We start from the raw sequence: 57,671 nt of genomic DNA on the forward strand, positions 1-57,671 counted from the left end.
GAATTTTTTCACGTTTTGCAGATATTGTTAATTCTAATATCAACGCCATTTTAGATAAAGCAGAAGACCCAGAAAAAATGGTTCGTCTGATTATTCAAGAAATGGAAGACACGCTTGTTGAAGTACGTTCTACATCAGCTAAAACATTGGCTGAGAAAAAAGAAATTGTACGCCGCTTAGATACGCTTAAAGCACAGGTAAGCGATTGGCAAGATAAAGCCGAACTGGCTTTAAGTAAAGACCGCGACGATTTAGCGCGCTCAGCCCTACTTGAAAAGCAAAAGTCGGCAGATGCCGTTGCTTCAGTAGCGAGTGAACTTGAACATGTAGAGTCTCATATCGAGAAATTACAGCAAGAAGTAACGACACTACAAGAAAAGCTAGCAGATGCGAAATCTCGTCAAAAGGCAATTATACTTCGCCAACGTTCGGCTGAGTCGCGCCTTGAAGTGAAAAAGACACTTGATAGCTCAAAAGTAGAAGACGCACTTAATCGCTTTGAACGTTACGAAACTAAAATTGATGGACTAGAATCTCAAATTGAGTCTTACGATTTAGGTAAAAAGACGTTAGCAGACGAAATTGCTAATCTACAAAAAAATGAAAAGATAGATGATGAGCTAGCCGAACTTAAAAAGAAGCTAGCTGATAAATAATTACATATAAAAATATATGGGGCCCATGTGCCCCAGCTTAAAAACATCAAAACGGATTGTCAGGAGAGGATTATGTTTGATCCAGAGATATTAGTTGCACCATTTATCTTGTTTATGATTTTTGTTGCTCCACTGTGGCTAATTTTGCACTACCGTAGCAAAAAGCAAGTAAGCCAAGGTTTAAGTGAACACGAACATCGTCAATTACTTGAGCTTGCGCAAAAGGCAGAAAAAATGGCCGACCGCTTAGAAACACTTGAAGCATTGCTTGATCAAGAGTCACCACAATGGAGACGCAAAGTATGAGTGCCAAACGCGAATTATTAAGAGACCCACAACGCGGTAAAATAGCCGGAGTATGTGCGGGATTAAGTGACTACTTTAATATGGAGTTATGGTTAGTTCGCATTATATTTGTTAGTGCGGTACTGCTAACGGGTGGCCCATTATTTGTGGTAGCGTATATTGCAGCCTGGTTCATTTTAGATAAAAAAGAGCCCGCAACAGTGCAAACTAAACATGACGATCCGCTAGAAGTAAAATTTAAAGTATGGCAAAAAGGCGAGCCACCGCGCCGCGCATTGCAAGATTTAAAAGAGCGTTTAACGCGTGTAGATACTCGCCTTCAAGATATGGAGCGCCATGTAACTTCAAGCGAGTTTACGGTGAGCCGTGAAATTAACAAACTTTAAAGGATTTAATAGCACCTTATTTGCAGCGTGATAAATTACGGCAAATTAGGTGCAAGACACTTTATGAGCCAATCATTTGCAAAAAAGACCTTTAAAAGTATTAAAGGCAAAGCACAAAAAGCCCTTCATCGCAGTTTAGACCAACACGTAAAACTTGCCGTAACTGGCCTAAGTGGTAGTGGTAAAACAGCCTTTATTACCGCGCTTGTTAAACACTTAACAACCCAAGCGGACGATAAAAACTTACCTTTTTTTGATGTAATGCGCGAGCACCGCCATGTGGCCACTAAAGTTGTGCCGCAAGAGGCGTTAAAAGTTCCTACGTTTAATTATACGCGCGCGCTAAATTCATTATTACCCAGCGATGGGATGCCTACATGGCCTGCATCAACCGAGCGGATTAATACGCTGCGCTTGGCAATAAAGTATCAAAGTAACGCAGGGTTGCGCGGCCACTTTTCGCCGCAATCAACGCTTTATTTAGATATTATTGACTACCCGGGTGAATGGCTCCTTGATTTACCTATGCTTGAGCAAAGCTATGCTCAATGGTGCGAGCAGCAATACCCGTTATTAACTCAGCCTTCGCGCGTAAAGACATCAAGTGATTTTTTAATGGCCGTTAAGCAACTTGACTTAAACGCTCCCGTTGATGAAAACGCACTTGCTCATATTGCTCAGCTTTATCAAAGCATGTTAGTCGGGCTTAAAAAAGACACCAAACTTGCCATGTTGCAACCTGGGCGCATGCTTATGCCTGGCGACTTACAAGGCGCGCCATTGTTATTGTTTTTTCCGGTATCGGGTAAAGTAAATAGTGACGATGTTGTTGCGGGTTCTAATTTAGCGCATTTAATTAAGCGCTTTAACGCTTATATAAAAGAAGTTGTAAAACCATTTTATAATGAGCATTTTAGACACTTTGATCGCCAAATCGTACTTGTAGATGTACTTAGTGCGCTAAACGAAGGGCACGAAACACTCCAAGAGCAAAGCAGTGTAATAAACCAATTACTCGCACACTTTAACTATGGCAAGTCGGGCTTTTTTAAACGTTTATTTAAGCCCAACATAGACAAAATATTATTTGCAGCTAATAAGTCAGATCATATAAGTTCTAAGCACCATAAAGATTTAGCACTGCTACTTGATTCGCTCGTGCATGAGCAAAGTAATCATTTAAAGTTTGATGGTGTAAAAATAGAAACCATGGCTATGTCGTCAATTACAGCAACGCAGCCGCGCCAAATTACCGACAAAGGTCAAACACTTGACTGCATTTACGGTAAACCGCTAAACGAGCCTGATTGGCTTACGTATTTACCGCCGCAACCCCCCACGCGAATGCTTAATAAAAATGAGTGGCCAGCACAGGGATTTGAGTTTTTATCGTTCTCTCCAATGCCGAGCCCCGATAAACAACTAAAACATATTCGATTAGATCATGTCATGCAGTACCTGCTAGGAGACAAATTAACATGAGTGAGTCAAACCAACCATTTCAAGCAGGGCGTCGCATAGATACGCAAAGCATTGAGCAAAACGAACCCGTTTTAGTACCTGCAAAAATTATTCAGCACGGACAAAGTGATTACGAAGAACTTGAAGATGAAGCACTAGAGCCAGAAATAGATCTAGAACCTGTGTACAAAAAGTCAAAGTGGCAAACGCTCAAAGGTGTTTTTGCTATTAGTTTTATAGTGCTGGTGCTTTTAGAGTTTGCGTACTCGTTAGTATTTGCTTTCGAGCAGTCAATTATTTTAGGCAGTGTTTATTTAACAGCGGTTGTAAGTGGTGTGCTGCTAATAGGGCGCTTATTGTGGCGAGAGTACAGAATGCTGCGCAGTTTAAAGCGTAATCAATTGCACCGAGTTGAAGCCGACAGGCTTTTAAACAGCGAGCAAGTAGGCGGTGCATTACCTTGGCTCGAAAAGCTTAATAAACACCAAGAGCTTGATAACTTTGAAACCTTTAAAAACCAAGTAGCTACGCATCACAGCGACAAAGAAATAATGACGCTGTACGCCAATAGTTTATTAATAACCCAAGACACCAAAGCTAAAAAGCTTATAAATCGTTTTGCGACTGAATCCGCACTGCTAGTTGCCCTAAGCCCACTTGCGCTGGTGGATATGATGGCTGTGCTTTGGCGCGGTACTAAGTTAATAGAACAAATTGGTAAAATTTACGGCATTGGTTTTGGCTACGCGAGCCGTATAAAGTTATACCGTATGCTGATAAAACAAGTAATGTTTGTAGGCAGTGCTGAGCTTGTATCTGACCTTGCTGCAACTGCACTAAGTGCTGAGCTTTTAGGTAAGCTTTCGGGGCGGGCAGCGCAAGGTGTCAGCGCCGGTATTTTTACAGCGCGTATTGGTTACAAAGCAATGGAGCTTAGTCGCCCATTACCACGGCTTGAAAACAAACGCAGCTTACTAAAAGGCACTGTGCAAAGCATCGCAGGTAAAATTATGAGCCGTAAAAAGGCGGAACCAACACACTAGGGTCTGTTGAACTTTCAAGGTTAAATTTGCAGCAGTCTGTTTGGTATTTAGGCAAGGCAGAGCCTATGTAGTGTGGTTATTCCCCATAAATGGGTGATAACGTAGCATTAATGCCAAACAGGCGCTGCCCAAAGGGTTCTTCCTAGGGGCTATTTACTCTTTGTTGCTCGGCTTTTACTTAGCCCACTAGGTTACAAACCTCGCGCCGCGATTAAATAGCCCCTAGTTTGAACAAATTTTAATCCGCAAAGATCAACAGACCCTAGATTAGCAGTGGCAATATTTGTGTACAAACGTGCGCTGCACGGTTTTTACACAAATAGCCATCTGAGCATCCGGCATGCTTGCTGTTTGTAAGCGCATACGTTTTGATTGTTGAATCGCAAAAACATAATAATCAAAAAATGAGCCTACAATGAGCAAGCATCATATAAACACCCAGTGTATTCACGGACCACAAAAAGCAAACGACCCGCACGGCGCACTCACTTCTCCTTTGTATCAAACCTCTACCTTTCATTTTGAAAATGCCGCACAAGGTGCTGCGCGTTTTGCAGGCGACGAACCTGGCTATATTTATACGCGTTTAGGAAACCCTACAACCACAGAACTTGAACAAAAAGTTGCTCAACTCGAGAGTTGTGAAGCAGCAGCTGCAACCGCAACGGGTATGGGGGCTGTATCTGCCTCAGTACTGAGCTTTTTATCTCAAGGAGATCACCTTGTTGCTTCAAGTGCTTTGTATGGTTGTACCTTTGCGTTTTTCTCGCATATGTTGCCGCGCTGGGGAATCGAAGTCACTTTTGTTGATATGACCAACGAGGACGAACTACGCGCTGCCATCAAACCTAATTCAAAAATGATATTTGTAGAAACGCCAATCAACCCCACTATGGCGGTGATTGATTTGGCACTCATTGGCGCAGTTGCTAAAGAGCACAACTTAATTAGTGTGGTCGACAACACCTTTTTAACGCCGCTACTGCAATCGCCTAAAAAATACGGTATCGACATTATAATGCACAGTGCGACCAAGTACTTAAACGGCCACGGAGACGTAGTCGCCGGTATTGTATGTGGATCGCTTGAGCACATAACACACATTAAAATGACCGTACTAAAAGACATTGGTGCAACTATAAGCCCGCACGATGCATGGCTAATTAATCGAGGCCTAAAAACACTCGCTATTAGAATAGAGCGCCATTGTCAAAGCGCACAAACAATAGCCGAATATCTAGAAGCGCACCCACAAGTAAGCACCGTATATTACCCGGGGCTTAAATCGCACCCAGGTTATAAGTTTATTGGTAATCAAATGAAAGCCGCTGGTGGTGTTATTGCGTTTGAAATAAAAGGCACGCTACAAGATGGCGCACAATTTATTGATAGTATGAAACTTTGTACACTTGCAGTAAGCCTTGGCGACGCTGAAACACTGATTCAGCATCCTGCATCTATGACTCACTCGCCTTATACGCCAGAGGAGCGAGCCGCCGCTGGAATAAGTGATGGGCTGATCAGACTCTCGGTTGGGCTTGAAGATGTTAACGACATTATTAGTGATTTAAACCAAGCTTTTACTAAAATTGGTTAGGTGTAATTAATTGTATACACATAAAAACAAGCTACAGGCCTTTATTTAAAGGTCTGTATTTTTAGTGTGCCACAGGTGTAATTTTAACTTTACGATTGAGGTGATCACGCCAAATACTGATATTAGCCTGTCTATTAAACTTTTCTTCACTTTTGCATAGTATGGGGTCATTCGATATTCAATAGGTTTGAGTATCACACTGACACCGATTTAGGGCTCACACCCAAGAAGGTACTTATGGCTAAAGCAAGTAAATACACATCCAAAACACCAGACGAAAATGGTGTTATACACTGGAGTGATGAAGAAAATAAAATTTGGTCTGAGCTTGTAGCGCGCCAACTTGCATGCATTGAAGGCAAAGCCTGCAACGAGTATATGCAAGGGTTAAAAAAGATTAACCTGCCGCACGATCGTATCCCGCAGTTAAGCGAACTAAACGAAGTGTTACTAGCCACTACCGGTTGGCAAGTTGCACCAGTACCTGCGCTTATCGACTTTGATGAGTTTTTTAGATTACTGGCAAACAAGCAGTTTCCGGTAGCTACATTTATTCGTAGCCGCGAAGAATTTGACTACCTACAAGAGCCAGATATTTTTCATGAAATATTTGGCCATTGCGCCATGCTAACTAACCCTGACTTTGCCGAGTTTACGCATAAGTACGGGCAATTAGGTTACGCAGCGCAGAAAAAAGACCGTGTATACCTTGCGCGTATATACTGGTTTACGGTTGAATTTGGTTTAATGCAAACCGAAGATGGCCTGCGTATTTACGGCGGTGGTATTTTATCAAGCCCAGGTGAAACTCAGTACGTATACTCTAATACGCCAGAAATCAGCCCAATGAATGTGCTTGATGTACTGCGTACTCCGTACCGTATTGATATTATGCAACCACAGTACTACACCATAAATTCGATTCATGATCTGTTTGATATATCGCAAATGGATATTATGACTTTGGTTGAGCGAGCTAAAGAGCTTGGTTTGCACGACCCAAAATTTCCACCCAAAGAAAAATTAGCCAGTTAAACATTAATGCTAAAAAAGCTAAAAGTAAGGATTTAGAATGTCTTCATTAAGTGCACAAAAATGCGAAGCCTGTCATGTAGATGCGCCAAAAGTATCTGACGAAGAGTTAGCACAATTAATTACTAAAATCCCAGACTGGGTACCAGAAGTACGCGACGGCATTATGCAGCTAGAGCGTGTTTATAAATTTAAAAACTTCAAACAGGCTATCGCATTTACTAACAAAGTAGGCGACATGGCAGAAGACGAAGGCCATCACCCTGGTTTATTAACCGAGTGGGGCAAAGTAACGGTTACATGGTGGAGCCATTCAATTAAAGGCCTACACAAAAACGACTTTATTTGCGCAGCTAAAACAGACGACGTATTTAACGCGCTGTAAACCACACTAATTGAGCAAACCAACAAAAGCACTTATTTTATAAGTGCTTTTTTATTCGTTTAATGGAAGTGTTTAGTTGTCAGCTATCAGTGACGAGCTCATTGTTAATTTTACTTATAGTTTTATAAGGTATTTATTAATCTCATTACTGTATTCGATTTTATATACATCTGTAGCTGAATTTGGATTTTCAGTCCAGAATGTCACTAATTCTAAAAATTCGTTATTATTGTCATCGAGATTTTGATAATCAATTAACATACCATCTTCTGGAACCTCTATAATCCTTACAGAACTTGGGTACCTTATTCCATACTTTAATTTTTCATTACCTTCTTCTTTTATTATGCTAAAGAAAATACCCTTTTCTTTATACGTTTGCGGTATGTAAATTACTTTCCCTGCCAGGTAAAGACAATCGTCTATAGTAATACCAATAAAAGGAGTGCCCATTATTTGGTTAAAATTTTCGACAAAATATTTGGGTTTTTCATTAGGGAATTTACTTGAAATCTCATTTTTTCTATTAATATCAAGTTCAAATTTTGTATTTTCTTTGTGTGTTCGCATTGACACTTCATGCCTTAGAGAGATGTTTTTGTTTTAATTTATAATTCCTATCTAATAAGGTTTGGTATTTATCTTCTATTTTTTCAGCTTGCTCTTTATATTGTTGAAGTGTTTTGGTGAGTGTTAGGTGTTCTTCAGCTGAGCTGGAAAATTTCTCCGACATCTCCTCGAACTGTTGGTTGCTATGTAATAAGTCGTCTTTAATTTTCTGGTTTTGCTCTGTTAGCTTGTTGATTTCATCAAGTTGCTGTTTTTCTGTAATTTTCAGTTTATCAATTTGACTTTGCTTTTTAGATGAGTCTTCTCGGTACTCTAGAGTTTCCTTTATAGCACTTGTGGCTTTCTGGCTCTCATCCTGAAATTGTTTATCTAATTTTTCGTATTTCTCAATGGGAATAAATTTAGCAGGCTCCCGATTTGCTTTGAAAGAGTCATACTTTTTTTGCCAATACTCTTTGAAAAAATTAGGTATATGTACTGCAAGAGGATAGAAAATAGTAGCTAAAATTGTTAATACGATAGGGGAGCAAATGTAGAAGCCAAAGCCTAGTTCTTCATATGTGTTTAGTTTTATGCTGAATTTTAAAGGTTCAGCTAAAAACCACCAAATACTCTTCCAATTTAATAAGCAGAATGCCCAGACAAAAGTAAAAATGAGAGGCCTATCTTTAAAAAGATCAAAAAAACTACCTTGTTCTTGATTATGCATATTATTTTATCTATTTAAGTTTTTAATAATTTAACGTAATAATCTGGTTATGTAAAAGTTTAACGAATTAGGAACTGTGAATTATATTTATTGCTTATCAGCTTATTATTAATAGCAAAAAAGCTCTAAACCCAAAGGGCTTAGAGCTTTCTATATACAATTAAAGTTCAGCTAAAACACTTCACTTCAACGTATCGTTGGGTTTCGTTTCACTCAACCCAATTTACTATTACTCATCAATTGAGCGTAGTAGGGCGTTTATGCCTACTTTTTCACGTGTTTGTTTATCTACTTTTTTCACGATGATTGCAGCGTATAGGCTGTGGGTGCCATCTTTTGACGGTAGTGCGCCTGGTACAACTACTGCGCCTGCTGGTACGCGGCCGTAGTGAATTTCGCCAGTTTCGCGGTCATAAATACGGGTGCTTTGGCTTATGTAAACGCCCATTGAAATTACCGCGCCTTCTTCAACAATTACGCCTTCAACAATTTCAGAACGTGCGCCAATAAAGCAGTTGTCTTCAATGATAGTTGGGTTAGCTTGTAGAGGCTCTAAAACGCCGCCTATGCCTACGCCACCTGATAAATGTACGTTCTTACCAATTTGTGCACATGAGCCTACAGTCGCCCATGTATCAACCATGGTGCCGTCGTCAACATATGCGCCAATGTTTACGTACGATGGCATAAGTATGACGTTTTTACCTACAAAGCTGCCTTTACGCGCTACTGCGTTTGGCACTACGCGCATACCGCCTTGCTGAAATTGCTCTGGCGTGTAGTCGCTAAATTTAAGTGGTACTTTGTCGTAAAACTGGTTTACGCCGTCGTTCATTGGTTGGTTGTCGCGAATACGAAACGACAGTAAAACTGCTTTTTTAAGCCACTGGTGTACAACCCATTCACCTGATATTTTTTCAGCAACGCGTGCTGCGCCGCTATCAAGTAAATCAAGTGCGTCGATAATGGCTTGTTTTACGTCGCTTGATACTGTGCTTGGGCTAATGCTATCGCGGTTGTCCCATGCGTTTTCGATCATCGTTTTTAAATCTGACATGTGTGTCCTCTATTCTGTTTCGGCGTTGAATTTTTTACGTAATGCCTGATGAATTTTTGCTTGCTCTTCATCAGTCAGCGCTTGGTATTCGTTATTAGATACGACAAAGAAATCCTCGGCACGTTCACCTACCGTTGTAATGCGGGCAGCGTGAATGTGTAGTAAATGCGCTTGGAAAACTTCGGCTATTTTGGTTAGTAAACCTTGTATATCGACGGCTTGAATTTCTATTAAGCTACGGTCTTTGCGTGCATGTGGGCGCAACACAATTTTAGGTTTAATATTAAAATCTTTAAAGCGTTGAGAGCGGCTCTTTTTAAAGCGAATCTTTTTACGCGGATCGCTCAGAGCTTGCTCAAGCCCGCGTTTAATTGATTGCGCTCGACCACTTGCAATAGGGTCGCCACTTACTTCAAGTATTACAAAGCTAAACAAGACGTAACCGTCTTTTGTGGTCAGTACTTGCGCGTGTTGTATTTGCGCTTTTTTAGAGCCAATAACACTGACTAATCGGGCAAACAGTGGGCCAGAGTAGGGGCTGTATACAAATACTTGTGTGCCACCATGCATAGCTTTGTTAGATACAACAACACTTGGCTGACTTAAGTCTGTGCTACTTAATAAGTGCTCACTTTGCCATGATATTTGTTGTTCGCTAAAGGCGGTAAAGTAGTTGGCTTTAAAGCGGCTCCAAATTAAATCAATTTTTTCCTCTTGATAACCCAGATTTATTAAGCGTTGTTTCGCTTGGTGCTTTTTATCGCGAATTTGGTCGCGTTGATCCATTGGGTTTTCGAGCCCTAGACGCAAAGCGCGCTGCGTGTGTAAGTAGAGCTCACGCAGTAGGGTGTTTTTCCAATCGTTCCATAAGTTGTCGTTGGTTGCACGTATGTCGGCAACGGTTAAACAATATAAGTAGTCGAGTTGGCGCTCTGTTTTAACGCGTGTAGCGAAGTCTTTTATTACAGCAGGGTCGTTAATGTCTTTACGCTGTGCGGTAACCGACATAAGTAAATGATTACTTACAAGCCATGCAACGAGTTTTGCATCCACCGATGAAAAACCATGTAATTTAGCAAATGCTATTGCGTCAACAGCGCCAAGCTCTGAGTGGTCGCCACCTCGCCCTTTGGCAATGTCGTGAAATATACCGGCTAAATAAAGTAGCTCTGGTTTGTCCATTCGAGTGACTATTTCACTGCAAATAGGAAACTCGCTAATACCTGTTTTATCAAAATATTCGTAAATGTTTTTGATTAATTTGTGAGTGTGCTCATCTACGGTGTAGGCGTGAAACAAATCAAACTGCATTTGCCCAAATATATTACGCCACTGCGGTAAGTAGGCGGCAAGCATGCCGTGCTTGTGCATGAGCGTAAATGCGCGGCCCATGCCGTTAGGGTGTTTAACTAAGCGTAAAAAGGCTTCGCGACAGGCTGCGTAATCTTGCAAATCGCCCAATAAACGACGGCGCACTTGGCGAATAGTACGAATAGTACTTGGGTAAATATGCGTTATTGCTGGGTTATCGGCTATGTGCTCAAACAATACAAAGAGTTGGTCGCGTCTAAAAAATACCGACGGATCTTTTACGCGTATTTGATGACCTACTTGCTCAAAGTTTCTGTCGAGTTCAATTGCTGCCACAGCACTACTTTCGGGCATTATACTTTGTTCAAAGTATGAAAGTAGCATTTGGTTAAGTTCGCGTACGCGGCTCATTATTCTAAATAAGCGTTTCATCATACGCTCAACAGAGGCTTTACCGTCGCTACCAAAACCTAAAATTTCGGCGGCTTGCGGTTGATGATCAAACAATAAGCGGTTTTCAGCTCGACCTGCAGCTAAATGCAGTGCAAAGCGAATGTTCCATAGGTTTTCTAGGCACTCAGAAAGCTCTTGAAACTCTTCGTGAGTTAAGTATCCGTGGCTTATTAACTCTTGCAGGGTTTCGGTTCTAAAATGCTTTTTTGCCACCCAAATAATGGTTTGTAAGTCGCGCAGACCACCGGGGTTTTCTTTAATGTTTGGCTCAAGATTATACGCGGTGCCGTGGCACTTTCTGTGGCGTAAGTTTTGTTCTTGAACTTTGGCAGTAAAAAATTCACCTGAGCGCCATACTGGCGTTTCAAGAATATGCATTTTGAGTTTTTCAAACTCAATGTGGTTACCAAAAATAAGACGGCTTTCGAGCAAGCTGGTGGCAAAAGTAACGTCTTCACGTTTTTGCTCAATGGCTTGTTCTATCGTACGCACGCTGTGACCAATCTCTAAGTTGAGATCCCATAGCATGGTGACAAACTGGCCTATTTTTTCGCATATTTCTTCGCTTGGCGGTTTAGTTACAAGCAATAAAAAGTCGATGTCGGAGTAGGGATGTAGCTCACCACGTCCGTATCCGCCTACCGCTATTAATGCTAAATCAGGTTCGCGCGCTAAGTCGTAAACATGAAAAAGCTTAATGAGTAGGCGGTCAATAAACTCAGCCCGGGCATTAATTAAATTCCCAACCGGTTGTTTAGAAAATTCGTTATGTAACCATTTATAAAAATAGCTAGAACAATCGCGATAATCACTAAGTTGCTCTGCATCGCTAAGCAACTTTTTTACTTTGTTGGGTAATGCCACGTGGGCTGGCTCCTTGTTGAACCTTTCACACGGATAAGAATTTTCTTATCAAGTGTTTCGGTTTTATTAGTGTTCTATGATCCGCTCGATAGTATCATCTGATCGTAGCGTTAAAATTTCAACACCATTTTCAGTCACTAATAAAGTATGTTCCCACTGTGCAGACAAACTACGGTCGCGTGTTACTACTGTCCAATCATCTTTAAGAAGCTTACATTGGCGTTTACCCGCATTAACCATAGGTTCAATAGTTAAACACATACCTGCTTTTAGGGCTTCGCCAGTACCGGCTTTACCGTAATGCATTATTTGTGGTTCTTCATGAAATCCTGCGCCGATACCGTGGCCGCAATATTCACGTACAATTGAGTAGTTAAAGCTCTCTGCATATTTTTGAATTGCTGAGCCAATATCACCCAAGCGCACACCTGGTTTTACCATTTTGATAGCAAGGTATAAGCTTTCTTGTGTTACTTCTGCAAGACGCTTAGCTTGAATGTTTGGTGTACCAACGTGGAACATTTTAGATGTGTCGCCATGGTAACCATCTTTAATGACAGTTACGTCGATATTTACACTGTCGCCTTCTTTTAATGCTTTGTCATTTGGAATTCCGTGACAAATAACATGATTAACTGACGTACAAACTGATTTTGGAAAGCCATGATAATTTAACGGAGCAGGGATTGCTTGTTGCACATTAACAATATAATCATGACAAAGTGTATTTAGCTCATCGGTGGTAACACCTGGCACTACATGAGGGCCGATCATTTCAAGTACATCGGCCGCTAAGCGCCCAGCTACGCGCATTTTCTCTATTTCTTCAGGGGTCTTGATAATAGCGCTCATTGAGGCTCCAAAGTTGAGTTTTTAACATTTATCGTCGAACAAATTTTGCACGCGACGTTGAGTATTTAATTTTAATATGGTATAAAGCGCGCCGTCTTTTTACAAATAAATTCTTAAATGATTTTTTGTATTTAAGGCAAACACAATTTTATTTTAACACACACACGTATCGTCACATACACTTGGGTGCATTTGAAGTTTAATTACTTCGGTGTTGGTGCTATGGGATATGTGGAGGCCTAACCCTAAACAACTATAGAGGATCTATAAAATGGCAAACGTTTCAATGCGCGATATGCTTCAAGCTGGTGTTCACTTTGGTCACCAAGCACGTTACTGGAACCCTAAGATGAAGCCTTTCATCTTCGGCACACGTAACCGTGTACATATCATCAACCTTGAGCAAACTGTACCAATGTTCAACGACGCACTTAAGTTTTTATCAAGTGCTGCAGCAAACAAAGGTAAAGTTCTTTTCGTTGGTACTAAGCGCGCAGCAAGCGACGCAGTTAAATCAGCTGCTTTAGAAAGCGACCAGTTCTTCGTAAATCACCGTTGGTTAGGTGGTATGTTGACTAACTGGAAAACTGTACGTCAATCAATCAAGCGTCTTAAAGACCTTGAAGCACAAAGCCAAGACGGAACTTTCGAGAAATTAACTAAGAAAGAAACGTTAACGCTTAACCGCGAAATGGAAAAGCTTGAAAAGAGCCTTGGTGGTATCAAAAACATGGGCGGTCTTCCAGACGCGCTTTTCGTTATCGATGCTGACCACGAGCACATTGCTATCCGTGAAGCAAACAACCTAGGTATTCCAGTTGTTGCAATCGTAGATACTAACTCTAACCCAGACGGTGTTGATTACATCGTACCTGGTAACGATGATGCTATCCGTGCTGTAAGCCTTTACACTAGCGCTGTTGCAGCTGCTATTACTGAAGGTCGCGAGAATAACATCGTTGCTCAAGCTGAGAAAGACGATTTCGTTGAAGCTGAGTAATTAGCTGTCATCAAGTCTTCATCTTTTTAAGGTGAAGACTTGCTATTCTTGTCGAGCGGGTAACCCGCTTATCTAACCTGATTTCAGATTTGAGGATTTACTAATGGCTGTAACTACTGCCCTAGTTAAAGAATTACGCGAGCGCACAGGCGCTGGCATGATGGATTGTAAAAAAGCGTTAACTGAGACTGATGGCGACATCGAGTTAGCGATTGAAAACATGCGTAAAAGTGGCGCTGCTAAAGCTGCTAAAAAAGCAGGTAACATTGCTGCTGAAGGTACTATCATCATCAAGCAAAACGCGGGTGTTGCAGTACTAGTAGAAGTTAACTGTCAAACAGATTTCGTTGCAAAAGACGTAAGCTTCTTAGCATTTGCTAACAAAGTTGCTGACGCTGCAATTGCTGACACTATCTCTATCGAAGACTTACAAGCTAAGTTTGAAGAAGACCGTGTTGAGCTAGTGACTAAAATTGGCGAAAACATCAATGTACGTCGTTTACAGTACGTAACTGGTGAAAACCTAGTTGAGTACCGTCATGGCGATCGTATCGGTGTTGTTGTTGCGGGTGTTGCTGATGAAGAAACACTTAAGCACGTTGCAATGCACGTTGCTGCATCTAGCCCTGAATACTTAACACCTTCAGATGTACCAGCTGACGTTGTTGCTAAAGAAAAGCAAGTACAAATCGAAATCGCGATGAATGAAGGCAAGCCTGCTGAAATCGCTGAGAAGATGGTTGTTGGCCGCATGAAAAAATTCACTGGTGAGGTTTCTCTTACTGGTCAAGCTTTCATCATGGAGCCTAAGAAAACTGTTGGCGATATTCTTAAAGAGAAAAACGCAACAGTTACTAGCTTCGTACGTGTAGAAGTTGGTGAAGGTATCGAGAAGAAAGAAGAAGATTTTGCTGCTGAAGTTGCTGCTCAAATTGCTGCTGCTAAAGCTAAGTAAGATTACTATTTGTGAAGGATAATGAAATTAGATGCAATTAAAGTACTATTTGGTTTTGCTTCGCAGCTAGAAATTCTTTAAAATAACCGCGCTTTTATGTTTAACATAAGCGCGGTTATTTTTTATCCATAATTCAATAAAAGTTGGCCCCAATACTATGACTATCAATCGCAAACCTATTTTTAGACGTGTTCTTCTCAAATTAAGTGGTGAAGCTTTAATGGGAGACGAAGGCTTCGGCATCGATCCTAAAGTTTTAGACCGTATGGCACAAGAAATTAAAGAGCTAGTAGAGCTCGACGTAGAAGTGGGTTTAGTTATTGGTGGAGGTAACTTTTTACGCGGTGGATCACTTGCAGAAGCAGGTATGAATCGCGTAGTAGGCGATCACATGGGTATGCTTGCAACGGTTATGAACGGCCTTGCAATGCGTGATGCGCTACACCGTGCATTTGTAAATTGTCGTCTTATGTCGGCTATTCCGCTTAATGGTGTATGTGACGCTTATAACTGGGCTGAAGCAATTAGTTTATTGAAAACTGGCCGCGTAGTTATTTTTGCAGCGGGTACTGGTAACCCATTTTTTACTACCGATTCTGCAGCATGTTTACGCGGTATCGAAATTGAAGCGGATACAGTAATTAAAGCGACTAAGGTTGATGGCGTATACAGTGATGACCCTGTTAAAAACCCAGATGCGACGCTTTATACCCACTTAAGCTACAATGAAATCATTGAAAAAGAATTAAAAGTTATGGATTTAGCGGCATTTACTCTAGCCCGCGATCACAATATGCCATTGAGCGTATTTAACATGAATAAATCAGGCGCGCTAAAACGCGTAATTATGGGTGAAGAAGAAGGTACACTTATTTCTTCACAAGCCTCAGATGAAATAATCAAATAATTAGGATTAAACCGTGATTAACGATATTCAAAAAGACGCGCAAGCGCGCATGCAAAAAAGTGTAACTGCACTAGGTAGCCAATTATCTAAAATTCGTACTGGCCGTGCACATCCTGCAATCCTAGATGGCATTATGGTGTCGTACTACGGTGCTCCAACGCCTTTAAACCAAGTTGCTAACGTAACAATTGAAGATTCTCGTACACTTGCTATTGGTGTATTTGATAAGTCTTTAGCGCAAGCTGTTGAAAAAGCAATTATGGCATCTGACTTAGGTTTAAACCCTATGTCGGCAGGTACTGTTATTCGCGTACCACTTCCTCCACTTACAGAAGAGCGTCGTAAAGACCTAATCAAAATTGTACGCGCTGAAGTTGAAGGCGGTCGTGTTGCTATTCGTAACATTCGTCGTGATGCTAATGGCGATGTAAAGGGTTTATTAAAAGATAAAGACATATCTGAAGATGAAGCGCGTCAATCAGATGATGCGATTCAAAAGCTTACTGATAAGTTTATTAAAGAAATGGATACTTTATTAGCTGCCAAAGAAACAGAATTGATGGAAATCTAAGTAAGGTCCTGTTTATCTTTCGAGGTTGAATTTACAGCAGTGTGTTTGGTTTTTAGGCAAGGCAGAGCCTATGTAGTGTGGTTATTCCCCATAATTAGGCGATAACGATGCATAAAATTCAAACACGCGCTGCCCAAAGGGTTCTGCCTAGGGGCGATTAACTCTTTGTTGCTCGATTTTTACTTAGTCCACTAGGTTACAAATCTCACGCCGCGATTAAGTTGCCATAGATTGAACAAATTACAATCCTGAAAGGTCGACAGGACCTATTAAAATTATTAGTTTTGAAACGCCGTCTAGGGTATACTAGGCGGCGTTTTTTTATGGAATACTCGATATTTATGGTTCTAGATGCTGACACAATTTCACAGCAATGTTTACCCAAACATGTTGCTATCATCATGGATGGGAACGGACGTTGGGCGCAAGCTAGAAATAGACCTCGTGTGTATGGGCATAAAAAAGGCGTAGACGCAGTTCGTCAATCTGTTCAGTTTTGTACTAAATTAGGGATACAATCGTTAACCTTATTTGCTTTTAGTAGTGAAAACTGGCGCCGCCCTGAAGACGAAGTAAACACTTTAATGGAGCTTTTCTTATTTGTTTTAACAAAGGAAGTTAAAAAGCTTCATAAAAACAATGTAAAACTGACCATTATTGGAGACTTATCACGATTTTCTGAAGGATTACGTAGCAAGGTAGACGCTGCGCATAAGCTGACTGAAAATAACACCGGGTTGCGTTTAAATGTTGCAGCTAATTACGGTGGTCGTTGGGATGTTGCCAATGCGGCAAAACAACTTGCTTTGCAAGTTGCGCAGGGCACACTAAACGCAGAAGATATTACAGAAGAGCGCTTAGCACAGCATATGAGCATGGCAGATCAGGCTGAACCTGATTTACTTATTCGCACTGGTGGCGATGTTCGTATTAGTAATTTTTTACTATGGCAAGTTGCTTATGCAGAACTTTACTTTACCGAGACACTTTGGCCAGATTTTAATGAAGCAGCATTTGCTGAGGCCATTGCGTGTTACGTTGCCAGAGAGCGACGTTTTGGTTGTACGGGCGAACAAATAAAACAATTACTCGCTCAAACCTAAATAGAATAAGGGTCACATTTTGTTAAAACAACGAATTTTAACCTCTCTAGTGCTAGCTCCATTAGCATTGGCTTTGGTTTTTTATACACCGCTTACGTTATTTAGTTACTTTGCTGGTGCAATTGTATTATTAGGCGCATGGGAATGGTCTGCATTTATGGGCCTTTGCGACAAGCTTAAACGTGCTGCCTTTGTTGTGTTTATTGGCGCTTTACTGGCCTTGCTTAATTTACATTGGCCTATTGAATCATTATGGGAAAATGGCAAGCTAGTCGGTGATGCAAATTACGTATTTACGCTTTCGTTTGCTTGGTGGATTGTTGCTAGCTATTTAATTTGGCGCTACCCAGAAATGGCTAAAGCGTGGAATGAAGGCCTAGTTATGCGCGGCATTGCAGGATTATTAACGCTTGTGCCGTTATGGCTTGCACTAAATACACTACGTAGCGCGCAATATGCTGAATCAACTCATTTTGGTTCGGTGCTAATTTTAGTGGTACTCGGTATTGTATGGAGCGCAGATGTGGGTGCTTACTTTACGGGTAAAAGTTTTGGTAAACATAAGTTAATGCCTAAAGTAAGCCCTAATAAAACAATTGAAGGGTTAGCAGGCGGTGTAGTCGCTTCTATTATTTTTGTATTAGCATTTTGTCACTTTACCGATGTTGATTTAGTTGTATGGCCTGTGTACGCGATAATGACAGCATTTATTGCTTTGTTTTCTGCGGTAGGTGATTTACTGGAAAGCATGTTTAAACGTGAAGCTGGTTTAAAAGATAGCGGTCGATGTTTACCAGGACACGGCGGTATTTTAGATAGAATTGACAGCTTAACGGCTGCTGCTCCAATGTTTGTTATGTGCTATGCGTGGACTCTTAGTTTATGAGCCAAAAGCAATTGCTGGTTATTTTAGGCGCAACGGGCTCAATTGGTTTAAGTACACTTGATGTTGTGTCGCGCAATAAAGAGTTATTTGATGTTTTTGTTTTGGCTGCAGGACAAAATGCAAAGAAAATGGCGGAGTTGTGTATTGAACATGAACCGCTTTATGCGATTATGGCTAACCAGCAGGCCGCAGAGCAATTATCTGCGTATTTAGCTAATACTCAGTGCCAAACTCTTGTTATGCACGGTGAGCAAGCAATGAGTGACTTATGTGCTCATCCTGATGTTGACATTGTAATGTCGGCAATTGTAGGTGCAGCTGGTTTACTACCTACATTAAGTGCTGTTGAAGCGGGTAAAAAAGTACTACTAGCTAATAAAGAATCTTTAGTTATGTCAGGTCAGTTGTTTATTGATAAAGTTAAACAACATAAAGCCACTTTGCTGCCAATAGATAGCGAACATAATGCAATTTTTCAATGCCTACCTTCTTCGTTACAAAATGCCAAAGGCGATCAAAAACTACAGCAACATGGCGTAAGTAAAATTTTGCTTACCGGCTCTGGTGGCCCATTTTTAACGCGTGATATAAATACGTTAAAAGATGTAACCGTAAGTGAAGCCGTTGCACACCCTAACTGGTCGATGGGTCAAAAAATATCAGTAGATTCCGCAACTATGATGAACAAAGGCTTAGAGTTTATTGAAGCTAAGTGGTTATTCAATTGTGATGCGAGTGATATTGATGTAGTTATTCATCCGCAAAGTATTATTCATTCAATGGTGCAGTACCACGATGGTTCTATTTTAGCGCAAATGGGTAACCCCGACATGCGCACGCCAATTGCCCATGCACTTGCGTATCCTGAGCGAATTAATGCGGGTGTTAAACCGTTAAACTTCTCTGATATTTGTGATTTTTCGTTTACTAAACCTGATTTTTCTCGTTATCCAAATTTACAATTAGCAATTGATGCGTGTAGTGCAGGGCAGGGCGCGACAACAACGGTTAACGCAGCAAATGAAATAGCTGTGGGCGCCTTCTTAAACGGTAAAATTGGTTTTACCGATATATACAAAATAAATGCACAGACGCTAGAAGCTGCAACTTACACCAATGTGCAAAGCCTAGATGAAATTTTAGAGTGTGATAAATTAGCGCGTATTAGCGCTTCAGAATTTATAACAAAAGTGGCGCATTAATATGTTTGATTTTTTTTGGAATCTTGGCTCATTTATTTTAGCGCTTGGTATTTTAGTGGCCATACATGAATATGGCCATTTTTGGGTTGCACGAAAAATGGGCGTCAAAGTGCTGCGTTTTTCAATTGGTTTTGGTAAGCCACTGTTAAAATGGCATGACAAATATAATACCGAATACGTGATTGCCGCTATTCCATTAGGCGGATATGTAAAAATGCTTGATGAGCGAGTTGATGACGTACCAGCAAATCAACGACACTTGTCGTTTAACTCTAAATCTGTACAAGCGCGTATTGCTATTGTTGCTGCGGGACCAATGGCTAACTTTTTGTTTGCCATTTTTGCTCTTGCGGTGATGTACATGGTAGGTGTGCAATCGGTTAAGCCAGTTGTTGGCAGCATAACCGAAGGCAGTCGCGCAGAGCAGGCGGGCATTATGCCTTCTCAACATATTATAAAAATTGGTGATGATGACATAACGACATGGCAAGATGCCACGTTTGCGCTTATGTCTAACTTAGGCGAAGAAAGCGTTGAAGTTATTGTTCGTGATAAAAACCTTCAACCACGCGTTAAAACGCTTAATTTAGAGGGGTGGAAGCTTGACCAGCGAGACGTACCACCATTAAGTTCGTTAGGTATTGTGCCATTTAGACCTCAAGCAACTTTAACAATTGCCGCCGTAACTAAAGACTCAGCCGCAGAACACGCTAATTTACAAGTTAACGACACAATTTTGGCTGTAAACGGTGAAACAATAAGCAATTGGCAGCAATTAGTTAATCTTATTACGCAATCAGCTAACAAATCTTTACAATTTAGTGTAAAAAGACAAGATACTATACAAGCCATTACAGTTACCCCTAAAGGGCGCATTGATAATAACGGTATTGAGCAAGGCTTTTTAGGTGTTGCTCCTGTTGTACAGCAATGGCCTGATGGCTATGTAGAGACAAGGCATTACGGCCCGCTCGATAGTATTGTGCGAGGCACAAAAGAAACGTGGCGCTTAATTACACTCAGTTTTGACATGATTGGTAATTTAATTACAGGCCAGGTTTCGGTTAAAAATTTAAGTGGTCCTGTGGGCATTGCAGTAGGCGCTGGAACTAGCGTAAGCTATGGGTTAGTGGCCTTTTTAAGCTTTTTAGCCTTAATAAGCGTTAACTTGGGTGTATTTAATTTATTACCCTTACCAGTGCTTGATGGCGGACACTTAATGTATTACATAATTGAACTTTTTCGTAAAAAGCCGGTCTCTGAAAAGACACAAGAGTTTGGTTTTAAAGTGGGTGCCTTGTTGCTCATTTTTCTAACATGTTTCGCTTTGTTCAATGATGTATCGCGTTTGTAGTTACAGCGTGGCAAATTACTAATTAGAACACGATTGTAAAGCACCACTAGTAAGGTGTTATGCGGTAATACAGTTGTAAAGGATAAAGATAATAAAATGGCTATAAAAAAACATTTGGCAATAACAAGTTTATTGGGTGCAAGTTTTGCAGCCCTAGGCCAAAACTCCTTTATTGTTGAAGACCTGAAAGTTGAAGGTTTGCAGCGCGTAGCACTTGGTGCAGCGCTAACACATATTCCTATTAACGTAGGCGATAATGTTGATGACTATACGATTTCAAAAACAATAAAGTCACTTTATCGTTCTGGGCACTTTGATAACATAAAAGCACTTCGTGATGGCAACAACGTTATTTTTAAAGTAACGGAACGTCCTACCATCAGCTTTATTGAGTTTGAAGGCAATAAAGACATTAAAGACGAGCAGCTTAATGAGTCTCTTGATCAGCAAGATATTCGCCAAGGTGAACCACTTGATAAAACCGTTATCGATAGTATCGAAAAAGGCTTAGTTGAGTTTTTCCACAGCATTGGTAAATACAACGCTAAAGTAGATATCAGTATTACTAAGCTGCCACGTAACCGCGTTAAACTTAAGTTAGAGTTTGATGAAGGTGATGCTGCTTCTATCCGCCAAATTAACTTAGTGGGTAATGAACTTTTTTCTAATGAAGAGCTTCTTAAACTTGCTGAATCGCAGCAAGATTTACCTTGGTGGCAGTTTATGGGTAGCGACCGTTACCAAAAGCAAACCATTGAAGGCGATTTAGAAAAAATTCGTAGTTATTATTTAGACCGTGGTTACCTGCGTTTTAATATCGACTCAACGCAAGTTTCAGTGAGCCCTGAACGTGAATCGGTTTACGTTACAGCTAACTTAACTGAAGGCGTAAAATATAAAGTTAAAGGTTTTGACTTTATTGGTGACTTGCTTGGCCGTGAAGACTTAATTAAAAGTGTTATCCCACTTAGAGCGGGTGAGCTTTACAACGGTTCTGTAGTTACTTCATCTGAAGAGTTTATTAAAAGCTACTTAGCACGTTTTGGTTACGCTAATGCTGAAGTGCGTACAATTCCAGAAATTGACGACGAAAAGCAAGAAGTACAATTAACACTATCGGTTAATCCAGGTAAGCGTGTATACGTTCGTCGTATTATTGTTGGTGGTAACCAAAATACGGCAGATGAAGTACTTCGTCGTGAAATGACACAACTTGAAGGCGCATGGTTATCTAATCAAAACCTTGAGCGTTCAAAACTGCAAATTCAACGCCTACCTTACATGGAAACTGTTGATTTTAACGTAGTGCCTGTACCCGGTGTGGATGACCAAGTAGATGTAGACTTTACTGTAAAAGAGCAATCTGCAGGTAGCTTTAATGCTGGTCTCGCTTATGGTTCTTACTTAGGTCTGCAGTTTAATATTGGTGTAACCGAATCTAACTTTTTAGGCACAGGTAACCAAATTGGTTTAAACCTTAATACGTCTACAGGTTCTGAAAGCTTAAGCTTATCGTACACAGACCCATACTTTACGCCAGATGGTGTATCGCAAGGCAGTAGCATCTTTTACAGAAACTACGATGCAAGTAAATTCAGTCTTGTTGAATATAAATCGAAAAGTTATGGTTTAGGCACAAATATTGGTTTTCCAATTGATGCTGTAAATCGTGTTAACTTTGGCGCCCGTTGGATTAAAGAAGAGCTTTCGGATATTGCAGAGTACGAGCAAACGCGTGTACTTCGTGAAACATTCTTAGATCCAGATAACCCAGATGCAGGCTTTGACTTTACTAAGTATGAGCTGAGTGTTGGCTGGTCGCGTATCACCGTTAACCGTGGTTTATTCCCAACAGCGGGTTCGCGTCAAACTCTAAACTTAACAGCAACAACGCCTAACTCAGATCTTCAGTACTTTAAACTGAATTACGATTCGCGTTTTTACTGGCCTATATCAAATGACCACCGTTGGGTATTCTCGACGCGTGCAGCACTTGGTTATGGTAACGGTTATGGTTCTACAAACGGGTATGAGCAAACACTTCCATTCCAAGAGTACTTCCGTATAACGGAAATGGAACTACGTGGCTTTGACCGTAATACAATATTACCACGTGCTGTGTCGCGTATACCGCAGTCTATTCCGGGTACGCCAGGTGCAGACGGTACTACAACCGGTAGCATTGGTGGTGCATCAGAATTTGATATTCTAGTGCCTCAAGGTCGTATTGGTGGTAATGCTAAAGCAGTGGCAGGTATGGAGCTAATTGTTCCTACACCATTCTTAGATGAAGAAAATACCAGCTCTGTACGTACTAGCTTCTTTGTTGATGCTGCAAACGTATGGGATACTGAGTTTAACGTAGACCGCTATCAAAACTTAGGCGTTGATGAACGTGCTAAATTAGATGACTATTCAGACCCAATGCGTTTTAGGGTTTCAACCGGTCTTTCATTACAATGGATCTCTCCAATGGGTCCAATGCTGATCAGTTTTGCGTATCCATTGCAAAAAGAAGAAGATGACGATACGAAAACCATCAGCTTTAACATTAGTAACACTTTCTAAAGGAGTTTTTTGTGAAAAAATTATTTAAATCAACAGCTGTAGCAGTTTTAGCAACGTTAATGATGGGTACTTCTGTGAATGCATTTGCACACAAAGTAGGTATTGTTGATATGCAGGAAATCTACAAGCAAATTCCTCAAATGGCTAAAATTGAACAGTCTTTACAAACTGAGTTTGCTGAACGTCGTCAAGAGCTTGAAAAGTTACAAGGCGATATTCGTTTTGAAGCTGAAAAATTTAAACGTGAAAGTACAACGATGAGCCAAGCTCAAAAAGATACTCTGCGTGAAAAAATTCAAGGCATGCAAAAAAATCTTGCTGAACAAGGTCGCCCTTTAGAGCAAGAAATTAAAGCGCGTCAAAACCAAGAGCTTGCTAAAGTTCAAGGTGTAATCATCAAAACAATTGAAGAGATTGCTAAAGACGGCGACTTCGACGAAGTTAAAGTAAAAGACACTACTATTTACTTTAACCCTAAAGAAGTGACTGATCTTTCATCTAAAGTTGTAGCCGCTGTTAGTAAGAAATAATCACTCTATGCAAAATTATACGCTTTCGCAAATTGCGGAACTTCTAGGCGCCGAACTTCAGGGTGATGGCGCTTTAGAAATAAAAAAAATAGCGACACTTGCAAATGCCCATTCTGGGCATATTGCATTTTTAGCGAACTCAAAATATCGATCGCAACTTGAAACTACTCAAGCTAGTGCTGTAATAGTAAGCCAAGCTGATGCAGAGTACTTTAGTGGCAGCAAAATTATTGTTGCTAATCCGTATGTAAGTTACGCAAAATTAGCGCAATTTATGGATACAACACCACGCTCAGCCTCGACGGGTATTCATCCAAGTGCAACTGTTCATTCAACAGCGATTGTTAGTGATAGCGCCGCTATTGGTGCTAACGCAGTCATTGAAGCTCATGCAGTGATAGGTGACAACGCGCAAATTGGTCCGAACAGTTTTATCGGGGAACGTGTTAAAATAGGTTCTGGCACTAAGCTTTGGCCTAGTGTGACTATTTATCACGATGTTGAAATTGGTTCAGATTGTTTGTTTCAAGCAAATAGTGTTGTAGGTAGTGATGGGTTTGGCTATGCAAATGAGCGCGGGCAGTGGGTTAAGATACCTCAGCTTGGTTCAGTGATCATAGGCAACAAAGTTGAAATTGGTGCAAGTACGACAATTGATCGTGGTGCACTGGACAATACCATCATTCATAGCAATGTTATTATCGATAATCAGTGTCAAATAGCGCACAACGTTGAAGTTAATTCAGGCACCGCAATAGCGGGCTGCACTGTACTTGCAGGAAGCGTTACCATTGGCAAGAACTGTCAAATTGGTGGCATGGTTGCAATTAATGGTCACATGTCTGTATGTGATGGTGTTATAATTACCGGCATGAGTATGGTGACAAAATCAATCACCGAACCAGGTATTTACTCATCTGGTATGCCCCATACAACAAACAAAGAATGGCGTAAATCAATAGCTCACTTGCGTAACCTTTCAGACATGAAATCTCGTCTTAAAGCGCTTGAAGCATTGGCTAAGTCATAACGTTGAACACTAATAAGGATGCTATTTTGGCAAACGAATTAAATAGCCTTGATATTCAAGAAATTTTAAGTTTATTACCGCACCGTTACCCGATGCTATTAATTGATCGTGTTATTGATTTTACACCTGGCAAGTCTTTACATGCTATTAAAAATGTTTCTATAAATGAACCAATTTTTACTGGGCACTTTCCAAATCAGCCAATTTTTCCTGGTGTGCTAATATTAGAATCAATGGCGCAAGCAACGGGTTTATTAGGTTTTAAAACAGTAGAAAACCGTAGCGAAAACGAATTGTATTTGTTTGCTGCTGTTGATAACGCACGTTTTAAACAACCTGTAATTCCTGGTGATACAATGCATCTTCATGTTGAGTTTTTAAAAGAACGTCGCAACATTTGGAAGTTTGCTGCAGAAGCTAGAGTCGACGGCAAAATAGTGTGTAGTGCCGAAATTATGTGTGCGAGAAGAGAGTTTTAATAGTGATCCATTCTACAGCAATAATCGAACCTGGCGCTAAACTAGGCAACAATGTCTCAGTTGGTCCGTATAGTTATATTGGCAATGATGTTGTTATCGGTGATAACTGTATTATTGAGTCTCACGTTGTTGTTAAAGGGCCGTCAACTATTGGCTCTGGCAATCATATTTTTCAGTTCGCGTCTGTAGGCGAAGCCTGCCAAGACAAAAAATACAACAACGAGCCAACCACATTAATCATGGGTGATAACAACGTTATCCGTGAATGTGCCACTATTCACCGTGGTACGATTCAAGACGAAGGCGTTACTAAAATTGGTAGTAATAATTTGTTTATGGCTTATACACACGTTGCACATGACGCGGTAATTGGCGATAACGTAATTTTTGCTAACAACGCAAGTGTGGCCGGCCATGTACATGTTGGTGACTGGGTTATCCTTGGTGGTAATTCGGGTGTTCATCAGTTTTGTAAAATTGGCGCACATGCCTTTATTGGTATGTATTCAGGTGTTAACAAAGATGTACCACCATTTGTTACTACCATTGGTATGCCAGCAGGCCCTGCAGCTATCAATAAAGAAGGCATGAAGCGTCGTGGTTTCGAAAGTGATGAAATTATGGCTGTACGCCGTGCATACAAAGCATTTTATCGTAAAAGCTTAGGTGCTGAAGAAGCTATTGAGTCGCTTAGTGAAGATGCCGCAAAGTATCCTGCTGTGAAATTGATGGTCGACTTTGTTAAAAACTCAGAGCGCGGCATCGTAAGATAATTCGCGGGTTTGCTTTAAGCATTAAAAAAACCACCCTAGATGATAAATCGAAGGTGGTTTTTTATTGCCCTGCTTTAAGCTAATTCAGTTAATACTCAGGGTAATTGAGTTAGTATGCGGGTAATTTATATAATAAAAGCCGTCCTATGCGTTTACCTAAGTTAGTAGTCACTCTTTTTATTACTTCAGTTTTAGCCGCTTGTAGTAGCCAGCCTATTGTTAAATCATCTGCTGGAGAAATCACTCAAGTTGGGAAAGCATCTTTTTATGCTGATAAATACCACGGAGGAACAACCGCCAACGGAGAGCGCTTTAGCCAACAAGCCGCCACGGCAGCCCATTTAGAATTCGATTTTGGTACTACGGTGGTTGTTACCAATCTAGCCAATAACAAATCAGTCACGGTAAGAATTAACGATAGAGGCCCGTATGTGCGAGGTCGTATTATTGATTTATCAAAAAGTATGTTTAAAAAGATAGCCGACCCTAAGGTCGGCGTTATTGATGTATCAGTAAAGGTTTTAAAACCGGGTAGTTAGCGCAACATAACCAGGATAAGCCCCACTGAGCTCTTTATGAGAGCCTTGTGCGACTACTTTACCGCCTTCCAACCATACAACATTATCCATTTGAGCAAGTAGAGCGGGATCGTGCGTAATTGTGAGCACGCTCGCGTTATTCATAACATGCATTATTGCTTGCATTACCCCTTGCTTAGACTGATTATCAAGACCTTCTGTTGGTTCATCAAGAACTAAAATAGCCGGACTTTTAAGTAATGCTTGTGCAATAGCTATACGTCTAGACTGACCTTGCGACACATTACGCCCGCCAGTGCCTAATCGTGTTTTTAAACCTTCTTTTAGCTCATTAAACCAAGGGCTTAATTGCGCTAATGAGAGCGCTTCAATCATTTGCTCTTTAGTTGCATTTGGCGCGGCATAACGTAAATTTTCACTCAGTGTGCCATCAAAAATATGGTGCTGCTGAGCTAATATATTTATCACACTTGCGCGTATATCATTATTTAACGAATGTAAGTCAACAACGCTATTTTGATTGTTTAGCGTTATGCTGCCTTGTTGTAAAGGCCATAAACCAGTAAGTAGATTGACAAGCGTTGTTTTACCGCTGCCGCTTCTACCTACAATCGCTACTTTTTGCTGGGGCATTAGCTCAAAACTGATATTAGTAAGCGCTGTTTGCTCACCATATTGGTAGCTAATATTGTTAAGTGCTAGCGTGTGGTTTTGCGCGCTAAAGTTTTCATTAACGTCTACATGTGTATCTTTAACTTGTGAGTTAGCGGCTTTATCTTCAAGTGTAAACAACCGCTCTGCTGCTTTTAATACACTAGGAAGCTCTATAAACGCATTGGGTAGTAGCAATACACTTTCAAAGCTTGCCAGTACAAACAGGCTTAACATAGCAAGTTCTACATTTACCATACTGTTGGCGTAAACCAGTGGGACAATGGTTACTATGCTAGCAAGCATCGCTAATTGAACAACCAATAAGCTTAACCCATCTGAGTTTGCCAGTGCTTTGTGGCGAATAAATAATTGCTGATTGTACTGCTCGCTTAATTCGTCGCACTTATTAAGCTGCTGCGAACGGGCTTGATAAATACTAAGCTCTCTAAGGCCTGTAAGTGTATCTGAAAGCTCAGAGCGAAGTTGTGCACTAAGTTGTGTTTCTTTGTGGCTGTTTTTAGTGAGCTTTGCGCTGAGTAGGGCAGGTATAACCACACCAATAAGTATAATGCCAGTAAAGCAAATAAGGGCGACGTTGCCATTATAGGCCGACATAAACAGCATGATGATTGGCACACTTAAAAGAGCGACCAGCATAGGAAGTAAAACGTTTAAATAAAACTTGTCGAGTGCGTCTACATCGTTTTGTAATCGGTTAACTAGATCAGCGCTGCGGCTCATTGCTAAATCAACATTGTTAAGCTTGCTTAACGTTGCAAATACATTGGTACGTATTTCACTTAGTAATAAAAACGTGGCGTTATGAGTAACTAGGCGTTCGCCATAGCGCGATGCTGTTCGCACAATTGCTAAAAAACGAATCGTGCCGGCAGGGGTAAAATAATTCATTTGTACGCCCGCAATACCAGCAGCGGCCATTGATGCTAAAAACCAACCAGATATAGCCAACAGGCCCACATTAGCTAATACCGTAATCGTTGCTAAAAATGTACCCAATAGCATCGCTTTATAATGAGGAGCACAAAGCTTTAATAAGCGAATAAAATTATGCATGCGCCACCCCTTGTTTAGCCGTTTTTAATAAATCAGCAAATGCACCATTTTGCGCTGCAAGTGTTTCAAAGTGACCTTGCTCAGCTATTTTTCCATCGTGCATAACAATGATATTGCTGGCATGTTTAACGGTATTTAATCGATGAGCAATGACTAATACTAAGTTATTTTTAGCGTATTCATTAATAGCATCTTGAATAAGCAGCTCTGTTTGGCTATCAAGGTGTGCTGTAGGCTCATCAAGCACTAAAACTGGTGCTTGTTTTATGAATGCACGTGCGAGTGCGATGCGTTGCTTTTGTCCGCCAGAAAGCCCTTCCCCTTGCTCACCTATCAGTGTGTTAAAACCATCGGGTAGGGTATTTATAAATTCAAGCACACCAGCTTGCTTTGCAGCATGTTCAAGCTCTTGCTGTGTGGCAGTTGGTTTGGCCAATTTTATGTTGGCAGCAATGGTGTCGTAAAACAGCGTCGCTTTTTGTGGTATCCATGCAATGTTATTTTGCAGGTAAGTAATATCGGTTGTGCTTAAACTCTGATCATTAATAGATAGGTGGTTTATCACCTCAGGATGAAACCCTAATAAGCAGTCAAACAACGTACTTTTACCTGAGCCACTACTGCCCACAACGGCAATTAAGCCTTTATTTGGCAGTGTTAAATTTATATTTTTAATGCCTTCGTTACTATCTGGGTATATAAAATTAAGGTCGGTAATACTTATGGAGTTAATTGCATTTAAAGTTAAATTGTTTTCAGGCGTGCTTGTAGTCACTGACGCATTTTCGTCATTTGGCAGTGGTGCATTTAAAATCGCAACCATATCGGCAGCGGCACTAATGCCTTGTAAGCGTGCATGGTAATGGCTACCTAGCTGGCGCAGTGGTAAATAAAATTCAGGCGCTAAAAGTAGCACCACAAAGCCAGTAGCAAAATCAAGAGTGCCAAAAAACAGTCTAAAACCAATAATTACTGCGACTAATGCCACGCTAATGGTGGCTAAAAACTCAAGTGCAAATGATGATAAAAACGCGATTTTTAAAACATCGAGTGTAGCGTGTCTAAAATCATCTGAAATTTTAGCTATTTGTTTAAGCTCGGTACGTGTTGCATTAAATAGCTTGAGTTGAGTTAAACCTTGTATGCGGTCAAAAAAGTAATTGCCCAGTACAGCAAGTTGCTCCCAGCGTTTTTGGTTTAAAGCTTCGGCTTTTGAGCCTACTAAAATCATGAAAAAAGGAATGAGTGGGGCGGTTAATAAAAATATCAGCCCAGCTTTATAATCTGTCGGAAAAATAACAACCAATATTGCCAGCGGAATAAGCGCGCTGTAAGCAGCACCAGGTAGGTATTTAGCATAATAGTCGTGGAGTGCTTCTACGCCATTATGTAGGGTATTTAATGTAGCGCCTTGGCCGTGTTGTTCTATATAGCTTGGCCCAAGTAAGCTGAGCTTATTTAGAAGTGTTTGGCGCATAGCCGATTTTATTTTAAGTGCAGCATATGCACTCAAGCGTTCGCTTAATGCTAAAAACACCGCGCGCAATAAAATAATGCCTGCTAAGGGCCATAATAAATGAGTAACTTGGGCTAAATTATTACCTTCAAACATAACGTTGTGAATAGTTTGCGCAAGTAAATAAGCACCTGCAATCATCAGTAATGCGTTAAAAGTACCCAGTGCAATGCTTAACTTTAACCACACTGCAGCGGGTTTACTTTGACGCTTTAAAAAAGCGCGCAGTGATTGCTGCTGCGCGCGATCTGGTCGGGGGTTAGTCGTCATCTTTTGTGTTGTTAGCATCGTTTAATAAATCGTGCATGGCTTGTTCATCATCAGCAATGCTGTTTTTATTTTGATGAAATTCGTACCACATTACATTTATTACACCTAAGGTACAGGCCAAAAGTACACCTAAAATCCAAGCGAAATACCACATAGTTTAGTCTCCTTAGTAGCTACCGTGAGTGTTGTTTTCAATTTCTTCAACCGTTACTCTGCGCCACATTTTTACATAACACCAGGTGGTGTAAGTTAAAATAAGTGGAACAAAAATACACACTGCAACAAACATTACATTGAGCGTTTTATGACTCGATACTGCATCCCAAATTGTTAAGCTAATATTTGGATTGTTGCTTGATGGCATAATAAATGGGAACAGTGAAACACCGGCCGTCATAATCACGCCAATTAACATTAAGCTTGTTGAAATAAGTCCAAGTGCTGGTTTGTTCAATTTAGAAAACAATAGCGCACTTAGTGCCATTACAAACGCTAAAATAGGGAAGGTCATTGTCCACGGGCGGGTGCTGTAATTACTTAACCAAGCACCTTGGGCTGTTGTTACTACTTTAGCTAATGGGTCTGCATGACTTTGTGTATCAGGCATCGATACAATTTGGTAACCCGTTAAATTAGCAACCCAAAAGCCTGCTGCAGCAAATAACACAATAAATACAATCAGTGAATAACGACCATATTGCCCTGAGCGATCTGCTACTGCATCAGCTGTACGAAGTTGTAACCACATACCAGCATGAGCAATTAGCATAGTGATACTCACTAAACCAGCAAGCAAACCAAACGGGTTAAGTAAGCCAAAAAATGAGCCTTGGTAGCTAACACGCATTAGATTATCAATATTAAACGGTACGCCTAAAAATAAATTACCAAATGCAACACCAAAAACTAATGCCGGAATCGCGCTGCCTGCAAGCAAGCCCCAATCCCAGTTATTGCGCCAGCGTTTTGAGTCTACTTTACTGCGGTAATCAAACCCTAGTGGTCTAAAAAACAAAGCAAAGAGTACTAGCATCATGGCAAAGTAAAAGCCCGAAAATGCGGCAGCATAAACCATAGGCCACGCTGCAAACAACGCGCCGCCTGCAGTTATAAACCATACTTGGTTACCATCCCAATGCGGACCAATAGTGTTTATTACTGTACGGCGCTCTGAATCTGTTTTACCAACTAGGCGAAGCAACATAGCAACGCCCATATCCATGCCATCGGTAATAGCAAAGCCAATAAGCAGCACACCAATGATCAACCACCAAAGCATTTTTAATGTTTCATAATCAAAAATCATGATTGCTCTCCTTCAGTTTGATCCGTTTTATTTGGCAATTCAAAATGATATTTACCAGTATGTAGCGAGCTTGGTCCTTGCTTAACAAAGCGGATCATCAACCAACCTTCAACAATGGCTAAACCAGTATAGAAAACAATAAATCCAGTTAAGCTAATTAAAATATCGTTTACTGTTAGTGACGACGTGGCTAAAAAGGTCGGCAGTATTTCAGATATAGCCCAAGGTTGACGGCCATACTCAGCAACTATCCAGCCAAATTCAATAGCTATCCAAGGTAGTGGAATGCTCAATACGGCAGCCCATAACAACCAGCGTTTTTGCTCAATAACGCGATGTGCGTTGTAGTAAAATGCCAATATAAATACACCCAGCATGGCTACACCACAGGCAACCATAATCCTAAATGACCAAAACATAGGGCCTACTTTAGGGAAAGAGTCTTTAACGGCTTTTTGAATGTGCTCTTCGGTAGCATCTACAACATCAGGTGTGTAGCGCTTAAGTAGCAAGCCATAACCTAAATCATCTTTTAGGGTATTAAACTTAGCAACATTTTCTGGCGTATCTTCACCGTTTCTGAGTTTTGTAAGGTATTCATAAGCAATCATACCGTTGCGAATACGTACTTCGTGTTGTTTTTCTAGGTCGTTAATACCCGTTACTTGCTCATCAAGTGAACGCGTAGCAATTAACCCAAGTGCGTAAGGTATTTTAACCGCAGCATGTGTTACTTGCTCTTCTGAATCAGGAAAACCAAATGCGGTAAACGCAGCCGGAGCCTCTTCTGTGTGCCATTCAGCTTCAATCGTGGCAAGTTTTACTTTTTGAACTTCACCTACTTCGTAGCCTGATTCGTCACCGAGTAAAATTACACATAGAATTGATGCTAAACCAAAGCCCGATGCGACCGAGAAAGAACGTTTAGCAAACGCTAAATCACGGCCTTTCAAGATGTACCAACTGCTTATGCCCAGTACAAACATAGATGCAGCTACATAACCTGCCGATACGGTATGAATAAACTTAACTTGTGCTACAGGGTTAAACACAAGCTCTGCAAAGCTGGTCATTTCCATGCGCATGGTTTGATAGTTAAATTCAGCACCTACTGGGTTTTGCATCCAGCCGTTGGCTATTAAAATCCACAGCGCCGACATGTTGGTACCAATGGCCATTAAAAAGGTTGCACCTAAATGTTGGCGTTTAGAGAGTCTGTCCCAGCCTAAAAAGAACATACCTACAAAGGTCGATTCTAAAAAGAATGCCATTAAACCTTCAATAGCAAGGGGAGCACCAAAAACATCACCTACGTAATGGGAGTAATAAGACCAGTTAGTACCAAACTCAAATTCCATGGTAAGGCCTGTCGCCACACCAATTGCAAAGTTAATACCAAACAATTTTCCCCAAAACTTAGTCATATCACGATAAATTTCGCGACCGGTCATAACATAAACCGATTCCATAATAACTAAAATCCAGGTCATACCTATCGTTAACGGTACGAATAAGAAATGAAAGAGAGCGGTAACAGCAAACTGTAATCGCGATAGATCCACAAAGGTTTCATCTATCATTATTGGCTCCTTGAGAGTGACGGATTAACAGGGCAACATTTAATTGGCAAAGTTAAGGTTTAATGAACTTTCAGTAATTACTGAAAGTTTGTAATAGTATTTACTTTTGTGCAATTTTTGTCAACATACATATTAGTAAAACTTAATATATATTTCCTATGCTACATCAGTATTAAAAACAAACAACATAAAGCCTTAACTTACGTGATAAAAAACCAGTTATTTAAAGCGTTTAACCAAACAGTAAAACACGGTAAACTAACAAGCATGAACGCCTGGTTTACTTGTGAAATAAAATCAAATGAATAAAGATAAAAAACAACTACGTATTGGTATTGTGGCAGGTGAACTGTCGGGCGATATTTTAGGTGAAGGTTTAATTAAAGCCCTTAAAAAACATTTTCCGGACGCTATTTTTGAAGGAATAGCAGGACCTAAAATGCAAGCGCAGGGCTGTAAAACACTTTACGACATGGATGAGCTTTCGGTAATGGGGCTTGTTGAGGTGCTAGGGCGTTTGCCGCGTTTGCTTAAAATACGTAAACAACTCGTGCAGCATTTTGTAGATAACCCACCTGATGTATTTATTGGTATTGATGCACCCGATTTTAACTTACGCGTTGAAAAGCCACTTAAAGATGCGGGCATTAAAACAGTACAGTATGTAAGTCCGTCTGTTTGGGCGTGGCGCGAAAAGCGAATTCATACAATAAGTGCAGCGACTAATTTAGTGCTTGCGTTACTGCCATTTGAAAAAGAATTTTACGATAAGCACCAAGTGCCATGTACATTTGTAGGTCATACCTTGGCAGACGATATAGCGCTTGAACACGACGACAGCAAAGCACGTGCAGAACTCGGCTTAAGCCTTGATGACAAAGTACTGGCGTTACTTCCTGGTAGCCGAGGCTCAGAAGTTGGCTTACTAAGTGAAACTTACATTAAAACAGCTGCAGAGCTGCAAGCTAAAAACCCCAATCTTAAAGTTGTGGTGCCACTGGTTAACGAAAAACGCAAAGCGCAGTTTACTGATATATTAAACGCTACCGCGCCAAACCTTAATGTTAACCTGCTTGATGGACAATCAAAATTAGCGATGCAAGCTGCTGATGCTATTTTATTAGCGTCGGGCACTGCAACACTCGAAGGCATGCTTTATAAAAAGCCAATGGTAGTGGGCTATAAAATAAAGCCTTTGAGCTATTGGATATTTAAGACTTTATTTACGTTTAATATTAAGTATTTTTCGTTGCCTAACTTATTAGCAGACGAAGAGCTAGTGCCTGAGTTTTTACAAAGTGAGTGTAATGTGGCTAATTTAACAAATGCGCTTACTCCTATGCTCAACACTGATAACAAAGAGCTAAAAGCACGCTTTTTAGCTATTCACGAAAAAATTAGATTAAATGCCAGCGAACAAGCAGCGAATGCTGTGGCGGAGTTAATAAATGCAAATTGATAGACCTAATGTATCCTTAATTGCCGGTGTAGATGAAGTAGGGCGCGGCCCGCTTGTTGGTGATGTAGTTACTGCTGCCGTCATTTTAGATCCCGCTAAACCAATAGCTGGCTTAGCGGATTCTAAAAAATTAACAGATAAAAAACGCCAAGCGCTTGCGATTGAAATAAAACAAAAAGCATTGTGTTATGCCTATGGGCGCTGCAATCCAACTGAAATTGATGAGTTAAATATTCTGCACGCGACTATGCTCGCTATGACCCGTGCAGTAGAGGCATTAAGTACGCAACCTGAATTTGTATTTATAGATGGAAACCGCTTACCAAAACTCACTATGCCAGCGCAAGCTATTGTTAAAGGCGATAGCTTAGTGGCAGAAATTTCAGCGGCGTCTATTTTAGCTAAAGTAGCACGCGATGACGAAATGATTGAGCTTGATAAACGCCACCCTGAATATGGCTTTGCAGGGCACAAAGGGTATCCAACAAAAGCACATTTTGCAGCGCTTGAGCAGTACGGCGCGATTGATGAGCATCGTAAAAGCTTTAAACCTGTGCAGCGTGTATTGGCGCAAGCCAATGGTGAGGGTTAAGCATGGCTGCTCCTGATTTTGTTCATTTAAGAGTTCATTCAGATTTTTCGATGGTTGACGGCCTCGCTAAAACAAAGCCGATAGTCGCTAAAGCACAACAGCTGCAAATGCCCGCTATTGCGATTACCGATCAAATGAACTTTTGTGGCTTAGTGCGTTTTTATGGCGCAACACATAACGCCGGTATTAAGCCTATTGTGGGTGCTGACTTTTGGGTTCGTAGCCCAGAATTTCCTGACGAGCCAAGCCGCTTAACCATATTAGCCAAAGACAACGACGGCTATAAAAATATTACCTTATTAATATCTAAAGCGTATCAACGTGGGCATGTGTTTCATCGCCCAGTGATTGACCGAGAATGGCTGGTGGAGCATAAAACGGGCTTAATTATTCTCTCGGGCGCTAAAGATGGTGACTTAGGTAAAGCGTTACTAAAAAATAATCCAAGTGTTATTGAGTCGGTAATTAGCTTTTATAAGCAGCATTTCAGCGATAACTACTACCTTGAGCTTGTGCGCACCAATCGACCGCTTGAAGAAGACTACTTACACATGGCGGTAGAGCTTGCTACCAAAGAGCAGTTACCTGTTGTAGCGACCAACGAAGTAGTGTTTTTAAAGCCTGAAAACTTTGAAGCGCACGAAATTCGCGTTGCTATTTTTGACGGCTACACGCTTGACGATAAACGCAGACCTAAACGGTTCTCTGAAGAACAATACCTAAAAACATCAGAGCAAATGGCTGAGCTGTTTAGCGACATTCCAGAAGCCCTACAAAACACAGTAGAAATAGCTAAACGTTGTAATGTAACGGTTCAGCTAGGGACTTACTTTTTACCTGATTACCCAACTGGCTCACTTAAGATTGATGAGTTTTTAGTTAAAGTATCAGAAGACGGTCTTGAAGAGCGATTACAGTTTTTATTCCCCGACGAAGAAGAGCGAAAAGTAAAACGCGTTGAATACGATGAGCGACTTGATATAGAGCTCGGCGTAATTAACCAAATGGGATTCCCAGGTTACTTCTTAATCGTAATGGAGTTTATTCAGTGGAGTAAAGATAACAATATTCCGGTTGGGCCTGGTCGTGGTTCAGGTGCAGGTTCATTAGTTGCATACGCACTTAAAATTACCGATTTGGATCCACTTGAATTCGACTTGCTTTTTGAGCGGTTTTTGAATCCAGAACGTGTATCAATGCCCGATTTCGACGTCGATTTTTGTATGGATAGACGAGACGAAGTAATTGATCACGTATCGGCTTTGTATGGGCGTAATGCGGTATCGCAAATTATTACCTTTGGCACCATGGCTGCAAAAGCGGTAATACGCGATGTAGGGCGAGTGCTTGGGCACCCTTACGGGTTTGTTGATCGTATTTCTAAAATGATCCCCGGCGATCCTGGGATGACACTTGCTAAAGCGTTTGATATAGAACCGCGCTTGCAAGAAGCCTACGATGGCGATAACGAAGTAAAAGATTTAATCGACATGTGTCGCATCCTAGAAGGGTGTACACGTAACGCCGGTAAACATGCGGGTGGCGTAGTAATATCGCCAACCACTATTACCGACTTTGCCGCGCTTTATTGCGATGACGAAGGTAAGTTTCCGGTAACGCAATTTGATAAAAACGACGTAGAAACTGCAGGCTTAGTTAAGTTCGATTTCTTGGGTTTACGTACACTGACTATATTGCAGTGGGCGGTCGATATGACCAACGTGCGCATGGAGCGCCAAGGTAAAGACCTCGTTGATATAAATACCATCCCACTGGATGATAAAAAAAGTATTGAATTATTACTTCGCGCCGAAACGACTGCTGTATTCCAGCTAGAGTCGCGCGGTATGAAAGACTTAGTACGCAGACTTAAGCCCGACTGCTTTGAAGATATGATTGCACTCGTGGCCTTGTTTCGACCAGGTCCGCTGCAATCAGGTATGGTAGATAACTTTATCGACCGAAAACTGGGCCGCGAAGAAATCTCATACCCAGATGCGCAGTATCAGCACGAAAGCTTAAAACCAATACTTGATCCAACGTACGGCATTATCTTGTATCAAGAACAAGTAATGCAAATTGCGCAAGTACTAGCAGGTTACACGCTAGGTGGCGCCGACATGCTGCGTCGTGCAATGGGTAAGAAAAAACCCGAAGAAATGGCAAAGCAGCGTTCAACGTTTGAAGATGGCGCAAGAAATAACGGCATTGACGGCGAACTCGCAATAAAAATCTTCGACTTGGTAGAAAAGTTCGCAGGTTACGGTTTTAATAAATCTCACTCGGCGGCGTATGCACTTGTTTCGTATCAAACGCTGTGGATGAAAACGCATCATCCTGCAGAGTTTATGGCTGCGGTAATGTCGGCTGATATGGATAACACCGACAAAATCGTTATTTTGGTGGATGAATGTGAAAACATGAAGCTCACCTTATTGCCGCCAGATGTGAATGCAGGTGAGTTTAAGTTTACAGTAAACTTGCAAGGCGAGATTGTTTACGGTATTGGCGCGATAAAAGGCGTAGGTGAAGCACCGGTTGATGCAATATTAGAAGCGCGTGCAAAAGGGGGCCCATTTAAAGATTTATTTGATTTTTGTGCCCGAGTTGATTTAAAACGCTTAAATAAACGCGTGACCGAAAAATTAATTTATTCAGGTGCACTCGATAATTTAGGGCCAGAAAAAACCCAAGCTGGCCGTGCTACATTACTAGCTAGTTTAAAAAGTGCAATGCGGGCAGCCGACCAACACAACAAAGCTGAGCTATTAGGGCAAAGTGATTTGTTTGGTTTATTAGCCACTGAGCCTGATGAGGTTGAACAAGCCTTTATTAAAGCCACAGGCCTAACTGATAACGAATGGTTAGATGGTGAAAAAGAAACCCTAGGCCTTTATTTAACTGGGCATCCGATAAATCAGTACCGCCGTGAGCTTAGGCATTATACCAGCGGGAAAATAGTTGATTTACAGCCAACGAACCGCGATGTATTTGCAACAGCCGCAGGTTTGGTGATTGCTTCTAGGGTATTAATTAACAAAAAAGGAAATCGTTGGGCCTTAGTAACTTTAGATGACAAGAGTGCACGGATTGATGTACGCTTGTATTCAGACGAGTTTGAAAAGTACCAAGATATGCTCCAAGTTAACAATATCTTGGTAATATCTGGACAGGTCAGCTTTGATAACTTCTCCGGTGGTATTACAATGACCGCCAGAGAAATAAACACCATTGCTCAAGCGCGTGAAAAGCGTATTAAAGCGATTAAAATGACGCTGAACATGGTGCAAGTCGAGGCAGGTTTCTTCGATAAATTACAAAAAGTACTCGAACCCTATAAAATGGGAACGTGTCCGATCAAGGTTTATTACCAACGTCCAGATGCGTTGGCGCAATTAACTCTTGGGATCGAATGGTGTGTTACGCCAAGTGACGACTTAATTCATAAGTTATCACTAATGGCTGCGCAAGATGTAGAACTAGAATTTAACTGATTAGGTAGTTTAGAGCATGAGCCTCAATTATCTTGATTTTGAGCTTCCAATTGCAGAATTAGAAGCAAAAATTGAAGAATTACAAAATATAAGCCGCGCTGGCGAATTAGACCTTGAGTTAGAAGAGGAAGTCAGCAAATTAAAAGAAAAAAGTGCCAAACAAAAACAGGAGATTTTTTCTAATTTAGGCGCTTGGCAAGTATCACAGTTAGCACGTCATCCGTTGCGTCCTTACACTCGAGATTATATCGAGCGCATTTTCACGGAATTTGACGAGTTTGCTGGCGATCGTACTTTTGCTAACGATCCGGCTATTTTAGGAGGCGTTGCGCGTTTAGATGGCGAACCAGTAATGGTTATTGGCCAACAAAAAGGCCGTGACACTGCTGAAAAAATTAAACGCAACTTTGGTATGCCAAAGCCAGAAGGTTACCGTAAAGCATTACGCTTAATGGAAATGGCTGAGCGTTTTAAAATGCCAATCATGACCTTTATCGACACGCCGGGTGCATACCCAGGTGTTGGCGCTGAAGAACGTGGTCAATCTGAAGCAATCGCGCGTAACTTAAAAGTAATGGCGACACTTAAAGTGCCGACAATATGTACGGTTATTGGTGAAGGCGGTTCAGGTGGTGCATTAGCGATTGGTGTTGGCGACAGAGTTAACATGTTGCAATACAGCACTTACTCTGTAATTTCGCCTGAAGGTTGTGCGTCTATTCTTTGGAAAAGCGCCGACAAAGCACCACTTGCAGCAGAAGCAATGGGTGTAACCGCAGAGCGAGTTAAAGAACTAGATTTAATCAGTAACTTAATTGATGAACCTCTAGGTGGCGCGCACCGCAATTACGATGCTATGGCACGTAACTTAAAAGTTCGCCTTAAACGTGACTTAGCAGACCTACAAGCGCTTACGCTTGAAGAAATGCTTGATCAACGTTACAAACGTTTAATGTCGTTTGGTTATTGCTAAACACATTAAATGTTAAAAAAAAGCCGCTTATGCGGCTTTTTTGCTTTAAAATGTTCAGAGTTTTTATATAAAAGTGCGCCCATATGCATACATCAGCAATTTATCAGCAATTAAAAAAATCATTAAATAGCTATATTGAGCAAGGTAACACCGCTTTTACAGTGGCGCTTTCTGGTGGCGTTGATTCTGTGGTGTTGTTGCATTTAATGCGCACTTTAAAAGTAGATAACCCTGCAATTAATGTATCGGCTATTTATGTCCACCATGGCTTGAGCCAGTATGCTGATGACTGGCAACACTTTTGCAAAAACGTATGCATTGAGCTTAATGTGCCTTTTGAAACTGCGAAAGTTGTTATTGAGCCGCAGTCGCGCACAAGTCTTGAAGCCCAAGCACGCGACGCCCGTTATAAAGCACTTGATGAACTAAGCCCACAAGGCAGCATTATTTTACTGGGCCAACACTTAAACGACCAAGTAGAAACGTTTTTATTGCGCTTAAAGCGTGGCTCAGGTTTAAAAGGGCTAGGTTCTATGTATAAAGAGCGCTTGCTGCAAAGTGGGCGTATATGTTTTAGACCATTGTTAAATGTAGCTCGCAGCGATATAGAAGCGTTTGCAACGCAGTTTAGTGTTAGCCACATAACCGATGACTCTAATACAGATGAAAGTTTTGATCGTAACTTTTTACGCTCAAAAATAGTACCTGTGTTAGCTGAGCGCTTTAATGGGTTTGAACAATGCACTGCACGAAGTATTGAGCTACTACAGCAGCAACAAACATTACTTGATGAATATACTCAGCTTGATTTAAATAAGTGTATTAACGAGCATCAAGCACTTTGCATTGGCCAGATAAGCGAATACAGCGCAGCGCGCATTGCAAATATAGTACGTGCGTGGCTTGCACTATTTACACAAGTGATGCCATCGCAAAAGCAGCTCGAGCAAATTATTAATCAAGCAATGCGCGCAAAAAACGATGCACAAATGCGTATTGATTTGCTCGATGGGCAAATACGTCGTCATCAAGGTTATTTGTATTTTGTAACACCAAGTGAAGTATTAACAGATATTGAGCTGAATCATTCACAGCTAAAACTGGCAGACGGGCGCTTATTAATTAAAAGCACCGGTTGCGGAGTAAGACCTCCACACGCTAATGAGCAAGTAGTAGTGCGCTTTGATTGCAATAGCGCACGCATTAAACCACTTAAAAAGCCTGGTAGTAATACAGTTAAGCATTGGTTTAAAGATGCAAAAATAGCGCCCTGGCTTCGCGCCAGTGTGCCGCTTATTTTTTATAATGATGAATTAGTTCAAGTGGTTGGTTATTTTATAAGTGCTAAACATATTGATGAAAATGGTATTTTTTGGGAGTGTAAATAAATGAGTAAACAGCCGCATGTTGGTTTGTCGTTAGTTACTAAAGCGCCAATGGGTATGCTAATAACGGCCGTTATAGCTATTATTGCTAATATTTTACTTGAGCTAAATATAGTTACGCTAGGTTATGCAGTTGCGGGTGGAATTGTATCTGCAGTGCTTTTATTAGCTTATTGGTTAGGTAAAGGTGGATTGTTTTTTATTTTAGGCGTGAGCCTGCCACTGCTTTTAGTATTATTTACACCGCTTGCTACTATTACCGCATTACTTAATTTAATTAGCGGATTCTTTTTTGGTTTTTGTGCCGCGTTGTTTATTTATAAATTGGTAAGTGCAAAGCCTAGCGGGGGAAGCTAGGCTTTTTATTTAATGCAGTTAAGTAAAGACTAATATGCTTTTGCGCAGTTTCTACCAGATGCTTTTGCTTTGTATAAACCTTTATCGGCGCGAGCAAATATTTCAGTTTCGCTGTCTTGGCTGTTAGCTAAAGTAAAACCAATACTGGTTGTTACTTTATACTTAGACATTAGGGGCGATTTTCTTACTAAGCACATTATCCGCTCAGCAATCACTTTATTCGTTGTAAACTCAGGGTCTTCAATAAGTAAAGCAAACTCATCACCACCAAATCTAAATACCGAATCGGTGCCGCGTATGCTGCTACACAGTACTTTTGAAAACTCTTTAAGTGTATCGTCACCAATTTTATGGCCAAAGTTGTCGTTAACTTGTTTAAAATTATCTAAATCAAGCAGCATTAAACTAAATGGACGCTGGTAACGACGGCAGTTTTCAAGCTTTTGCAGTAAAAAGTCATTAAACTGACTACGGTTATTTAAGCCGGTTAATGCATCCTTTGTGGCAAGCTTTAATACACGGCTATACATCATCGCATTACGAAGTGGATAAACCAGCGCAGTATGTAAAGTATGTAGCTTTTTCTCAATGGCTTGACCAAGCGGGAATTTACTAAAATAAATTAGCTGCCCTAAGTGTTCTTTACCAATCGCCAAATCAAAAATATAGGGTGTACTATTTGTATCACTCTGTGATGTTTGTGTAGTTCCCAGTGTTGACTGAAACTGTAAACCAGAGAAATTTAACAATTGTTTTGTAAATTTTGCGTATATAGCTAAAACATCCTCAATCACTAAGCTAGTTTGTAGCTCTGTAACGAGTTTATGTGTTTCTGTTATTTCATTTGTTGGCGAGTGTTCAGCCGAAAACGGCAAAAAATCACCGCGACCAGACACACGCTGCGTCAAAATATGGACGTTTTCCATTAAATTCTCCCCCGAGGGTGTTGCTTTGCAATTACTAAGCGATTTTTGTGCCATATTTTAAAACTTGCTGAAAAACAGAAGGTTGCTATATTTAAAGTAAGTCCCTTGGTTTAATTGACGCGTGAGGCCGAATTTGCAGAGTATTAATGTTCAAATTTTTGGCTTGCTAGTGGCAGCAGTTCTTTTTGTGTGGTTTTTTAAACGCATTGGCTTGCCGCCTATTTTGGCGTACCTAGCAACGGGGGTTTTAGCCGGTAGTCATGGTATTGGTTGGTTAGCGCAATCTCATGAAATAGAGTTTGTAGCAGAGCTTGGAATTGTGTTTTTGTTATTTAGTTTGGGGTTAGAATTTTCTATTTCGCGGCTAATGGCAATGCGAAGCCTAGTATTTGGGCTGGGCTCGTTACAAGTAGGTATAACCAGCTTACTCTTCATTATTATTTTATATTGTTTAGACTTTTCCCTACTCACCAGTTTTACCATTGGTACAATTATGGCGCTTTCTTCTACGGCTGTAGTGGTTAAGCTATTAAAAGAAACGGGTGAGCTTAATCAGCGCCGTGGGCAATTGGCCGTTGGTGTACTACTTTTTCAAGATATTGCTGTTGTTCCTCTATTAATAATATTCCCCTTATTTGCATCAAGTGACTCTCAAAGTATTGGTTGGGCTTTAGCGTTTGCCCTAAGTAAGGGCGCATTTGTATGCGTGCTTCTTTGGGCAATTGGTAAATGGGTATTGCCTATTGTGTTTAAAGAAATAGCGCAAGTACGAACCGATGAGTTGTTTGTGCTTACCACTATATTAGTAGCCTTATTTGCGGGCTTTTTAACGTATATGTTTGGCTTATCTATGGCATTGGGCGCTTTTTTAGCGGGAATGATGTTAGGTGAGAGCCATTACAGGCACCAGCTAGAGGCCGATATACGTCCATTTCGCGATATATTAATGGGGCTGTTTTTTGTAACTGTGGGTATGCAGTTAGATATTTTATTTGTACTGGCGCATATAGTAATAATTATTGGCGCATTGCTTGGGTTACTCGTATTAAAAATTACAGTAGTAGCACTTAGTGCGCGGCTAATGCATGAGCGAAACCAAGACTCGCTCGCCTGTGGCATTATGCTGTGGCAAATGGGGGAGTTTGGTTTTGTACTTATCGCACTTGCTGGCCAGCATCAGTTATTAAACTCAGAGCAAGCTTCATTTTTAATTGCCCTTGGTGTGTTATCAATGGCATTTACACCATTTTTGATTGATAAAACGCCATTTATTTTAAAGCGTTTGGGTATACTCGATCGCCCTAGTTTAGCGCTGGAGAGTGAGCCACAAAGTAGTACGCTTTATAGCGACCATGTTGTTATTTGTGGTTTTTCGCGTGTTGGGCAAACTATAGCGCGTTTTTTAAAGCCCGAAGCAATAGACTACGTTGCCATCGAAAGTAACCCAGTTTTAGTACAAGAAGGCAAAGCGGCAGGTGAGCCTGTTATATTTGGCTATGTTAAACAAAAAGATATTTTAAAGTGCGCAGGAGTAGAGCGAGCTCGCTTGGTTATTATTACTTTTACAGAGCTTGATCACGCGCAAGTTGTTATTGATGCCATAAAGCAAATAGCACCCAATGTTAAAATACTTATTCGTACTCGTGACGATAGCCAGTTAGATTATTTAAAAGGGCTAGGCGTAACCGAAGTAGTGCCAGAGTCGTTAGAGGCGAGCTTAATGCTCGTGTCGCATGTGTTGTCTATGTCGGGCGTACCGATGACGCGTATTGTGCGTAGAGTAAGTAAAGAACGTCGTAATCGTTATCCATTAATGCAAAGCTTTTACGCAGGGTATTTTAAAGATAGCGAAGATGCCTCCAGTGAACGATTAGAATACTTACATGTTGTAGCGCTACCTCAGCAAGCTTATGCCGTGGGTAAAACAATTGAAGATCTTAATTTAGAAAAGCGGCGAGTGCTCGTAAAAGCACTGCGCAGAGAAGGAGCCGAAATAGATACGCCATCAGCGCAAACAACATTATTGGCTAATGACGTTTTAGTATTACAAGGTAAACCAAGGCGTGTTGAGCGGGTAGAGCACTATCTGCTCGACGGAATCGAATAGTGACTTAGATTAATCTAGCTCTAAAAATTCACGCATCTTAGGCAGCTGCGCCATACCATCTTCATAGCCAATTTGCATTAAATGCTGGGTGTAGCGTTTTTCAAACAATAGGTAACTGGTTAAGCTCGATTGCGAATGCTTTTTTACACCTATGGTACGTAGCAATACTTTAATGGCCCATGGCATATCGTCGTAATACTGAGCTGCAATGGCATTAAAGTTTTGCGAAGGGTTAATGACAAAGGTATCTATTTGTTTAAGTTCTTGATGTTTGTCGCGAGCGGGTAATAGCCCTAATGTTCGGTTAACACGAGCTAAACGCTCCAAATCCGATTGCATAGTGTCGGTAAATACACTGTCGAGTAAATGCCCTGCAACAGCAGATAGACCCGGATAATGTGGCGAGTAACCCGGTGGGTGTAATTCTTTGGGTTGGTCGACCCCAATAATAAATATTTTTTCAGCGCCTAAATGAATCGACGGACTCAGCGGAGAAAGTTGATGTATAGAGCCATCCCCAAAGTAATGGTTATAAATATTTACACTTGGAAACACCATAGGAATGGCACTCGATGCCATTAAGTGCTCAACATTAATACGAGTTGCACGGCCTTCGCGTTTAGCACGCTGCCAAGATGTTTGCGTATTAGATTGAAAAAATGCAACAGAGTCGCCCGTTGTATAACTTGAGGCCGTAATAGACAGCGCATCTAAATAATTACGATGTAAATTGCGCTCAATGCGGTGTAAATCTAAAATTTCGTTTAATAAACCACGCAGAGGGCGGTTGTTTAGCAAGCTCGCTGGTGGATGGTTAATATGTTCTGACTGAAAGCTCGTTAAAATATTACGCGCAATATGACCAAATACGCTTAAAAAATCACTTTTATAGACCATAGAGGTTGAAAAGTTTTTCCAAACTGATTCAAGCTTTCGTACAGCCAAATGCGCACAGGAGGCGTAACATGCTAACGCAGCTGAGTTAATAGCCCCAGCAGAGGTGCCATTTATTACTCTAAATGGCAATGGAGCAGTGCGAGGCATACTATGAGCTAGCGCTTTAAGCACACCCACTTGATAAGCAGCTCGTGCGCCACCACCTGTGAGTAATAAGGCAATTTTAGGTTTTTGTGGATCAACTTGCTTGATTTTCATATTGGTGGTTAAACTGTTCTACGTCTTTACTTTATTTATTAACTGTAAGTCTTTAAGCTAGAAGAATCAAAGGATAACTGCCCTAATACTTATTACATTGTTTAATCACCCAATTTAGTACGTAACTTACTTTGCTATAATTGCCATATTATAAAATGTAATAGTATTTGTGTAAGAATGAATTTAATCCACTTAGCGTACTCTAAGTGATATCGCATTTTAATTTTTATGGAGTTCGTATGTCAGATAAACCAGAAGCATCAGATGTTCAAAAACGTCCACCTAATAACAATATTCTTTTCGCCGTTATTATTTTAATAGTCGTAGCATGTGCGGCCGCCTTCGTATTGCTTACACCCAGTGACGAGCAAGCAACACGCACTGAGGTAGAGCCCACAGTTAAAGAACAACCTATGATGGAGCTTAAACCCGAGAACGACCCCGTGGTAGATGCGCCGTCTGTAAATCCAGAAAAGCCAGCAGAGCTTGAAGTACCAGCACAAAGTCCAAGTGAGCCAGTGCCAGAAGTAGAGCCACTACCAACGCTTAACGAAAGTGATGCAGTTGTTGTTGCTAAAATGGACGAGTACCTAAGCGACTCAGTAATGAGCTTAATGGTGACCGACGATGTTATTCGTCGTGGTGTGGTATATGTAGATAACTTAGCAAAAGGAAAAATAGCTAAAAAACACATGCCTGTTGTACAGCCAGAAGAAAAATTTAGCGTGAATGAAGGTGATATCCTAACGATTAACCCTAACAGCTACGAGCGTTATACACCGTATGTGAAAATATTTACCAGTATGAGTGCAGCGCAAGCCGTTCGCATGTACGAAGAGTACAAGCCACTTATTAATAATGCATACAGTGAAATTGGTTACGGCGATGACGAGTTTAATCAAACGCTAACCGATGCAATCGATTTATTACTTGATACGCCAGAGCCTGAAGGTGACTTGCCGTTACTTCGTGATTCAGTAACGTACCAGTATGCGTTTTCGGAGTGGGAGCAATTACCAGATGCACAAAAACAGCTTTTACGTATGGGTCCAGAAAATATGAAAAAAGTAAAAGCAGCATTACGTAATATAAAAGCGCAGTTAGAGAACAATTAATACGCACTAAAACAGCTAAATACGTCGCGATTGTATATGAAGTATGCAATCGCACTTTCTTTTTAGATTATCCCTTGAATAACAGAGTAAAAGTAGAGATAATCCCTCCCGCGCCAACCAAGGCCCTCAATGGTAGTCTTATTGGTCCTCTCGCAACACTAGCAGGCGAACCTGGTCAGGCCCGGAAGGGAGCAGCCACAGTTTGTGACGTGTGTGCCGAGATGTGGCTGATAAGACTGCCACCCAAATTCCTCATTTGGGTGTTTGAACTAATAAACTTAATTCCTCAAAAATAATTCCTCTAATTAAATAATACTATTTATTTATAGATTACTTTATAAATTACTTTATAGATTGTTATGTCATTTTTGTTAAAAATATTACTAATAACTACATGATAGTATTAATCAAAAGTAAATTAACCTCCCTTTTAAAGATGTTGCTCATCCTCGATTCGTAAATACGACTTAAGTCTAGATTGTGTAGTACGAAGTTAGGATTAGAATAATGTCAAATTTAGAGAGGAGCTCAGTATGCACTTGGAACGTATTCGCAATAGTAACCTGCATGACAAGGTGATGCCGGCAGAACAAGCAAGCCAATTTATTAAAGATGGAATGACTGTAGGGATGAGTGGTTTCACTCGCGCCGGAGAAGCTAAAGCAGTACCCAGAGCGTTAATTGAGCAAGTCAAAAAAAATCCAATAAAAATAAATTTAATGACTGGCGCATCTTTAGGTAATGATCTCGACAAGCTATTAACAGAAGCGGGCATTTTAGCGCGTCGTATGCCTTTTCAAGTAGATAGCACTTTACGTAAAGCGATTAATAACGGCGAAGTTATGTTTATTGATCAGCATTTATCTGAAACGGTTGAGCATTTACGTAACCATCAATTAACCATGCCTGATGTGGCTGTTATTGAAGCCGTTGCCATTACCGAAGAAGGGCATATTGTGCCAACTACATCGGTAGGTAATTCAGCGAGTTTTGCTATTTTTGCCAAAGAAGTCATCGTTGAAATTAATATGCTGCATAACCCGAATCTTGAAGGTTTGCATGATATATACATCCCTTCGTATCGTCCTACTCGCCAACCAATGCCGTTAGTTAAAGTAGATGATAGAATTGGTAGTACTGCAATTCCCATTGATCCTGCAAAAATTGTTGGAATTGTTTTTACTAACCAAAGCGATTCGTTTTCTACCGTTACCGACCCTGATGAAGACACCGCCGCTATTGCGCGCCATTTAGTTAACTTTTTTAAAGACGAAGTGGCTCAAAATAAATTGCCAGCTAATTTAGGTCCGCTACAAGCAGGCATTGGTAACATTGCTAATGCTGTAATGATGGGATTACTCGATTCTGACTTTAAAGACCTAACAATGTACTCTGAAGTACTACAAGATTCGACGTTTGACCTAATTGACGCAGGTAAGCTTAGTTTTGCATCGGGCAGCTCAATTGTTTTATCGGAGCGTTGTAATGCGCAAGTATTTAATAACTTAGAGCAATACAAAGACAAGCTAGTGTTACGCCCTCAAGAAATTTCTAACCATCCTGAAATAGTGCGCCGTTTAGGGATTATTGCAATAAACACCGCGCTTGAGTTTGATATGTATGGCAACGTAAATTCAACACATGTTTGTGGCACACGGATGATGAATGGCATTGGCGGCTCGGGTGATTTTGCTCGTAATGCTCATTTAGCAATATTTGTGACTAAATCAATTGCTAAAAATGGCGCTATTTCAAGCGTAGTGCCTATGGCCAGTCATGTTGATCACAACGAACACGATGTTGATATTTTAGTAACCGAGCAAGGCTTAGCTGATTTACGCGGTTTAGCGCCGCGTGAGCGTGCTGTACAAGTTATTAAGCATTGTGTGCACCCAGAATATCGCGAAGCGATGTTAGACTATTATGAGCGCGCTTGTGAGCGTGGTGGGCACACCCCTCATTTACTTGAAGAAGCGTTTAGTTGGCATATTCGCCTTGAACAACAAGGCAGCATGAAAAAAGTATCTGTAACAGATGCTCCAGTGCAACTGTCTGCATAAGCATTTTGGTTTATTAAAATTCAATCAGTAAGTTTTATACTTACTTTTGAACCGCACTAGTGTCAGCTCAATCAGCTTTGATTAGTGCGGTTTGATATAAACTGTAAGTCCAAAATAATTTTATACCTACTCTTTGCATACCTTTCCCAACCACCTTTTATTATTTTATTCACTTAGGTTTAAGTGCTATTACCGTTATTAAGTGTGTGATGTGCTTATTAAAAAAAGAGGTACTAAATGGCGTTTGATAGAGGATGAGAAGAGCGACCTGCAGTAAAACCAGTTAAGGGCTTGGTTTATATTTTGCCTGAAGGTTTTGAGTCTGATTCTGATTTAGCATATTGGGTAAATACGTGCGTTAACTTTGTAGAGTCTTTACCGCCCAAACCTTTTAAAAAACGACCCGCACTTAAGTAAATTAGCGAAGTATCACCTTAATTAAAATACGCATTGCAATCAAATTACTGGCGCTATGAGCATGAATACTACATAATTGAGCGACTGCTCACTTATGCGCTTTTTACTTAAGTATGATTCATACTATTTCAAAAGACGCTTTGAACACTAGTTTGTAAAGCTGTTTATTAGCACAGCTTTAAATTTTTTAGTAAATAAAAGAGAGAATGTAATGATTAAAGTAAGCGTATTATACCCAAATAATGAAAGTGCTACTTTCGATATGGACTACTACTGTAAAACACATTTACCACTAGTTGCAGAGTTAGTTGGTAAAGCGCTTATATCAAGTAGTGCAGATGCAGGTTTAGCTGGTGGCGCACCGGGCGAAGCGCTAACTTATATTGCTATGGGGCATTTAGTGTTTGAATCGGTAGAATCTTTTCAGCAAGCCTTTGCACCTCATCAAGAAGTAATAGCGGCTGATTTAGTTAATTTTACTAACGTGTCTCCAGTAATTCAAATTAGCAATATTGCTGGGTAAATTACACGCTAAAACTAATTTAAGAATTACTTAATAACCCCTACTGTATTTAATACAGTAGGGGTTTTATTTTAACTGCAATAAAAGGGCTAGCGCTCTGTTTTAAGTAAAATTAGTTCTAATATTTAGATGTATTAAACCCGCTCCTGTGTTGATTATGAAAATGATAAGAGTTATCATTTAGCTTGTTGGCTATCTACACTTCTCCCAGGAATTATCATGTTTAACCCTAATTATTTGGCATTAAGTATTGCTGCGTCTTTATCTGCTTTTTCTAATATGGCATTTGCAGAGCAAAATAACGATATTGAAAAAATAGAAGTAACTGGCCGTGCCCAGCAATTTTACCTAGAAACCGAAAGTAAAATTGGTACTAAAACTAATTTAGATCTTATTAAGCTTCCGCAATCGGCTCAGGTGTTAACAGAGCAACTTATAATTGACCAAGCAGCTCGTGACATTACCGATTTGTACCGATCTATTGCGGGAGTGAGCGAATATAGCTACTCAGGCGTAACTTTTCGTGGTTTTAGAGATGACGCAAATGTATTTTACGATGGTGTGCGTGGCGACCCATATTCGGGCTTTGGTGTACCGCAGTTATTTAATGTAGAACGTGTTGAAGTATTAAAAGGGCCAGCCTCTGCTTTGTATGGCGGTGGCGAACCTGGTGGGATGATTAATTACGTAACTAAAAAGCCAAGCTACACACAAAAACGCGAACTAAAGCTTACTCTGGGTAACTACAATACCCGAGGTGCATCACTCGATATGACCGGTGGTTTAAGCGATACAATGGCTTATAGATTGGGTGGTTACTATGAGGAGCAAGATAGCTTTCGAAACAATGCTGACTCAAAAAACATCGAGCTGACGGGTGGATTGTTATTTGATTTAAGTGATTCAACAATCCTAACCACAAGTGTTGACTACATTAAACAAGACCTAGGCGGAAACCGCCTACGTGGCGTACCGGTAGATGACAACGGCAACTTTTTAGTTGACCCAAGTTATAACGCCAATGAGTCGTTTGATTATCAAAATATGGAAGCTTTGGTACTTCAAGCCGAGATAAGTCATTACTTTAGTGATGATTTTTCTGTAAGTAGCACACTGCGTTACATGGATAACGAACGCGATCAAGGCTACCATGAGTCGCAAAGTTGGGTAGATGTAAACGGCGATGGCATTGCCAATATTGACGACGAAACGATTAAGCGTGAATACCGCAAGCAATATCGCGCTAATGAAGAAACAAGCTTAACCTCCGACTTTATTTATAACTTTGGACAAGGACAATTAACCCATCAGTTTTTATTTGGTGGTGATTACCACACCGTTGATACCGAATATGACTACTTACGTGCCCGATATGAGGCCGATGGCGTCGCTAATTTAAATATTTTTAATTTAAACTACGGTGAAACCGATCCAAGTACTTATAACCTCACCGACATGAACCGCGATGGCGTTGATACCTACCGATTTGGTGTGTATGCGCAAGACGTAATTAGCATAGGCGAGCAGTGGACAATAATTGCAGGCCTACGCTATGACCATTTTAAAGAGTTTAATCAAGAAACTGGTTTTAGTTACTCAGATAACGACATAACGCCGCGCGTTGCTGTTACTTATCAACCAGTAGAAAACACATCGGTATATATTAACTACTCAGAGAGCTTTAATCCTACATCGTCAGCCGACCAAGAGGATGTAGAAGGCGAAGGTAATTTAGAACCAGAAACCGGCAAGCAAACCGAGCTGGGTATGAAAAACCAATGGCTCGACGGCAAAATAATGAGCACCTTTGCAATTTACCAAATTAATAAAGAAAACGTGGTAATGAGCAACCCAGACGATACGGGAGCGGGGGATGGAATTGCTGCACTTTTAAATATAGGTGAAGTAGAAAGCCGAGGATTTGAAACAACTTTAGTCGGCGATTTATCAGCGCACTGGACCGTAACGGCTAACTACGCATACAACGATACGCAAGTGGTAGACGGCGTAACGGGTGATACGCTTTCAAATACATTTGGAGATGGTTCGCGCTTTGCTAATGCACCACGCCACCAGGCAGGTTTATGGACTCGCTACGCAATTGATTCAATTGACTCATCAATTGCATTTGGTGCAAATTACGTAAGTGAGCAACTTAGTACCAGTGGCCAAAAAGTAAAACCATTTACTGTATTTGATATGAGCTGGACGAGTCGCTTTGACGACGTATTACTGAGTGTAAATATTAATAACCTGTTTGACAAAGAATACGCGGTTAGTGGATTTAGTGAGCGAAACGGCCACTTTCCTGGCAGCCCTCGTGAAATTATTGGGCAAATAACCTACAAGTTTTAATACTTATTAGCGCGAGAGTCACTCGCGCTTTTTTTAAGTATCGCCTTGCACTTTTTTATCACTATTAAATTTAGCAGCTTCTTGAGTCGTGTTAATAGCCGTAATAGGGAAGGGGATTACAATACCTTCTTTTTTATAGCGTTTATGCAGGGCTTTTATAAAAGCAGATTTAACCCAAAAGCGATTAAAGTATTCTTTAGCTCTAAGCATTACCGTAAAGTTAATGCTTGATCTATCAAAGGTATGAAAAACCACAAAGGTATTGTAATCATCAACACCCCATTCGTGTGAAATAAGTATTTCACGAGCCACTTCAAGTGTTACTTGCTCAACAAATTCTAAATCTGAATCGTAATGCACGCTTATATCAACAGGCACGCTTAGCTCTTTTTCAGGGTAAAAGTAATTAATAATACGCGACTTAGATAATTGGCTATTAGGTATAATAATCATATTGTTAGGTAGCATTTTAACCCATGTAGATCGCCAGCCTATATGATCAACAAAGCCTTGCTCCTTAGATTCAAGCTCAATAAAATCACCCACCCTTATAGGTTTATCTATTACTAGCTGCACGCCAGAAAAAAAGTTTTCGAGGGTAGGTTGCAAAGCAAGGGCAACAGCCAGTGATGTAATACCTAACGAGGCAATAATGGGCGTAATAGAAATACCTAACGTGCCCATTAATACCAGCAAACCCACTGACGATAATGTAACGCGTATCACGCCTTTAATTATGCTTTTTGAATTAAAAACCACGGCAGATTGTTTACCATAGTAATTAATAGTGCCAATAATAAAGCGGTCTAAAAACATAATAAGTGCAAGCAGCGCTAATACAATATTAATGCTATTAAAAGGGATCTGTTGAGAAATAGAAGTACTAATAATGAAAGTGTCGTGCTCTAAAATGGTGAGTAGCACAATAATTGTGCACAGTGTTAGCGGCTTAGATATTGACTCTATTAGTAAAGTATCGAATATAAACGTGGTTTTTGAAGTCCATTTTTTTAGCCAGTACATTACAAAAAAACGAATTAAAAACAGTAGTATAGCTATAAGTAAAAGGGAGGACGCTGCGCCTAACCAAGGTGTGTTGTTAGAAAATTCCAGCGCTTTATTTAGCATAACTTAAACCTGTTCAATATAGTTTTATATATTGCAGCAAGTTATGTACCTTTGTTTGGGTAAAGTAGCTGCCGAGTTTAGTCGGCAGCAAATATTATACTTTTTTGGCTAACCACATACCGGCTAGTACGGCTGCAAAAAATAATAAAAACTCCATTTTAAGAGATACTAATTGAACCAAACCCGGGCCTGGGCATATACCACTTAAACCCCAGCCTAAACCAAAAAGTACTGAGCCGATAATTAAGCGCGCATCAATATTTTTTAAATTACTTAAATTAAACGTTCCTGAAATAAGTGGTTTCTCTTTTTTTGCAACCCATAACCATGTAAGCATCATTATTAGCATGGCAACAACCATCACTATAATTAAGCTTGCGTCCCATTGGTTTCCATAGGTAAGAAAGTTAATCACTTTAGCTGGGTTTGTCATCCCGCTAACAATAAGTCCTAAGCCAAATATAAAGCCTATAACAACCATCATAATTGCTTTCATTATTTATCCTACAAGGTTTGCTGTAATGAAGGCGACAAGCATAAATGTGCATGTTGCAACCCAAGAGCGAGTAGAAAAGCGCGACATGCCGCACACACCATGGCCACTTGTGCACCCATTAGCTAACGTTGTACCAGCGCCAACTAAAAGCCCTGCAACAACAATAAGCCAAGGCGGTAATTGCAATTCGCCTTCTAATAAAGAAGGTGCAAATACCCTTACAGCCACTCCTGCCAACAATAACCCTAAAATAAAGTATAACTGCCAACGAGAGTCTGAATTTGCTTTAGCGAATACAGATTTAACAATGCCTGATATACCCGCAATTTTTCCGTATAAAACCAGTAATAACGTACACGCTATACCTATTAATGCCCCGCCTATTGCGGCCGATACTGGGGTGAATTCTGTTATCATTTTTAAATTTCCCAAACAATAGAAACGCCTAAACCGGTTTGTTTCATTTCGATTGATAATTGTTGATTAGGCGCTAAGTAGTTAGCACCCGTTACTTTTTTTGCTGGCGAATAAAAAGCCATAGCGTTTAATTGTACCTTGTTGGTAAAAGAATGGCTAAAGCCAGTAGTAAAATGCCACTCTTGAACACCCGGCGCTAAAATATTTAATATAACTTGAGAAGAAGGAATAGGCTGCTCGGTGTAAGACACCCCAAAACGAATTTTTTGTTGCGATGTACGCTGCCACTGATAGCCAAGCTTATAAATAGTCATATCGTTCCAGCCAAACCCAGCGCCTGCGTTAGCTCCTAAAGGCGCTGACATCAAGTTATTGACTGGATTTGCAATACTTTTTACTTCGCTGTAATTTATTTTTTGCCAATCAAATACTACCTGATTACTAGGTGTAAGCTTATAAGCTGCACCAAGTTGAAACGAACTTGGCAGATCAAATCCGCCTTGCTCTGCAAACAAACCTTTATAGCTATCAAATTCTTGCATAGACACTGATGAGCGGTAACTTGCTCCCCAGCTTAATGACGAATTTATATCTTGGCTAATACCTAGTTGAATGCCTAAGCCTGTGCTTGTATCGGCGCCATTATTTGTAAGCGCTTGGGGTGATTGCGAAAAAGGAGCAAAGTTTCCAAGCCCCTGTGCTTCAAACTGTTGCACCACGTAAATAGGGGATACACCAAGGCGTGTTTGTTCATTCAACTCATAGCTTACTGTTGGGCTAATAAAGAGTTGTTTTAAATCAACGCCCGTCGTACCAGCGTAAAAAGTCCCCTCAGGAGAGGATTCTGCGCCGTACTCGGTATTCATACCGCCGTTGCCATACACTAATAATCCAATATTTACTTTTTCATTTAATTGATGGCCAATAGCAAACTCTGGAATTGCAAATACAGTGTTGTCGCTTTTTTGTGTTTTTGCTTCAAGATAAAATGCGCCAGGGTAAAAAGTATCTACTTTTGATGCAGTATATTTTCGTTTAGGTGAAAAAAGCTCTAAGCCCAGAGATAGCTCTGTTCCATTAGGTAAAAAGGTTGCTGGATTATTAGCGCCAGACATTAATTCTTCTGACAGTGCTACACCTGCGCCAGCCATGCCTTTGTGGGTCATGCCATAGCCGTGAGTAAAATAACCATTAGTAGCAAATGCACTGAACGAACCTAACGCACACGTTAAAGCTAAGCCTGAAATTAACTGTTTTTTCATTTTAGTAAATACATAAAGTTGGAATGGGCGGACAATAGCTAATTTTTGATATTCTAAAAAGGAATTTAAATAGATTAGTTATAATAAAAGGTAATACGGCAATGGTTATAAAGTTAAAATAAATGAGCGTAGATTGCTATTCAGCCTTAACTTAAATTAAAAGTTTCGCTAACGTATTGAGCTGTAGTGATATTTAAGTATGCAATCGGTAGCTATAAACTTTGGTAGTAAAAGCTTGCTGGTAAAAGGAGCGTTTACGTATTAACAGCAGTTTAAAATATATTTATTAGTTAACGTTTAGCTCATCCAAACAATCACTCTTAAATAACGCCATTGTATGTAAAAGCAAAGCGGCGATTAATATCACCGCTTTTAAAAAATCACATAGATTCGAGCGTTTTACCGCGCGTTTCTTTAATGTATTTAACAACAAAAAATATGCTTATAAGTGCCGATAACGCATAAAAGCCATAAGCACCAGCAAGGCCAATGTTAGCCAGCATAATAGGGAAGGTCATGGTAATTGCAAAGTTAGCAATCCATTGTGCGCTAGCCGCAACGGCAAGGGCAGCACCACGAATACGGTTATTAAACATTTCGCCCAATAATACCCATACAATTGGGCCCCAACTTAAGCCAAAAAACACCACAAATAAGTTAGCCATAATAAGCGCAAACGTACCCATGTTATCGCTAAGTGCAAGTTTGCCTGCTTCATCAAGGCCTGCACTGCCAAATATATAAGTAAGCGCGCTTAAGCTAATAAACATACCAATACTGCCTACTAATAGCAGTGGTTTACGGCCAACTTTGTCAACTAGGGCAATGGCAATAAAGGTCGATACAATATTAGTAGTACCTGTGAGCACATTTATAAACAGCGATTGCGACTCATCAAACCCAGCGGCCTGCCAAAGCTCAGAGCCGTAATAAAACACCACGTTAATACCCACAAATTGCTGAAACACACTCAGCGCCACACCCACCCAAACAATTGGGTGTACTTTTTTACTGCCATCAATAAATAAATCACGAATACTTGGATTTGTATCGCTGTGCAATGAGCGTTTTACATCGCTTATTTGCGCATCAACATTGTCGTTCGATATTTTACTAAATACCGCTTTTGCATCGCCTACTTTACCTTGCGCCACTAAATAACGAGGCGACTCAGGAATAAACAAAACACCCACTAAAAACAGTACAGCAGGCACAAGCTCAGCCCAAAACATCCAGCGCCAAGCGGCTATATCAAGCATTAAAATATTTTGCGCGCTGCCTGCTGCATCAGCAATTAAGTAGTTACTTAAAAAAGCAGCAAATAAACCCAATACAATAGCGAGTTGTTGCAATGTAGCTAAACGACCACGTAGTGCTGGTGGCGCAACTTCTGCAATATAAGCTGGCGCTAATACCGATGCAGCACCAATACCTAAACCACCAAATAAACGGTAAAAAATAAACTCCGCAGAGCTTTCGCTAATGCCCGAACCAAATGCACTAATGGCAAAAATAATCGCGGTGATGATCATAATTGCACGGCGACCAAACTTATCAGCCAGCGGCCCCGCAGCCAGCGCACCTAGGGCGCACCCTAGTAACACAGACGCTACATTAAAGCCCGTAGCTACACTGCTTGAATTAAATGCATTACCGAGTGCCGACACCGTGCCGTTAATAACGCCCGAGTCAAAACCAAATAAAAAGCCACCAATAGCAGCAACGGCAGAGATAAAAATTACGTAAAAAAGTGAGCACGTGTTTGATGTGTGCGCCGAGCTATTATTCCTCGGCGATAAAGATGATGTCATGATTGTGTGTCCTGATTTTTATTATTGTGTACTGTACTATATTGAAGCGCTTGGATCTGCGTAATTTAAACGAATTTTATCTGGGCTAATTCTTTCATAACTAATATTAAAATTATTATTTAATACTTCTAATAAGCCCTTAACATCGCCTGTTTTAAACATACCAGCGACTTGTACCCTTGTTAAACGCTCATCATCAGAAAGCTCAAAGTCTATATTCGTATATCGACTAATCTCGGCCATGGCATCGGCAAGAGATTCGCCTCTAAAAATAAGGCTTCCTTTACGCCAAGAAAGACTAGCCGCTACATCTATAGGGTCTACTTTTTCAACGTGCTTAGCTATTTTACCTTTGAAACTTAAATCGAGCTTTTCACCTTTAGAAACTGCTGTAGAGTTATTTGATAAATATTTACCAAGCTTATTTGTTCCATTTTTTTGGAGGTTTGATGGTTGCGAACTAGTTTGTTCGGCAACAAGCACTTTGCCATCAGTGACTATTAACTCTATTTGTTTTTTACCCACTTCAACATTAAACGCAGTGCCTACTGCCTGAATAACTTTATCACCAGCAATAACACTCAAAGGCCGTGTCTTATCATGCGCCACATTTATATGTATCTCGCCCCGCAGTAAGTTAATTACTCGAGAGTCTCGGGT

51 protein-coding genes and 1 other RNA gene (1 of these 52 running past the window's edge) are annotated in these 57,671 nt (G+C 40.6%); 34 read left to right on the forward strand and 18 right to left on the reverse strand.

Annotation, left to right across the window (positions count from 1 at the left end; genetic code table 11):
* Positions 1-2 precede the first annotated feature (2 nt).
* The 8 genes from pspA to CXF76_RS18790 all read left to right on the forward strand — a co-directional run bounded on the left by pspA (position 3) and on the right by CXF76_RS18790 (position 6,866).
* Positions 3-656, forward strand: a complete 654-nt coding sequence (gene pspA / locus CXF76_RS18755; protein WP_232785135.1) for a phage shock protein PspA — start codon at positions 3-5, stop codon at positions 654-656.
* Between the two features lie 72 nt (positions 657-728).
* Positions 729-962, forward strand: coding sequence for an envelope stress response membrane protein PspB (gene pspB / locus CXF76_RS18760; protein WP_024590985.1), 234 nt, complete (start codon positions 729-731; stop codon positions 960-962).
* The gene (pspC, locus tag CXF76_RS18765) at positions 959-1,348 is read left to right on the forward strand and encodes an envelope stress response membrane protein PspC (RefSeq protein WP_101164354.1); all 390 of its coding nucleotides are present in this window, start codon (positions 959-961) and stop codon (positions 1,346-1,348) included. The genes pspB and pspC overlap by 4 nt, the downstream gene beginning before the upstream one ends.
* Positions 1,349-1,411: 63 nt before the next feature.
* The gene (locus tag CXF76_RS18770; protein WP_101164379.1) at positions 1,412-2,830 is read left to right on the forward strand and encodes a YcjX family protein; all 1,419 of its coding nucleotides are present in this window, start codon (positions 1,412-1,414) and stop codon (positions 2,828-2,830) included.
* A complete protein-coding gene (locus tag CXF76_RS18775) occupies positions 2,827-3,852 on the forward strand; it encodes a TIGR01620 family protein (RefSeq protein WP_101164355.1) in 1,026 nt (341 codons plus the stop codon). The genes CXF76_RS18770 and CXF76_RS18775 overlap by 4 nt, the downstream gene beginning before the upstream one ends.
* Before the next feature lie 415 nt (positions 3,853-4,267).
* On the forward strand, positions 4,268-5,449 hold the full coding sequence (megL, locus tag CXF76_RS18780) for a methionine gamma-lyase (RefSeq protein ID WP_007580969.1): 1,182 nt from the start codon (positions 4,268-4,270) through the stop codon (positions 5,447-5,449).
* A gap of 237 nt (positions 5,450-5,686) precedes the next feature.
* The gene (phhA, locus tag CXF76_RS18785; RefSeq protein WP_002958327.1) at positions 5,687-6,484 is read left to right on the forward strand and encodes a phenylalanine 4-monooxygenase; all 798 of its coding nucleotides are present in this window, start codon (positions 5,687-5,689) and stop codon (positions 6,482-6,484) included.
* A gap of 37 nt (positions 6,485-6,521) precedes the next feature.
* Positions 6,522-6,866 carry a 4a-hydroxytetrahydrobiopterin dehydratase gene (locus CXF76_RS18790; protein ID WP_002958326.1) on the forward strand — a complete coding sequence of 115 codons (345 nt, stop codon included), beginning with the start codon at positions 6,522-6,524 and terminating at the stop codon, positions 6,864-6,866.
* Between the two features lie 114 nt (positions 6,867-6,980).
* On the opposite strand, the gene CXF76_RS20835 is transcribed toward CXF76_RS18790, so the two are convergent.
* The 5 genes from CXF76_RS20835 to map form a co-directional block, all read right to left on the reverse strand.
* The gene (locus CXF76_RS20835; RefSeq protein WP_232785136.1) at positions 6,981-7,436 is read right to left on the reverse strand and encodes a hypothetical protein; all 456 of its coding nucleotides are present in this window, start codon (positions 7,434-7,436) and stop codon (positions 6,981-6,983) included.
* A gap of 7 nt (positions 7,437-7,443) precedes the next feature.
* Positions 7,444-8,145: a hypothetical protein gene (locus CXF76_RS20840; RefSeq protein ID WP_232785137.1), complete on the reverse strand. Its 702-nt coding sequence runs from the start codon at positions 8,143-8,145 to the stop codon at positions 7,444-7,446.
* A gap of 229 nt (positions 8,146-8,374) precedes the next feature.
* Positions 8,375-9,202, reverse strand: a complete 828-nt coding sequence (gene dapD, locus CXF76_RS18800; RefSeq protein WP_101164356.1) for a 2,3,4,5-tetrahydropyridine-2,6-dicarboxylate N-succinyltransferase — start codon at positions 9,200-9,202, stop codon at positions 8,375-8,377.
* Positions 9,203-9,211: 9 nt separating this feature from the next.
* Positions 9,212-11,830, reverse strand: a complete 2,619-nt coding sequence (glnD, locus tag CXF76_RS18805) for a [protein-PII] uridylyltransferase (protein ID WP_007580974.1) — start codon at positions 11,828-11,830, stop codon at positions 9,212-9,214.
* A gap of 66 nt (positions 11,831-11,896) precedes the next feature.
* Positions 11,897-12,682 (reverse strand): type I methionyl aminopeptidase, encoded by a 786-nt coding sequence (gene map / locus CXF76_RS18810; protein ID WP_007580976.1) that lies wholly within the window; start codon positions 12,680-12,682, stop codon positions 11,897-11,899.
* 271 nt (positions 12,683-12,953) lie between these two features.
* On the opposite strand from map, the gene rpsB reads away from it, so the two are divergent.
* The 14 genes from rpsB (at position 12,954) to CXF76_RS18880 (ending at position 26,579) form a co-directional block, all read left to right on the forward strand.
* Positions 12,954-13,682 carry a 30S ribosomal protein S2 gene (rpsB, locus tag CXF76_RS18815; RefSeq protein ID WP_007580978.1) on the forward strand — a complete coding sequence of 243 codons (729 nt, stop codon included), beginning with the start codon at positions 12,954-12,956 and terminating at the stop codon, positions 13,680-13,682.
* A gap of 103 nt (positions 13,683-13,785) precedes the next feature.
* Positions 13,786-14,637, forward strand: a complete 852-nt coding sequence (tsf, locus tag CXF76_RS18820; RefSeq protein ID WP_007580981.1) for a translation elongation factor Ts — start codon at positions 13,786-13,788, stop codon at positions 14,635-14,637.
* 157 nt (positions 14,638-14,794) lie between these two features.
* Positions 14,795-15,544, forward strand: coding sequence for a UMP kinase (pyrH, locus tag CXF76_RS18825; RefSeq protein WP_007580982.1), 750 nt, complete (start codon positions 14,795-14,797; stop codon positions 15,542-15,544).
* A 49-nt stretch (positions 15,545-15,593) separates the two neighbouring features.
* The gene (frr, locus tag CXF76_RS18830; protein WP_206006177.1) at positions 15,594-16,115 is read left to right on the forward strand and encodes a ribosome recycling factor; all 522 of its coding nucleotides are present in this window, start codon (positions 15,594-15,596) and stop codon (positions 16,113-16,115) included.
* A 323-nt stretch (positions 16,116-16,438) separates the two neighbouring features.
* Positions 16,439-17,218, forward strand: coding sequence for an isoprenyl transferase (locus CXF76_RS18835; protein ID WP_007580985.1), 780 nt, complete (start codon positions 16,439-16,441; stop codon positions 17,216-17,218).
* A gap of 19 nt (positions 17,219-17,237) precedes the next feature.
* A complete protein-coding gene (locus tag CXF76_RS18840; RefSeq protein WP_007580986.1) occupies positions 17,238-18,104 on the forward strand; it encodes a phosphatidate cytidylyltransferase in 867 nt (288 codons plus the stop codon).
* Positions 18,101-19,306, forward strand: a complete 1,206-nt coding sequence (gene ispC, locus CXF76_RS18845) for a 1-deoxy-D-xylulose-5-phosphate reductoisomerase (protein WP_024590724.1) — start codon at positions 18,101-18,103, stop codon at positions 19,304-19,306. Before CXF76_RS18840 ends, ispC begins: the two co-directional genes overlap by 4 nt.
* A gap of 1 nt (position 19,307) precedes the next feature.
* On the forward strand, positions 19,308-20,660 hold the full coding sequence (gene rseP / locus CXF76_RS18850; protein ID WP_010553745.1) for a sigma E protease regulator RseP: 1,353 nt from the start codon (positions 19,308-19,310) through the stop codon (positions 20,658-20,660).
* 96 nt (positions 20,661-20,756) lie between these two features.
* Positions 20,757-23,228: an outer membrane protein assembly factor BamA gene (gene bamA, locus CXF76_RS18855; RefSeq protein WP_007580991.1), complete on the forward strand. Its 2,472-nt coding sequence runs from the start codon at positions 20,757-20,759 to the stop codon at positions 23,226-23,228.
* Between the two features lie 11 nt (positions 23,229-23,239).
* Positions 23,240-23,758 (forward strand): OmpH family outer membrane protein, encoded by a 519-nt coding sequence (locus tag CXF76_RS18860; protein WP_007580993.1) that lies wholly within the window; start codon positions 23,240-23,242, stop codon positions 23,756-23,758.
* A gap of 7 nt (positions 23,759-23,765) precedes the next feature.
* The gene (lpxD, locus tag CXF76_RS18865) at positions 23,766-24,788 is read left to right on the forward strand and encodes a UDP-3-O-(3-hydroxymyristoyl)glucosamine N-acyltransferase (protein ID WP_007580995.1); all 1,023 of its coding nucleotides are present in this window, start codon (positions 23,766-23,768) and stop codon (positions 24,786-24,788) included.
* Positions 24,789-24,814: 26 nt separating this feature from the next.
* Positions 24,815-25,267 (forward strand): 3-hydroxyacyl-ACP dehydratase FabZ, encoded by a 453-nt coding sequence (gene fabZ, locus CXF76_RS18870; protein ID WP_007580997.1) that lies wholly within the window; start codon positions 24,815-24,817, stop codon positions 25,265-25,267.
* Between the two features lie 2 nt (positions 25,268-25,269).
* A complete protein-coding gene (lpxA, locus tag CXF76_RS18875; protein WP_024590725.1) occupies positions 25,270-26,040 on the forward strand; it encodes an acyl-ACP--UDP-N-acetylglucosamine O-acyltransferase in 771 nt (256 codons plus the stop codon).
* Positions 26,041-26,186: 146 nt separating this feature from the next.
* A complete protein-coding gene (locus CXF76_RS18880; RefSeq protein WP_024590726.1) occupies positions 26,187-26,579 on the forward strand; it encodes a septal ring lytic transglycosylase RlpA family protein in 393 nt (130 codons plus the stop codon).
* Here CXF76_RS18880 and cydC read toward each other — a convergent pair.
* The 5 genes from cydC to CXF76_RS18905 are packed head-to-tail and all read right to left on the reverse strand — an operon-like array spanning position 26,562 to position 32,979.
* Positions 26,562-28,307: a thiol reductant ABC exporter subunit CydC gene (gene cydC / locus CXF76_RS18885; protein WP_101164357.1), complete on the reverse strand. Its 1,746-nt coding sequence runs from the start codon at positions 28,305-28,307 to the stop codon at positions 26,562-26,564. The two genes, CXF76_RS18880 and cydC, sit on opposite strands and share 18 nt — an antisense overlap.
* A complete protein-coding gene (gene cydD / locus CXF76_RS18890) occupies positions 28,300-30,093 on the reverse strand; it encodes a thiol reductant ABC exporter subunit CydD (RefSeq protein ID WP_101164358.1) in 1,794 nt (597 codons plus the stop codon). The genes cydC and cydD overlap by 8 nt, the downstream gene beginning before the upstream one ends.
* Positions 30,083-30,247, reverse strand: a complete 165-nt coding sequence (gene cydX, locus CXF76_RS18895) for a cytochrome bd-I oxidase subunit CydX (RefSeq protein WP_002958303.1) — start codon at positions 30,245-30,247, stop codon at positions 30,083-30,085. Before cydX ends, cydD begins: the two co-directional genes overlap by 11 nt.
* A 12-nt stretch (positions 30,248-30,259) precedes the next feature.
* Entirely contained in the window at positions 30,260-31,399 is a 1,140-nt protein-coding gene (gene cydB, locus CXF76_RS18900; RefSeq protein ID WP_101164359.1) for a cytochrome d ubiquinol oxidase subunit II, read from the reverse strand.
* A complete protein-coding gene (locus CXF76_RS18905; protein ID WP_010553739.1) occupies positions 31,396-32,979 on the reverse strand; it encodes a cytochrome ubiquinol oxidase subunit I in 1,584 nt (527 codons plus the stop codon). The genes cydB and CXF76_RS18905 overlap by 4 nt, the downstream gene beginning before the upstream one ends.
* A 301-nt stretch (positions 32,980-33,280) precedes the next feature.
* On the opposite strand from CXF76_RS18905, the gene lpxB reads away from it, so the two are divergent.
* The 6 genes from lpxB to CXF76_RS18935 all read left to right on the forward strand — a co-directional run bounded on the left by lpxB (position 33,281) and on the right by CXF76_RS18935 (position 41,239).
* Entirely contained in the window at positions 33,281-34,438 is a 1,158-nt protein-coding gene (gene lpxB / locus CXF76_RS18910) for a lipid-A-disaccharide synthase (protein WP_101164360.1), read from the forward strand.
* A complete protein-coding gene (rnhB, locus tag CXF76_RS18915) occupies positions 34,428-35,030 on the forward strand; it encodes a ribonuclease HII (protein ID WP_007581013.1) in 603 nt (200 codons plus the stop codon). The genes lpxB and rnhB overlap by 11 nt, the downstream gene beginning before the upstream one ends.
* Positions 35,031-35,032: 2 nt before the next feature.
* Complete coding sequence (gene dnaE / locus CXF76_RS18920) at positions 35,033-38,524, forward strand: DNA polymerase III subunit alpha (RefSeq protein WP_101164361.1); 3,492 nt, start codon at positions 35,033-35,035, stop codon at positions 38,522-38,524.
* A gap of 16 nt (positions 38,525-38,540) precedes the next feature.
* Positions 38,541-39,497, forward strand: a complete 957-nt coding sequence (accA, locus tag CXF76_RS18925; RefSeq protein ID WP_007581016.1) for an acetyl-CoA carboxylase carboxyl transferase subunit alpha — start codon at positions 38,541-38,543, stop codon at positions 39,495-39,497.
* 83 nt (positions 39,498-39,580) lie between these two features.
* Positions 39,581-40,885 (forward strand): tRNA lysidine(34) synthetase TilS, encoded by a 1,305-nt coding sequence (gene tilS, locus CXF76_RS18930; protein ID WP_101164362.1) that lies wholly within the window; start codon positions 39,581-39,583, stop codon positions 40,883-40,885.
* Positions 40,886-41,239 carry a hypothetical protein gene (locus CXF76_RS18935; RefSeq protein WP_007581020.1) on the forward strand — a complete coding sequence of 118 codons (354 nt, stop codon included), beginning with the start codon at positions 40,886-40,888 and terminating at the stop codon, positions 41,237-41,239. It begins immediately after the preceding gene.
* 29 nt (positions 41,240-41,268) lie between these two features.
* Here the strand turns inward: CXF76_RS18935 and CXF76_RS18940 are convergent, their stop codons facing one another.
* Positions 41,269-42,165: a GGDEF domain-containing protein gene (locus CXF76_RS18940; RefSeq protein WP_024590733.1), complete on the reverse strand. Its 897-nt coding sequence runs from the start codon at positions 42,163-42,165 to the stop codon at positions 41,269-41,271.
* 133 nt (positions 42,166-42,298) lie between these two features.
* Between CXF76_RS18940 and CXF76_RS18945 the strand changes: the two genes are divergently transcribed.
* Positions 42,299-44,272, forward strand: coding sequence for a monovalent cation:proton antiporter-2 (CPA2) family protein (locus CXF76_RS18945; RefSeq protein WP_101164363.1), 1,974 nt, complete (start codon positions 42,299-42,301; stop codon positions 44,270-44,272).
* A gap of 9 nt (positions 44,273-44,281) precedes the next feature.
* Here CXF76_RS18945 and CXF76_RS18950 read toward each other — a convergent pair whose 3' ends face one another.
* The gene (locus tag CXF76_RS18950) at positions 44,282-45,427 is read right to left on the reverse strand and encodes a patatin-like phospholipase family protein (protein ID WP_007584072.1); all 1,146 of its coding nucleotides are present in this window, start codon (positions 45,425-45,427) and stop codon (positions 44,282-44,284) included.
* Positions 45,428-45,666: 239 nt separating this feature from the next.
* Here CXF76_RS18950 and CXF76_RS18955 point away from each other — a divergent pair, with 239 nt between their 5' ends.
* The 5 genes from CXF76_RS18955 to CXF76_RS18980 all read left to right on the forward strand — a co-directional run bounded on the left by CXF76_RS18955 (position 45,667) and on the right by CXF76_RS18980 (position 51,897).
* Positions 45,667-46,542 carry a DUF3014 domain-containing protein gene (locus CXF76_RS18955; protein ID WP_101164364.1) on the forward strand — a complete coding sequence of 292 codons (876 nt, stop codon included), beginning with the start codon at positions 45,667-45,669 and terminating at the stop codon, positions 46,540-46,542.
* Positions 46,543-46,681: 139 nt separating this feature from the next.
* Positions 46,682-46,778, forward strand: an RNA gene (gene ffs, locus CXF76_RS18960) — signal recognition particle sRNA small type.
* A 297-nt stretch (positions 46,779-47,075) separates the two neighbouring features.
* Positions 47,076-48,602, forward strand: a complete 1,527-nt coding sequence (locus tag CXF76_RS18965; RefSeq protein ID WP_101164365.1) for an acetyl-CoA hydrolase/transferase family protein — start codon at positions 47,076-47,078, stop codon at positions 48,600-48,602.
* A 628-nt stretch (positions 48,603-49,230) separates the two neighbouring features.
* Positions 49,231-49,542 (forward strand): EthD family reductase, encoded by a 312-nt coding sequence (locus tag CXF76_RS18975; protein ID WP_101164366.1) that lies wholly within the window; start codon positions 49,231-49,233, stop codon positions 49,540-49,542.
* A gap of 219 nt (positions 49,543-49,761) precedes the next feature.
* Complete coding sequence (locus CXF76_RS18980) at positions 49,762-51,897, forward strand: TonB-dependent siderophore receptor (protein ID WP_101164367.1); 2,136 nt, start codon at positions 49,762-49,764, stop codon at positions 51,895-51,897.
* 33 nt (positions 51,898-51,930) lie between these two features.
* On the opposite strand, the gene CXF76_RS18985 is transcribed toward CXF76_RS18980, so the two are convergent.
* From CXF76_RS18985 to CXF76_RS19010, 6 genes are all read right to left on the reverse strand, one after another.
* Positions 51,931-53,025: a mechanosensitive ion channel family protein gene (locus CXF76_RS18985; RefSeq protein WP_101164368.1), complete on the reverse strand. Its 1,095-nt coding sequence runs from the start codon at positions 53,023-53,025 to the stop codon at positions 51,931-51,933.
* A gap of 94 nt (positions 53,026-53,119) precedes the next feature.
* The gene (locus CXF76_RS18990; RefSeq protein ID WP_101164369.1) at positions 53,120-53,521 is read right to left on the reverse strand and encodes a DUF6691 family protein; all 402 of its coding nucleotides are present in this window, start codon (positions 53,519-53,521) and stop codon (positions 53,120-53,122) included.
* A gap of 3 nt (positions 53,522-53,524) precedes the next feature.
* Complete coding sequence (locus CXF76_RS18995; RefSeq protein WP_021032090.1) at positions 53,525-53,938, reverse strand: YeeE/YedE family protein; 414 nt, start codon at positions 53,936-53,938, stop codon at positions 53,525-53,527.
* Between the two features lie 2 nt (positions 53,939-53,940).
* A complete protein-coding gene (locus CXF76_RS19000; RefSeq protein ID WP_101164370.1) occupies positions 53,941-55,200 on the reverse strand; it encodes an OmpP1/FadL family transporter in 1,260 nt (419 codons plus the stop codon).
* Between the two features lie 380 nt (positions 55,201-55,580).
* Positions 55,581-57,011 (reverse strand): sugar porter family MFS transporter, encoded by a 1,431-nt coding sequence (locus CXF76_RS19005; protein ID WP_101164371.1) that lies wholly within the window; start codon positions 57,009-57,011, stop codon positions 55,581-55,583.
* A gap of 36 nt (positions 57,012-57,047) precedes the next feature.
* Positions 57,048-57,671, reverse strand: the 3' portion of a protein-coding gene (locus CXF76_RS19010) for a FecR family protein (protein WP_101164372.1). Its footprint extends 480 nt past the window's final position; the window shows 624 of its 1,104 coding nt (coding positions 481-1,104); its start codon lies off the right edge, out of view; it ends in the stop codon at positions 57,048-57,050.

Origin of the sequence: Pseudoalteromonas sp. 78C3 (assembly GCF_002836695.1) — a bacterium.
Taxonomy (GTDB): domain Bacteria; phylum Pseudomonadota; class Gammaproteobacteria; order Enterobacterales; family Alteromonadaceae; genus Pseudoalteromonas; species Pseudoalteromonas arctica.

Bases quoted from the DNA above. Each gene is read 5' to 3' on its own strand.
- phhA (WP_002958327.1), top strand. From the start codon at position 5,687: ATGGCTAAAGCAAGTAAATACACATCCAAAACACCAGACGAAAATGGT.
- CXF76_RS18940 (WP_024590733.1), bottom strand. From the start codon at position 42,165: ATGGAAAACGTCCATATTTTGACGCAGCGTGTGTCTGGTCGCGGTGAT.
- CXF76_RS18935 (WP_007581020.1), top strand. From the start codon at position 40,886: ATGAGTAAACAGCCGCATGTTGGTTTGTCGTTAGTTACTAAAGCGCCA.
- cydX (WP_002958303.1), bottom strand. From the start codon at position 30,247: ATGTGGTATTTCGCTTGGATTTTAGGTGTACTTTTGGCCTGTACCTTA.
- CXF76_RS18995 (WP_021032090.1), bottom strand. From the start codon at position 53,938: ATGATAACAGAATTCACCCCAGTATCGGCCGCAATAGGCGGGGCATTA.
- CXF76_RS18985 (WP_101164368.1), bottom strand. From the start codon at position 53,025: ATGCTAAATAAAGCGCTGGAATTTTCTAACAACACACCTTGGTTAGGC.
- pyrH (WP_007580982.1), top strand. From the start codon at position 14,795: ATGACTATCAATCGCAAACCTATTTTTAGACGTGTTCTTCTCAAATTA.
- pspB (WP_024590985.1), top strand. From the start codon at position 729: ATGTTTGATCCAGAGATATTAGTTGCACCATTTATCTTGTTTATGATT.
- CXF76_RS18980 (WP_101164367.1), top strand. From the start codon at position 49,762: ATGTTTAACCCTAATTATTTGGCATTAAGTATTGCTGCGTCTTTATCT.
- CXF76_RS19005 (WP_101164371.1), bottom strand. From the start codon at position 57,011: ATGACATCATCTTTATCGCCGAGGAATAATAGCTCGGCGCACACATCA.
- tsf (WP_007580981.1), top strand. From the start codon at position 13,786: ATGGCTGTAACTACTGCCCTAGTTAAAGAATTACGCGAGCGCACAGGC.
- accA (WP_007581016.1), top strand. From the start codon at position 38,541: ATGAGCCTCAATTATCTTGATTTTGAGCTTCCAATTGCAGAATTAGAA.
- frr (WP_206006177.1), top strand. From the start codon at position 15,594: ATGCAAAAAAGTGTAACTGCACTAGGTAGCCAATTATCTAAAATTCGT.
- CXF76_RS18955 (WP_101164364.1), top strand. From the start codon at position 45,667: ATGTCAGATAAACCAGAAGCATCAGATGTTCAAAAACGTCCACCTAAT.
- cydD (WP_101164358.1), bottom strand. From the start codon at position 30,093: ATGACGACTAACCCCCGACCAGATCGCGCGCAGCAGCAATCACTGCGC.
- CXF76_RS19000 (WP_101164370.1), bottom strand. From the start codon at position 55,200: ATGAAAAAACAGTTAATTTCAGGCTTAGCTTTAACGTGTGCGTTAGGT.
- CXF76_RS20835 (WP_232785136.1), bottom strand. From the start codon at position 7,436: ATGCGAACACACAAAGAAAATACAAAATTTGAACTTGATATTAATAGA.
- CXF76_RS18965 (WP_101164365.1), top strand. From the start codon at position 47,076: ATGCACTTGGAACGTATTCGCAATAGTAACCTGCATGACAAGGTGATG.
- pspC (WP_101164354.1), top strand. From the start codon at position 959: ATGAGTGCCAAACGCGAATTATTAAGAGACCCACAACGCGGTAAAATA.
- CXF76_RS18950 (WP_007584072.1), bottom strand. From the start codon at position 45,427: ATGAAAATCAAGCAAGTTGATCCACAAAAACCTAAAATTGCCTTATTA.
- CXF76_RS18905 (WP_010553739.1), bottom strand. From the start codon at position 32,979: ATGATAGATGAAACCTTTGTGGATCTATCGCGATTACAGTTTGCTGTT.
- map (WP_007580976.1), bottom strand. From the start codon at position 12,682: ATGAGCGCTATTATCAAGACCCCTGAAGAAATAGAGAAAATGCGCGTA.
- rseP (WP_010553745.1), top strand. From the start codon at position 19,308: ATGTTTGATTTTTTTTGGAATCTTGGCTCATTTATTTTAGCGCTTGGT.
- dapD (WP_101164356.1), bottom strand. From the start codon at position 9,202: ATGTCAGATTTAAAAACGATGATCGAAAACGCATGGGACAACCGCGAT.
- CXF76_RS18990 (WP_101164369.1), bottom strand. From the start codon at position 53,521: ATGAAAGCAATTATGATGGTTGTTATAGGCTTTATATTTGGCTTAGGA.
- rpsB (WP_007580978.1), top strand. From the start codon at position 12,954: ATGGCAAACGTTTCAATGCGCGATATGCTTCAAGCTGGTGTTCACTTT.
- lpxB (WP_101164360.1), top strand. From the start codon at position 33,281: ATGAATAAAGATAAAAAACAACTACGTATTGGTATTGTGGCAGGTGAA.
- CXF76_RS18770 (WP_101164379.1), top strand. From the start codon at position 1,412: ATGAGCCAATCATTTGCAAAAAAGACCTTTAAAAGTATTAAAGGCAAA.
- CXF76_RS18975 (WP_101164366.1), top strand. From the start codon at position 49,231: ATGATTAAAGTAAGCGTATTATACCCAAATAATGAAAGTGCTACTTTC.
- CXF76_RS20840 (WP_232785137.1), bottom strand. From the start codon at position 8,145: ATGCATAATCAAGAACAAGGTAGTTTTTTTGATCTTTTTAAAGATAGG.
- lpxD (WP_007580995.1), top strand. From the start codon at position 23,766: ATGCAAAATTATACGCTTTCGCAAATTGCGGAACTTCTAGGCGCCGAA.
- CXF76_RS18835 (WP_007580985.1), top strand. From the start codon at position 16,439: ATGGAATACTCGATATTTATGGTTCTAGATGCTGACACAATTTCACAG.
- dnaE (WP_101164361.1), top strand. From the start codon at position 35,033: ATGGCTGCTCCTGATTTTGTTCATTTAAGAGTTCATTCAGATTTTTCG.
- CXF76_RS18880 (WP_024590726.1), top strand. From the start codon at position 26,187: ATGCGTTTACCTAAGTTAGTAGTCACTCTTTTTATTACTTCAGTTTTA.
- bamA (WP_007580991.1), top strand. From the start codon at position 20,757: ATGGCTATAAAAAAACATTTGGCAATAACAAGTTTATTGGGTGCAAGT.
- CXF76_RS18790 (WP_002958326.1), top strand. From the start codon at position 6,522: ATGTCTTCATTAAGTGCACAAAAATGCGAAGCCTGTCATGTAGATGCG.
- ispC (WP_024590724.1), top strand. From the start codon at position 18,101: ATGAGCCAAAAGCAATTGCTGGTTATTTTAGGCGCAACGGGCTCAATT.
- cydB (WP_101164359.1), bottom strand. From the start codon at position 31,399: ATGATTTTTGATTATGAAACATTAAAAATGCTTTGGTGGTTGATCATT.
- tilS (WP_101164362.1), top strand. From the start codon at position 39,581: ATGCATACATCAGCAATTTATCAGCAATTAAAAAAATCATTAAATAGC.
- cydC (WP_101164357.1), bottom strand. From the start codon at position 28,307: ATGCATAATTTTATTCGCTTATTAAAGCTTTGTGCTCCTCATTATAAA.
- CXF76_RS18775 (WP_101164355.1), top strand. From the start codon at position 2,827: ATGAGTGAGTCAAACCAACCATTTCAAGCAGGGCGTCGCATAGATACG.
- megL (WP_007580969.1), top strand. From the start codon at position 4,268: ATGAGCAAGCATCATATAAACACCCAGTGTATTCACGGACCACAAAAA.
- rnhB (WP_007581013.1), top strand. From the start codon at position 34,428: ATGCAAATTGATAGACCTAATGTATCCTTAATTGCCGGTGTAGATGAA.